This is a genomic window from Ureibacillus sp. GCM10028918 (genome assembly GCF_042666115.1).
In the GTDB taxonomy this organism is placed as follows: Bacteria; Bacillota; Bacilli; order Bacillales_A; family Planococcaceae; genus Ureibacillus.
In genome coordinates this window covers 980413-1023488 of sequence record NZ_JBHTFK010000005.1, presented here as the reverse complement: position 1 = coordinate 1023488, position 43076 = coordinate 980413, and the positions used below count along the sequence as shown (strand labels likewise).

Genomic DNA, 43076 nt, shown 5'->3' with positions numbered 1-43076 from the left:
CTCCCGTTCAGATTAATTATGTTTTAGTATAACGGGCTTTTTCCATAGAAAAAACCCCGAATAGGGCACTTTTTTTAAAGTGTCTACTATTCGGGGTTCAGTTCAAGCTAGGGGGTTCCCTTTTTCGTAGTGTGCCGGTCATGTCCGTCAAATAGGTGATGAAAGTTCACTGGGCTGGGGACGTTGGGATATGTGAACCACTACTCAAGCGTAAGGGGATCCGTGTCGACGCGGAATCTGAAGGGAGACAAAACATTGGCCCGAGGTACGCGAATCACATTTGAGGTTAGTCTGTCTGGACAAGATTGCTAAACAAATCAAAATCCAAAATATCTCCGGAGCAATAAACGTGGCGGATAGAGTGTTCTGTCCACTATCATGAAGCGAGATTTTGCATCGAGCAAACAAAAAAACTCACAAAGGGGGGGAAAAGACCTTCCCAACTTTATGAGCTTCGATACTTAAGTGATTGAACCGCCGTGTACGAAAATTGTATGCACGGAGGTGAGAGGACGACTAATCGACTAATGGTTAGTCGCACACTCGATTTTTAGAACTATATTGTTATTATTAACGGAAATCAGCTTTAAATTCACCAGTAATTGTTTGATGACCGTTATTTGAATCATAAGCTTGCTCTTGTTCTAATTCAAAACGATCCATGATCGGAATATCGTTTACGGAGAATAGGTAAGAGTCTTCAGAAGCACCGTGTTCATACCAAGCCCAGTTTGGCACTACAAAGTAATCGCCTTTTTTCCAATCGAAGCGGACGCCGTTAATTACTGAGTAACCAGATCCTTTATGAATATGGTAAACAGTAGAGTGCGTATGACGGAGTGCTTTGGTATGAAAATCCTTTGGTAAATGCTGCATTCTAGTACCTAAAGTAGGGTTGGCAGATTTACCTGTAGATGGATTGATATACTCCACTGCAAATCCGTGATGTGGATCTGGATCAAATTCCATTAAACCTTTAATGCCTTCCACTGTACGATTCCATTTATAATTTGCAAGTGGGGCAACAACATATTTATCATCTCCAACAGGACGTACCATACCACCACGGTAACGTTTTTCGCTGAAGTTATCTGGAATATTTGGTTGCTGTAAACCATCAGCATAAGGTTCAAAGAATGTTCCACCAATTGAATAGATAGTTGGAATATCCAAAGCATCCATCCAAAGCATTGGTTCTGTTCCTACATGTTCATGTCCATGCCATAAGTTTTTAGGGGTGATTAAGAAATCCCCTTCCTCCATGAAGATGCGTTCACCTTGAACAATTGTGTAAGCACCAGTTCCTTCAGAGATGAATCGCAGGGCACTCTGAGAATGGCGGTGAGATGGTGCTTTCTCGCCAGGCTGCAACATTTGCACAGCTGCATAAATAGTTTGTGTTGTTGAAGCCCATCCCCAAGGCTTACGATAGGTTAAACCAGGATTTTGGAAGTAAATTGCACGGCGTTCGCCACCACGTTCCGGTGTGAAGATTTGTGCAGCTTCTCCCATTTTCTTCTTAATTAATTCATCGCTCCAAAGGTATGCTTCAGCGTGGGGTTTTGGAGTATGGTTCATAATTTCAGGAATTGCTTCCCAAAGCGGCCCTAAGTTATATTGCTGTATGTCTTTCGTGTAATCGGTTACAATTGAACTTTTCATAAACTCTTTAACTTCTTGACTTACTTCTGCCATATTGCATTCCCCTTTACAATTAAATTTTATAGTAAGAGGGGAGTAGTGAATCCACTACTCGAGCCCTCCATCCACTAAGCTTTAAACTGTTGCTACCACTTCAGCGGCTTTTACTTTATTTTCAAGCACGCCAACTTTATCGATTTCAATCGACACAACGTCGCCGTCCTTTAAGAATTGTTGAGGGTTCATTGCAAACCCAACACCACCAGGAGTACCTGTTAATACAACATCACCTGGCTCTAAAGTCATTAGGTTTGATAGGAAGGAAACTAGTTTCTTAACATCAAAAACTAGATTTGAAGTATTCGTTTTTTGACGAACTTCACCATTTACTTTTAATACCACATCTAAACCAGATGGATCCTGTAATTCATCGGAAGTCACTAAGTAAGGTCCCATTGGTGCAGTTCCATCAATTGTTTTACCTTGTAGCCATTGAAGTGTGCGGCGTTGAATATCACGGTATGTTACGTCATTTGTGATTGTGTATCCTGCAACATAATCAAGTGCTTCTTGCTCGGAAACGTTACGTGCTTGTTTTCCGATAACAAATGTAAATTCAGCCTCATAGTCAAGCTGGTCTGAAATTGGATAGAAGGGAATATCATCTTCTGGTCCGATAATTGTGTTCGCGAATTTAGCAAAAATAACAGGATTCGTAGGGAGTTCGCGACCCATTTCTAAAATGTGTTCACGATAGTTATGTCCTACACAAATAATTTTTCCCGGATTTTGAACTGGTGCTTCAACTTTCACTTCATCCTTTGTATAAACAGTTTTTTTATCGAAGCTATTAGGGTTTGATAGAATAAAATCGATTGCATTTTGAGCTAACTGAAGAGATTCCTTGCCACCTTGATATAATTCGTCTGCTGTTGCTGGTACAAATGCATGAGCAATTTCTTCATAGCGGTATTTACCTTCTGCTTTCAGCTGTGCTTGGTAAGCATAATTTAAGTCGATTACTTTATCTCCAACAATTGCACCTGCTCTTGTATGTCCTGTTGATGTGAAGTTAATAAGTTTCATAATAAATCCCCCCAAAAATTATATTCCCTTATAATGAACTAAGTTCACTATTTATAAAAATATTAATATTTTGGCGGAAAAATGTCAATGTTATTTATTTTCAGATGAATCAGACTTCGAAGGGGGGGCATGTGAGTAACTCTATTTTGATTGTTAATATAGCTGCGGATTTTTAGATTATCAAGATTCTAAAGAGTCACTAATTTATATAGCCAAAGTACGCTGAAGTCCTACTGTAATTATTGAGTTGCAGCTATCTTTTTTAAATTGTCATGAGAAGCCTTTAAGAATTCTTTAACAATTGTTTTCTCTCATTTTTGAGTATTGAAATAGTTGCCAAATCCTACTTTAACAAGGGTCTTCTTACGTTAGCTCGATATTATAGTAAAAAAACATAGACTAAAACTTCTGAATTTTTTAATTTCCTGTATTGACGAAATGAATGGGAAGTGTTATAAATTTCTATTAATAGGAATCATTGTTCCTTATTTATGTAAATATAAAGGATTTGGTAATTGAATATGCAGGGTGTAAGCGATATCAATATTTGTAGTGAACGAATCGGTAGTTTAGCCACTGCTTTATCAATCTATAATCATACTGGGAAATCAGTTTCTGTTTTTGAGCAAGCGCTTGTATTTGGTAAGGGAGGTGCGGGGATTAGTTTAGCTCCAAATGTACTAAGGGTATTAGACGATCTTGGTGTTAGATAAGAAATATTAAAAGTTGTAGGGTGACGCTGCACACGCTATACTACAATACCTTGCAAAAGGAGCTGTTCCAGCATTAGAGGATTCTTATATCCTTGAAAAACATCAGCCAAAAGTGAAAATTAATTAAAGGTTAGGTGGTGTTTATGTAGCATTCTTCTATGTTACTGATTGCCGTTATTATGGAAATAAAAAAGCGTTTGAGCAGAAAACTCTAACGCATTTTAATCCTATCCCTTATAACCGAAAGCACGGGACATTTCTGTATTAATCTCAACGACTTGCTGAACAATTTCAGAGGATTTGTCTTTTGGAACTTGCTCCGAGAAGCCGATTATTGTACATGCAGCTACTAGTTCGTTTTTATAATCTAAAATTGGCAGGCTTAAGGATGACACATGCTTTGTTAACGGCTCTTTTGCGAAGGCAACGTGAGTTTCTCGGATCTCCAGTAACTCTTTTTGGAATTCTTCCACCGGGAAGGCGGGATTCTTCGTTTGTTCCTGATCAATCCAGTTAAAAACTTCCTCCCGATTTGCATAAGCAGCGTGTACTTTTCCTGCAGCAGAAAGAAGAGGGAGTTTTGTACCAATTTGGGCACCGATATTTAAGCCGTAATTTGTATTCCAAATATTCGTAATAACCGGCGTATCATTCAACCAAACAGATAATGAGGATGTCATATTTGTAAGATTACTAATTTCCTTAAAGTAGGATGAAAGTTTACTTGTGATATCGTTATTTTTCATCGCGGCATTTCCATACTCAAGAAATTTGTAGCCCAGCGAATAGTGCCCTTGCTTAGCATCTCTGTAAAGAAGATCTAGTTGTGTTAATGTATTTAAATATTTATAAAGATTACTTTTCGATATTCCAGTGAGTTCCTGTATCTCGGTAAATTTTAGTGGGTTGTCGCTTTGAGCAACAACATCAATAATATTGACACCGTGAACGAGGGACCCGATGGTTGAAGCTTTGTTCATTTCCATTTTCTAAATCCTTTCTAGTTTCAATAATAGTAGAGGCATTCCAGAGTTGTATTTTTAGAATTATTAATTATATACTAAAATATACTATTATAGATTATCGGAAAAGTGAAGCAAATTCACTATATTAAGAATTGGAGGAGGTTTTTTATGACAACGGCAATTTTAAAAGAAAAAGTAGAAGTGTTTAAGAAAAGTATTTTGGATATTATTAAAGTACTTGAGGATACCGAGGATTCAGTACTATATATTAAGCCATCTGAGAAAGAATGGTCAGGTATGCAGATTGTCTCCCATGTTCTTGAGGCTGTAGACTTTTGGTTAGTAGACTTGGAAGCATTACTAATTGTTCCCGGTGCAAAGTGGGGACGTAATCATGAACATGTTCGCCGCTTAGCTGCAGTAGATGAAATAGTTGTATTGGGGCTTAAAAAAGAGGAGGCAATTAAAGGATTGCAGAATCTAGTGCCAAGAGTAGAAGAAGCTTTAGGGAAAGTGCATGAAGATAATTTAGCCAAAACTGCACCAAGCTATAACCCTAATTTTGATGGCAAACCATTATCCTTTTTAGTCGACCATTTAATTGTACAGCATGTTGCAGGACATTACGGTCAGCTCGTTCGCCATCTGCAAAAAATTCAATAAAAATACCAAACGTCTAACTAACAGCATTTAATGCTATGAGTGGACGTTTTTTTATTACAAGCTCCTAGTTTAAATGTACAACGATCCTCTATAAATTTGATATGATGAAATTGTATTGTAAATTTTAGTGATTTAGGAGCTGTGCTAGTAATGGCCAAACAAAAAGTGACGAAAACTAATGCTGTTCGTTTATTGGATCAACAACAAATAGACTACAACTTAATAGAATATTCAATTGAAGATAATCAAGTGGATGGAGTGACGGTAGCACAAAAGGTCGGCCATCCCGTTTCGCATGTGTTTAAAACCTTAGTAGCAACGGCCGGCACTGGGAAATTCTTTGTATTTGTAATTCCAGTGTCAGAAGAGTTAAATTTAAAATCATGTGCAAAGGTTGCAGGGGAAAAGAAAATTGAAATGCTGCATGTTAAAGACTTATTACCAATAACAGGTTATATTCGTGGAGGCTGTTCACCTATTGGCATGAAGAAACGGTTTCCCACATTTATCGACGCATCAGCTCTGGCATTAGAATATATAGTGGTTAGTGCTGGGAAAATTGGAATGCAAATTCAGCTAAATCCGAATGATTTAATTCACGTAACCTATGGTAATTTTGAAAAGTTGACTGTATGATGGTAAAGGTTTATTTGAATAAATTATTAATTGTATCAGTTAGGCCAATGTATTTTTAGAAAGAAGGCTTAGTAGTGAGAAAAGAATTAATATGGAAATGGCTGTTCTTCTTTGTTGGATTAGCAGTGATGTCATTTGGAGTTTCCATGATTATAAAGGGAAAAGCTCTTGGGGTAGGTTCCTGGGATGTGCTACATATATCACTATTTGAAAATATCGGATTAACGATAGGTTCGTGGTCTGTTATTACCGGATTCGTTATTGTAGGTTCAACATCCCTTTTATTAAAAGAATGGCCAAAGCTTGCCACATGGCTCAATATGATTTTATGTGGACCATTTATTGACTTTTACAATTGGGTATTACCAAGTTCTACAAATGTATTTTTTGATGTATTTTATTTCTTAATGGGCATTATCGTACTAGGTGTGGGCTGTGGATTGTATATTTCCCCTAGACTTGGAGCTGGTCCGCGCGATACATTGATGATGATTTTTGCTAAAAAATTCGGAGGCTCTATTGGGAGAGCTCGTTTAGCTATGGAGGCCTTAATTGCCATGATTGGTGGGTTGCTTGGCGGTCCAATTGGTGTTGGTACAGTGATTATTGCGCTATTCACAGGCTATGTTGTGCAAATTTCACTACCGTTTTTTGAAAGAATGCTTGAAATAAAATTGAATGGTAAAGGTCAAGATAAAGACTTTTCACATAAAGATCTAGAAAATCTCGCAAAAGAATCATAGTTTTGCGAGGTTTTTTATTTAGTATTGGAATAGAAAATTTTTGCCCTAACTTTTCAGAGAATTCCCACATATCGAAAAATCATTTGATTATGCTAAAATTTAATATAACTACGATGCAAAGGGAGATGAATCCATGTCTAAAATTTTAGATACATTCCTAAACGAAAATTTGGAAGTTTTACGTGAGCAAGGGCTATATAATGAAATCGATGCGGTTGAAGGGGCTAATGGTCCAATTATTCAAGTGAATGGCAAGCAATTAATCAATTTATCATCCAATAACTATTTAGGCCTAGCAACAAATGAAGAATTAAAACAAGTTGCAAAGGACGCAATTGATAAATATGGAGTTGGCGCTGGAGCGGTTCGTACAATTAACGGAACAATGGATCTACATGTGAAATTGGAAGAAAAGCTGGCGGAATTCAAAGGGACAGAAGCTGCCATTTCCTATCAATCAGGCTTCAACTGTAATATGGCTGCTATTTCTGCAGTAATGGATAAGAATGATGCGATTCTATCGGATCAATTAAACCATGCATCGATTATTGATGGCTGCCGTTTATCTAAAGCGAAAATTATCGCGTATAATCACTCGGACATGGAAGACCTTCGTGCAAAAGCAAAAGAAGCAACAGAATCAGGCTTATATAATAAAGTAATGGTCATTACAGATGGTGTCTTCTCGATGGATGGAGATATTGCGAAATTACCTGAAATTGTAGAAATCGCAAAAGAATTCGACTTAATCACTTATGTAGATGATGCCCATGGATCTGGCGTTACAGGTAAGGGTAAAGGAACTGTGAAGCAGTTCGGACTTGAAAAAGAAATCGACTTCCAAATCGGAACACTATCAAAAGCGATTGGGGTAGTAGGTGGCTATGTAGCTGGAAAGAAGAATTTAATTGACTGGCTAAAAGTTCGTTCTCGTCCATTCTTATTCTCAACTGCCGTGACACCAGGTGATGTTGCAGCGATTACTCGTGCGGTTCAAATGATTATCGATTCAACAGAATTACACGATAAACTTTGGGAAAACGGTGATTATTTAAAAGCCGGCTTGAACAAACTTGGATTTAACATTGGTGCGTCAGAAACGCCAATTACGCCATGTATTATCGGCGATGAAAAATTAACGCAAGTTTTCTCAAAACGTCTTGTTGAAGAAGGGGTTTACGCAAAAGCAATCGTCTTCCCAACAGTACCAAAAGGGACAGGACGTGTCCGCAACATGCCAACTGCAGCCCACACAAAAGAAATGCTAGACGACGCCCTAGCCATCTATGAAAAAGTAGGCCGTGAATTAGGCGTAATTCAATAATGAATTTAATCCGAATGCGAAGTTTTTCGCCTTCGGATTTTTTTAAGTTGTTTTTAGAGGGGGTGTTTGGGTGCCAGGCACCTTTTTTAGGCTGTTGACATAAAAATAAGTTAACAAACCAATGGAAGGATGGCGTCTTTTTGAGCTATACAGTAACACACTTTTTTGGGCAAGCGTTAACGGGTCAGGGTATGAAACATGTTTATAATGATATTATGAACGAAGCGAAAACCGTGTATTTACTAAAAGGAGCCCCTGGTTTTACAGTTGCTGAATGTCTAAGTAAGCTCGGAATTCATTATGGTAATAAAGGATTGAATATTGAATATTTCCACGACCCACTTTTCGAAAATACAATCGAGGCGCTTTTTGTAAAGGAGCCACACAGTATTCTTATCCTCAATGCAACAAACCTGACAACCGATCCAGTAGCTTCACACGTTCATGTTATATCCTTTGAAGACTGTCTGGATAAGCAGAAGATTATTGAAAAGCAACAAGATTTATTGAACTTGTCGCATAAGAAAGATGATTATTATGCAAAATGTTTTAATGCTCTTTCGAACGCCTTAAAAATTCATGATGACTGGGAAGTGGAAACGCGTCGACATATGGATTGGAAAGGGCTAGACACTAAAACTGATGAGCTGATGGTGAAGGTGTTTGGAGATCGGAAGCTGGAAAAAGAAAGTAAAAAAACACATCGGTTGCTAGGTACGTTAACTCCTGGTGGTGCACGCGATACGGTTCAAAGTATCACGCAAAAACTTGAAAAACGCTTGTTTATCAAAGGATATCCAGGCACAGGGAAGTCTTCTATGATGAAAAAGCTAGTAGAAAAAGCACTAGAGCGAGGGTTCGACGCTCAAATGGTATGGTGTGGACTCGATTCAAATTCCGTTGATATGGTGATTTTACCGGAATTGAAGCTTTGTATTTTTGATAGTACTGAGCCCCATCAATATTTCCCTGAAAGATCAGGAGATGAAATCTTTGATATCGCTAGCCTTTGCCATCCAACAGAAGTTGAGGAAGCAAACATTAAAGAAATTATCGCAAACTATCGCTCAACGATGAATGATGCAATTACTTATGCTCATCTTTTTGCAGAGACAGAAAGAACAGTACGCAAGTTATTTGACGATGCAATTATCGTTGAAAAATTCAAAGAAAAGACGGCTGAGCTGTTTTTGGATATCTAATCTATTCCAAGAGGTAACTTAATATAAACTAGTCAGTTAAGTTTTCACTTGTAGTCTGGTGAAACTAAATTAAATAGAACAGTGAAAAAATGCTATTCATTTAGTCAAATGAGTAGCATTCTTATTTGAATTTACTTTTAATATTGACAATTATAATTATTATGTGTAATCTGATTAATCATACATATTTGGTTGGGATTAATGTTTTTATTATCGGTAGTTAGGAGAAGTATATGCTAGAGTTTCAAAATATTACGAAAATATATGAATCTAAAAACAAACAAGTAGTCGGCGTTGATAATGTCTCCTTAAAAATTAATAAAGGTGACATATTTGGAATAGTTGGCTATTCCGGTGCGGGAAAAAGTTCGTTGCTTCGTTGTGTCAATTTACTAGAAAGACCGTCTAGTGGAAAAGTTCTTGTCGATGGAGTTGATTTAACACAGCTTTCGAGCGGCGAATTGCGAACAGCACGATTGAAAATTGGGATGATTTTTCAACATTTTTATCTAATTAGTCAAAAGACGGTTGGAGAAAATATTGCTTTTGCTTTACGTGCAGCTAAAACACCTAAAAATGAAATTAATAAACGTGTCAAAGAGTTACTGGAAATGGTGGGTCTATCGGATAAGGAAGATGTGTTTCCGGGCCAACTTAGTGGAGGACAAAAACAACGGGTTGGAATTGCACGTGCACTTGCCAACAATCCATCCATCCTACTATGTGATGAGGCAACCTCTGCACTGGATCCCAAGACAACGCTATCGATTTTAAAATTATTAAAACAAATTAATGAAAAGCTTGGCATTACGATTGTTTTGATTACACATGAAATGAATGTTGTAAAAGAAATTTGTAATCGAATGGCGATTATGCAAGATGGGAAAGTGATTGAAGAAGGAGCAGTATATGATATCTTCGCACAGCCGATTAAGCCGTTAACCCAGGAATTTATTAATAGTGTTGTATCTTTTGAGATTCCCGATGAAATCTTAAAAGATGTAAAAGGACAAGTACTTAAACTGTTATTTAAAGGTGATGTGGCTGGAGAAGGTGTTATTTCGGATACCATCCAGCAGTTTGATGTAAAAGGAAATTTCCTGCATGGCACAATTGAATATATTCAGGAGCGTCCACTCGGCATTTTTATCATGGAATTGCAAGGTGAAAAAACGACAGTGAATGAAGCAAAAAATTATATGGAACAACGTGGTGCACTAGTGGAGGTGGTTAAACATGTTTGATTTTCCTTATTTCTTAACCATGCTGCCTGATATTTGGAAGGCGTTCAAAGAAACGGTCGTTATGATTGGAATTGCACTATCCATTTCCATCATTATCGGTCTGCCACTAGGTGTACTGCTATTTGTTACAGATAAAGGTTTATTTTGGGAAAATCGATTTGTAAAAAATATTTTTGGCTTTGCAGTGAATTTGGTCCGCTCGATTCCATTTATTATTTTACTCGTTGCATTATTCCCCTTAACCAAAATACTGGTTGGGACAACAATCGGTCCCGTTGCAGCAAGTGTCTCACTTTCAGTTGCTGCGATTCCTTATTTTGCAAGATTAGTAGAATCATCTTTAAGAGACATTGATAAGGGAGTCATTGAGGCAACAATTGCCGTTGGTGCTACACCTTGGATGATTATTAAGGATGTGTTGCTGCCAGAGGCAAAGTCAACAATTATTAGAGGGATTACTCTAACGGTTATTAGTTTGGTCGCTTACTCTGCCATGGCAGGTACAATTGGCGGGGGCGGTATTGGGGATTTAGCAATTCGCTTCGGCTATTACCGTTATGATAATACAATTATGATTTCAACTGTTGTCATTTTAATAATCTTCGTCCAATTGATCCAATTAATTGGCGAACAGTATGCGAAATCACTAGACAAACGATAGGAGAGAAAAAAATGAAGAAGTATTTATTAACATTCCTTACACTAGCATTAGCTGTTGTAATAGCAGCGTGTTCTGGAAATGATGAACAGGCGACAAATTCATCAAACGAAAGCGATGGAGCTGCGAAAGAAAGTAAAGAAATTAAATTAGGGGCAACGGCTGGCCCGTATAGCGACATGCTTACAAAAGCAATCATTCCACAATTAGAGGAAAAAGGTTACACAGTAGAGTTAGTTGAATTTAGTGATTACGTTCAACCAAACAATGCATTGGATAATGGCGACATTGATGCAAACTTGTTCCAACATACAATTTATCTAGAAACTTTTGAAGAACAAAATAACATGGATCTAGAAGCTTTAATCACGGTACCAACAGCTCCAATGGGCTTCTTCTCCAAAAAATATGCATCTGTTGAGGATATTGAAGACGGTGCAACAGTAGCAATTGCAAATGACCCATCAAATGCAGCACGTTCGCTATTAACTTTACAAGGACAAGGTTTAATCGAAATTGACCCTGAGGCGGATGAATTAACTGCTTCAGAAAAAGATGTCGCAACAAACAACAAAAACTTGGTTTTCCAACCGGTAGAAGCTGGCTCTTTACCACGTCAAATCGAAAACGCTGATCTTGTAGCAGTACCGGGCAACTTTGCATTGGCAGCAGGCTTAAACCTAATGGATGCAGCTTTCTTAGAAGATATGAATGAAAACTACCGTAACGTTGTAGCGGTAAAATCCGATAATAAAGACAGCCAACTTGCAAAAGATTTAATCGAAATCGTTGAATCTGCTAAATATGAAGAAATCATTGATTCAGAATTCCAAGGGTTTAGTAAGCCTGAATGGATGGCTAATCGATAATAAAAAAGCTTCCACACTTGTGGAGGCTTTTTCTTTTAGGAACATGAAGGGCTGGAAAAAGGGGTCTTAATGCAAGTCGTAACGCACTAAGAACCCTGATTCAACTTACTTAGTTATTGATGCTGTTTCATCTTTAAATAACTCCAATTTTTCAATGCGTCCAATTGCTTCTATTAAGCGTTCTTCACTTACCAATAAGCCCACGCGAATGTAGCCTTCGCCAAACTCACCAAAACCATTCCCTGCAGCCACGGCGACGTTTGCTTTATCTAACAGCAGGTCTGCAAATTCTTCGCTTGTATAGCCTTCAGGTACCTTTAACCATGCAAAGAATGATCCATTTGGAGCTTTCACGTCCCAGCCAATTCGATGAGCTTCTTCTATTAAAACATTACGTCTGCTTTCATAGATTGCCCGTTGTTCCTCCACACAATCCTGGTCGCCGTTTAAAGCAGCGGCTGCCGCATGTTGAATGGCAGGGAAGACACTGCAGAAAAGATGATCCTGAATTAAATTTATAGCTTCAATAATCTCTGTATTTCCAACAGCAAAGCCAACACGCCAGCCAGCCATATTATATGTTTTTGATAAGGTATAAAGCTCAACACCAATTTCTTTTGCTCCTTCAGCCTGAAGGAAGCTAACTGGTCGCTTCCCGTCAAACCCTAATGCACCATAAGCAAAATCATGTACCACCGCTATGTCATTTTCTTTTGCAAAGTGGACTGTGTTTTCGAAAAATTCTAAAGTAGCAGTTCCTCCTGTAGGGTTGTTTGGATAATTTAAATACATTAACTTTGCTCGATTCTTAACCTCATTCGATAATGCGCCGAAATCAGGCAAGAATTCATTTTCTTCTAGTAACGGCATTGTATCGAAGTGCATATCTCCAAGCGCTACACCAGATAAATAATCAGGATACCCAGGGTCAGGAAGAAGCATCGTATCACCAGGATTTAAAATCGCAATTGGCAGCTCTACCAAACCAATTTTCGAACCTCCCATAATCGCAACTTCCGTATCTGGATCAATGTCCACACTATACTCACGTTTGTAGAAGGCTGCAGCTGCTTCTTTTAATTCCTGGATTCCACGAAACGGTGAATATTTATGTGTTTGTGGATTGGCCGCAGCTTCTTGCATTGCTTTTATAATATGTGGCGGTGTTGGTCGATCAGGATTTCCTTGACCTAAGTTAATCACATCGCGTCCCTCGGCAATTGCTGCATTCACCCTTTGAACTAGGGCGGCAAAGAATTGGGTAGGAAGCTTTTGAAGTTTATTTGATAATTTCATGTGTATACCTCTTTTTCAATAAAATTTATAGATTTACTTACCATTAGAAGCGGAACATGCTGAACGCTATACTTTGTATAGATTTCAGAATATAATTACAATTGGATATGTAGGAATAATAGTACTTTTACGAGAAAATGTCTAGGGGGTTAGTGAAATGAAAATCGGATGTATTCAGATGAATGTAGGCTTCGGTAAAGTGGAAGAAAATTTCGAGCGTGCGGAACAATTAATCCGGGAAGCAGCAAGCAAAGGGGCAGAGCTTGTTGTTTTACCAGAAATGTGGAATACAGGGTATGCACTTGAAAAACTAGGGGAGCTGGCAGATCAAGAGGGAGCTCGTTCTAAAGCATTCTTGGAAAGTTTATCTAGTGAACTAGGCATACATATTGTTGGAGGCTCCGTAGCAACAGAAAAAGACGGCAAATTCTACAATACAATGTATGTATACAATAATGTAGGAAAACTAGTAAGCGAGTATAGTAAAGTTCATTTATTTAGATTAATGAACGAAGATAAATATCTAGAATCCGGCAATGACATGAATCGCTTCACTTTGGGTGGGGTCGAAGCAGGAGGCGTAATTTGTTATGATATTCGTTTCCCTGAATGGCTTCGAGCACACGCATTAGCTGGGGCCAACGTGTTATTTGTTTCAGCCCAATGGCCAACACCCCGCATCGACCACTGGAAAACATTATTACAAGCCCGTGCAATCGAAAACCAATGCTTCGTGATCGCCGTTAACCGCATTTCACGTAAAGTGGAAAATTTCAACGGCCAATCAATGATTATCGAACCATGGGGCGAAGTGCTTTGGACTGGCTCAGAGAAGGAAGAACTAGCTGTTATTGATGTAGATTTCTCAAAAGTAGAAGAAGTACGGAATCGAATCCCTGTTTACGATGATCGCCGTCCTAATCTTTATGCTGGTGTAGTACAGGAATAATGGTTAAGTTTAACGATTAAAACTATATTTTTATGTAATACAGGAAGTATATCAAATTTATAAACATACTAACATTTATAGCAAATCCTTACCCTAGGATGTGCTACTAAATGAGTAGTATGTTTTTTTTGTCCTGCTGATTTCATATTTTATCTGAACCTCGAATTAGTATAAAGACGCTAAATTGTTTAACTTGGCTAAGGATGTGGAATATATTATTACCGAGCAAAGGGTATATGGATAGAGTATATCGAAGTTCCGGAGTGATGATGCACTATAAAGTAGTAAGGGAGGGATGGACTTGGAAATGTATATGGGTGTAGTGATAAAGTTTTTAGTTGCCGTAGTATGTATAGTAATTATTATTCGAATCATAGGGCAAAAAGAATTATCACAAACGACACCGATTGACTTGATTTTTATAGTAATGCTAGTTGATATTGTGGGTGGGATGATTCATGAAAAAGATTTCAAATTTACCCATATCATATTTATCGTAGCGGTTTGGGGACTAGTGATATGGGGGGCTGAAAAACTGACCAGAAAGAAAACCTTCGAGCGGTTGATAGATGGAAAGCCAGAAATTATAATAAAAGATGGTACTGTGAATTCACAATTAATGGACAAAGAAAATTTAACAATGCAAGAGTTAAATACACAGTTAAGGAAAAAAGGTGTTTTTAATATTCATGAAGTTAGATTGGGAATCCTGGAAATTGACGGCAGTATTTCAGTTGATGTGTTAAAGGAAGATTCTAAACAGAAGTAAGTTTGGAATGTATTGCTTTCACGAATTCAATTCATGATTGAGCTCTGTCAAATTTACAAAATCTTAACCATATATCCTGCAACAAATTAAATATTTCACATACAATAATCTCGACTCTCTGGGGCTGTAATGGCTTTGGGGAGTTTTACTTTTATTAAGATATATTTTAAGGATGGTATTTGAAAATCAACTACATATTATGGGGTAAAGATAGTTTATAATATAGAGAAAAATATTGTTTTGGAGGATGAAAAATGCCCAAACAAGCCCTCATCATTGTCGACATGAGCAATGATTTTGTTGCGGATTATGGAAGTCTGACAGCAGGAAAGCCAGCGCAGGAAATTGTGCCGTATATTATCGAGCAAGCGAATGAATTTTTGCGTGATGACCAAATTGTAGTAGTAGCAATGGATGCACACGAAGAAAATGATGACCACTTTAAATTGTGGCCTGCCCATAATGTGGTCGAAACAAAAGGACAGGAGCTTTATGGTGATTTATTCACTTGGTTTAAAGAAAATGAATCCAATCCCAATGTCATCTATCAACCGAAAACAAATTACAATGCCTTCTTTAAGACTGGATTAGCTGGAAAATTAAAAGCATTAGATATTGAAAAAGTGCATGTTGTTGGTGTTTGCACAGACATTTGCGATTTTTTAACGGTCGCAGGAGCAGATGCGGAAGGATTTAAAACTGCAATTCATAGACGCGGTGTTGCGACGTTTACAGATTTAGGAGATACCTTTATTAATCATATGAAGACATGCTTCTTTACAGAAATACTTGAATAAGTGAGTTAGATGAGTTCTCTAGAGGTGATATCACTTCGTGAGAGCTTTTTTTTATTTATCTAAAATTGTCTTTGTCTTCACTAAATTACCCAAATAATTCCTCTTGCCGTCTCAACCGTCTCATTTTAAAATGAATAAAAGAACAAATGTTCGCATATACTGATCGTATGAATTGGGAGGTGGAAAAGATGTGTGCAAATGCTCTAAAGATAGCTGAATCCCTCGATGGAGATGTCTTTAAAATTTACGAACAGGCACCTAATCGGTCAATCATGTGTATTGATATGCGTTGCTTTTTTGCGAGCTGCATGGCGATGTTGGAAAATATTGATCCGCTCCAAGTGCCAATTGCTGTCGTGGGGAATTTTAAGCAAAAGGGAAGTATTGTACTTGCTGCGTCACCACCCATGAAAAAACGATTCGGTATAAAAACAGGCTCACGTCTTTTTGAAATCCCCAAACATCCCGATATCCGTTTATTTGAACCGAAAATGGAGTTCTTCGTACAAATGTCGATGGCAATTACAGATTTAATCAATCAATTCGTTCCAAAAGAAGCGATTCACGTTTATAGCATAGATGAAAGTTTCGTTGACCTAAGTGGTACCGAAAAGCTATGGGGCCCTCCAGAAGAAACGGCTAAATTTATTCAAGATAGTATTCTGCGCCAATTCCAAATTCCAAGTGCTGTCGGGATGGGGCCAAATATGCTCATAGCAAAGCTTGCACTCGATTTAGAAGCAAAAAAGACTGGTTTTGCAAAATGGACATATGAAGATGTTCCGAAAAAACTTTGGCCGATCTCCCCTCTGTCAGAAATGTGGGGAATTGGCCGAAGAACAGAGCGTTCATTAAACAACATGGGAATTTTTACGATTGGTGATTTAGCCCAGACCGATTTAAAAACCTTGGAGGACCGTTTTGGTATTATGGGGAATCAGCTCTACTATCATGCATGGGGAATCGATTTGTCGCCACTTGGGGCACCTCTTGCACAAGGACAAATCAGTTTCGGGAAAGGGCAAGTGTTGATGCGTGATTATCGCAGTCGGGACGAGATACTTACCGTTATTTTGGAAATGTGTGAAGACATCGCAAGGAGAACAAGAGAGGCTGGGCAAGCTGGGAGAACCATTACACTCGGCCTAAGTTATAGTAAGGATGCCTTTGGTGGCGGTTTTAATCGAGCTCGGACAATTGATGAACCAACAAATGATACGATGAAAATTTTTAAAGTGTGTCAGGAGTTGTTTGATGAGTATTATGCAGAGAGACCGGCAAGGCAAATTTCGATTAGTGTTTCCAAATTAGAATCGGAACGCTCCATACAGCTCAGCTTGTTTGACAATAAAAAATGGAAAAGACGAAAGCTTGGGGCGACCATGGATTATTTGCGGGCAAAGCATGGCTCAACAGCAGTTTTACGTGCCGTTTCCTATACAGAAGCCGGAACCGCAGTAAGGCGTGCGGAGCTTCTAGGTGGTCATAAGATGTAGTTGTTCGATTATGAACTTTTAGGATAAGAGGTGATAAGGATGATTCGGGACCGTGGAAATATTAAATGGAATGCGATGATGCTACCGGAGCATGTAAAGATGCTTCGAGATTGGCATGAGAAGGATGATGACGTTGAAAAGCCCGAATTGGATGAATGGGCACTTCAAGAACTTAGTGAACAATTGCAAATTGCCTATAAGAATAACGATGAAGTAGAGTTAAAGGTTTGGGAAAATAGAAATGTTTATAACGTGTCGGGGAAAATTACCCAATTGAATATCCCAAATTCTGCTCTTTATTTAGAAGATGGGCGCAAATTTTTATTTTCATCCCTTTTGAATGTTACGATTCTATCCTGACTCGTACCAGAACTAGTTTTCAAAACGATTTATGAGTTTTTTAAGAAGCACTGTGTATATTTAAGATTAAGAGTCAGTTTGTTAGTTGGTATCTTAATAAGGAGGTTGGTTACCTCCTTTCTACTCGGTTTAAGTCAAAATATAAAACAATGTTTAAAGAAAAAATAAGTTTTGAAAAGTGGGGAACAAATGAAAAATGAAAAATCTTAATAAGAATGGTCTGATGATATTATTAGCTGGATTAACAGTGTTTTTGTCAGTAGGTACACATTTTGTACATAGGTATTTACATATTTTCGATTCATATTTGGTCATTAAAGGAATGGGAGTTTTAACTGGAGAACTGATTTTCTTACAAGGTCTGTTGCTATTAACTCCTATCCTACTATTTATAATATGTTTATTAATATATAGAATTAATAGCGTTTCAGAATGGTTGCCGTGGATCATAATAATGACGATGACTTTTGGTAGCATTGCTATTATTGCGGGTGGAGATGGTTTAGTAGAATATCACTTTTCTATTTTCATGGTAATAGCCATGATTGCTTTCTACAATAGAATAAAATTAATACTAACTAGTACGATTATTTTTATGCTTCACCATGTTATGGGGTACTTTTTGTTTCCTGAATTACTTTGTGGAACAACAGATTACCATTTTCCATTATTGCTAATCCATATCATTTACTTAGTCTTAACAAGCGGTGCGACGATTTTATTAACCTATTCAAAACAGAAGAAAACGAAGGAATATAAAGAAAAAGTCAAAATGCAGCAAAGTACAATAAATGAGGTCTTGAATCGCTTAAACAATTCAAGTAAATTTGTGCTTGATTATGTAAATGAACTCACATCTGGCTCAGAAAGGCTAACAATAACAAGTCAGGAAATTGCATCCTCCATCCAAACAATTTCGGTAGGGGCGGAAGAACAAACGACTAAGTTGAAGCTGGGGGTTGACGCTATACATTCTGTAAAGACGGAAATAGAACAGATAAAGGAAAATACGAATAGAGTAAATGCAAATGCTAGAGATACGGAAAATCAAGTCAAAATCGGTATGGAAAAGATTCAAAAGATGTTCAATCAGATGCGTAATATTACCGAGACAGTCAACAAAGGAAACAATATGATTGAAAATCTTGAGCAAAATTCGAAAGCGATTGGAGATTTTGTTGGCACTATTGCATCTATTGCCGACCAAACAAGTTTATTGGCTCTTAATGCTTCCATCGAGGCAGCAAGAGCAGGGGAACAAGGAAATGGATTTGCTGTTGTGGCAAAGGAAGTGCGTAAACTTGCACAGCAATCGAATAAGTCAGCCGTTGAAATACAGGCAGTTATCCACTCCATTCAAGAAGAAATCATCCATATATCCGAGACGATGGGTATTAGCTTATTAGAAGTAAAAAAAGGCTTGGAACAGATTAAGGAAACTCAAAAAGTGTTTGAGGCAATTTCAAATTCAACAAATGAGGTAGGCAAACAAATTAACGATGTGACTAACGCTTCAGAGGCCTTGTTTGGTAATTCAAAGAGGAGCAATTATTTAATTGATGAAGCATCACAAATAACGTATGCCACATTTAGTGGGGTAGAAAGCATTTTGGCAGCTACTGAGAGTCAATCTTCTTCTTTAGATGCTTTAAATCATGGCTCACTGTCATTAAGAAAACTAGTTAATGAATTGAATGATATGGTAGATCATATTTATGCAATATATCAAAGAGAAGATAATGTAATAGAAAAGTAAAGTAGGTTGGTATAAAAGGTTGAATAAAGTGTTGCAGAAACAACACTTTTTAAACAAACACGATGCGGTGGTATAACTCATCAAGTTCAGATGAGGGGGCAACGTTTAAATCTTTTTCTAACCGATTTTTGAAATCGATATATAGTTTAACTGCTTCGTTTCGATAACCTTTTTCAGTGAGAAGAGACATACATTTTGCCACCTTTTCATCATCATAAGGAAATAAAGGAAGCTGCAACTGTAGGTAATACAGCATTTTACTGTTATCAATAGCAGCAAAGTATTGAACCGTTTTTTCAAGTACTTGCAAATAAGCGCTCGAAATTCGTGCGGCGATAGAATTTGCCCAGTCGTAGTGGTTGAGCTCAAATAGAGGTCCTTTATACAATTCAATGCATTCATGGACAAATTGAATGGTAGATTCATCGATTTTTTCAATCGATTTTAATAACTGTTGAAATTGGTGCACATCACACGACATTGTGTTTAAAGAAAATATGTAACTATGATTAACTAACGAAATGCGGTCAGAGTAGCCATAGTTATTTAGTAGTTTGCGTAAATGAGACAAGCATGTATGTAAGTTGATTTTTGACTTTTTGTAATCATGATCTGGCCATAAAGCTTCGATCAATACGTCCCGATGAATAGGAATATCTTGATGAATAACAAAATAAGCAAATAGTTCTTTCGTTTTCGTTGTCTTAAAAGCAATGGGCAAGTTGTTATGAATACACTGGAATTCTTTAAAACATTTAATTGCAAAAGGGGTTTCGGTATTTTTTAAATGAATAGCGGCATATCCTTTTGTTTGTTCAATCACCTTCATAAGACGGCTCAGTGTTTTTTTTAGCCGTGCAGAAGTAACCGGTTTAAGTAGATAATCCAATGAATTTACTTCGAATGCTTGTACAGCATATTCTGCATGCGCTGTTACAAATACGATGTGAATGTTGGGGAAAGTCAATTGAATCGAATCTGCTAAATCAAGACCGGTTAATTCACCCATTTCCATATCTAAAAAAATAACGTCCACGTCTAAATGGTGTAAATCATGGAGTTTGAATTCTGTTCCTAGATAAGAGTGAACAACTTGGATATTTGAGAATTCAGCAAGTTTCTTTTGTAAAGTTGTTAGGGCTAAATGTTCATCATCAATTAGTATGGCCTTAATCAAATTATTCACCACCAAAATATTACATTTTGCTATTATTATACACAAGTAGAAATACAAAATACTATTTTTACACTTAAAAAGGCAGGACAAATCAGTTGAAAACAAAGTGGACAATTATAATTTCCATCTGTATGATCGCGATTACAATTACAGTTTTTTGTATAGGTTTATTCTCGATAGACCCATCAAATAAGAATGTAAAAAAAGGTGTAGTCGATTTAACAGATGGAACAGTAGAAAAAACGATAAAGTTAAATGGACAATGGGAATTTTACGCGGATGAATTACTGACCCCCACTCAAATAGCAAAAACATCGTCATCTCCAACTTTGATCCATGTTCCAGGTAGTTGGGAAAGCCAAGTTAATTCCAAAAATGAAGTAGAAGTAGGAACGTATCGTGTTGTTGTAAAAGTACCAATTGATGGGAACTACGGAATTCGAATAAAATCTATTCGCCATGCAAATAAAGTTTTTATGAATGGGATTGAAGTTGGTGGAATGGGAAATCCGACAACACAACTATCAGAGTATAGTTTTTTCGAAAAGAAATTTAATACATTCGGAAAAAGCTCTAATGGTGAAATCGAAATCGTTATTCAAGTGGCACATCGATATAAATCGAATGGGGGAATTGTGAGGCCGATTGTATTCGGAAGTGCAGAGGATATTAGCATTTACACAGGGCGTACAATCCTATTCGATGGTGTGATTATAGCTGGTTCATTTTTAATTGGGCTGATTTTCTTGCTGATTAACATCATTAGGAAAAGAGCGGCAGCGGATTTATATTTTGCGTTGTACTGTTTTGCACAGGGAATTTCAACAGCTACCCAAAATGAAAAACTAATTTTAATCTATGCACCAGAAATGGGAAATAGACTGCTTTGGCAATGGCAATATCTTTCACTTCATCTAGCTGTTATTTTTTTAACATTATTTTTCTTTCAAGTATATAAAGATAGCGTTAAAAAGCATGTAATGTGGATTATCACTGGAATGGTTTGCCTAGCTGCAGTTATTTATAGTATAGAAAATCCCATTGTAAAATGGATTTATAAAGACTTTCCACCTGTAGTGGTTCAAATCATACCGATTATCACAATGGGTAGTGCCTTACTGTTAACGGTATTTATAATCGTGAAGGCAATAATACGGAAAAAAAATGACACAATCATTTTGCTTGTTTCGGTAACAGCTTTTATTTGTTACGCAGCGTCGCTCGGTCTAGAACTGTTATTTGAAGTTGATATGAGGCACTGGCCGATAATCGCTCAATTAGTATTAATGATTTCAATCGCTTTTTTTATCAGTTATCGAAACGAAAAAGCGAATAAGCAGGTCAATCGATTGACGCAAGAATTACTTTTGCAAAATGAAATAAAAGATGAACTAATAGTGAAGATTTCACAAGAAATGAATAAGCCGTTATCTGAACTTTTGGATTCGTCAAAAGTGCTGATGGACGGCAAAGTAGGGCCGTTAAAGGCTAAACAGCAAGAAGCAGTCATTTCAATGAGTGCAGGTGTAAATAAACTAAGAAGAATAATTGATGATTTCCTTCATGCTTCAAAAGTAAAAGGGCAAATGCAATTTGCAATGACCCCGATTTCATTACATATGCTCAATGAGTTAATCTATGAAGTTTCATTTTTTGTCAAAGAAACAGACAAGGTTAAAATTAAGAACAATATCCCATTGGACTTACCTATAATAATGACTGATGAAAAGCGTTTAAAACAAGCACTCACCAACATTTTGCATAATGCCGTTAAATATACAGAAGCAGGAGAAATCAGTGTCAATGCATATGAAAATGGAAAATTTGTAGATATAACGATAAAAGATACTGGTATCGGTATAGAAAAACATAGATTGCAAAAGGTCTTTGACACTTTTTATCAAATTCCGAATGTTCCTCAAAATCAAAAGGACGGGCTTGGTGTTGGCCTGAGTATTGCCCAGCAATATATAAAATTAATGAATGGCAATATTAGTATAGAATCGCAAATTGGAAAAGGGACTACTGTCACAATAAGTCTTCCGATTTATGAAGGATATTTTGTTGCAAAGGATGCTATGGGACAGACCGCTGCTGCAACTGATTTAGTGCAAGAGAGTGTTGTCAAAGCTGATATGGAGTTCCCTTTACTTGTAGAGGGCAAAAAAGAAGAAACGATTCTTATCATTGACCATGATAAGAATGATTTATTGAAAATGACAGATTTGTTAGTGGGAAATGGCTATAATGTGTGCGCCTATAATGGAAGAGAAGGTGTGCAGGATCTTATATCAACCAAGCGTGTGGATTTAATTATTATTGATGTTCATATGCCTAAAAACTTTATATTGGTTTTAACAGAAGAAATTCGCAAGCTTTTCCAGATTACTGAATTACCAATTATTCTCCTATCTCGAACAGATCGGTTGGATGATGTAGGGATGCTATTTAAAAAAGGTATTAATGCTATCATCCGAAAACCAATTATGAAAGAGGAATTTATATCGCAAATCCAGTCTTTGCTTGCCATGAAAGAAGCAGTAGAGTGGTCTGTTAAACAAGAGTTAATGTATTATTATGCGCAAATTACACCTCACTTCCTATATAACACATTAAATTCGATTATTGGATTAAGTTACGAAGATGCGGCAAAATCTAGGGAAGCACTTGAATATCTATCGGTTTACTTCCGTGCAAAACTAGACTTTCAAAAACAGCTAAGCATCGTAAGTATTGAAGAAGAAATGGAACTTGTAGAGGCGTATTTAGCAATTGAACAGCTGAGGTTTAAGGAATTACGCGTGGAACTGGATATTGATGAATCCGTCGCTATTAAAATACCATCGATGACCTTGCAGCCTTTAGTCGAGAATGCCATTCACCATGGGTTAGTTAATAAGAATGATGCGAAAATTATTATTTCAATCCAACGAGTGGGGGAGTATGTCCAAATTGTTGTAGAGGACAACGGGGTTGGAATGTCAAATGAACAGCAGCAGCAACTTCTTAAAGGGCAAAACCAAAGACTTGGTTTTCAAAATCCATTTAAAAAAATCATGTTGATGCATAATTCGAAGTTTGAATTGTATAGTACGCCAGGGGAAGGAACGAGAATCGTGATGATAGTGCGTGATAAACAATAAATATGTACATGTTATTGGTCGACAAAAATCTTATGTTGTTAAGCTTGAAATACTTTGCGTCTTAGATGGATTTTGAAACGATATCGCAACAATATTGTAATAATCCACGATAAACTCTCTATTATTAAGTTTTTTCTTGTAATATTAGCAGAATTTAAGAAGAAAATTGTTGAATAATGTTTAGTCATAAAACTCCTGGGAATATATCCAATAAGCTTATCGCAATAAGCAAAAAAAAATTAGGAGGAATTACAAATGGCTAACAAACGCAATAATAACGACAAGAATGGAAAAATGACTGTTCAAGAAGCGGGACGCTTGGGTGGAGAAGCTACCTCCAAAAATCATGATCGAGAATTTTATGAAGAAATTGGTCGAAAAGGCGGAGAAGCTACAGCAGAAAACCACGGTAGAGAGTTCTATGAAGAAATCGGCCGTAAAGGTGGAGAAGCCACTGCTGAAAGTCACGGCAAAGAATTCTATCAGGAAATTGGCCGTAAGGGTGGAGAGGCTACAGCAGAAAACCACGGCGAGGAATTCTATGAAGAAATCGGCCGTAAAGGTGGAGAAGCCACTCAAAATAACAACAATACTAACAGCGACAATAATAGCAACAACCGTAATAACAAAGACGATGACAGCAAAATGAGCCGTGAAGAAGCAGGCCGAAAAGGCGGCGAGGCCAGTAAAAACAGCCGCAGCCGTAAAAAAAATGATAAATAGTCTCTTATTAAACTAGTAATCTCACTATTACCTAAACCATCGTAAATACTAGAAGCGAAAAAGGGTATTTGAAGCTTATCTAAGCTTCGAATATCCTTTTTCTATTGTTCAAGAGTAAAAAATTCCCTCGAAATAAAGGGAAAACGAACATTAATTTCAATTATTTGCTAATTAGGTTGCTTGAACCTTTCCCCAGATTAAGATATATTAAATCTCGCTTGATGTTTTTTGCAATGATTGATTTTGAAATCCGACATTAAAGGGGAAATGACAAACAATATGCAAGTTTACTACAATGACGAATATCTTTATCAGTTAATTACTTCAACGATTCAGGCTGTAGGAATGGAAAATGAAGTGAAGCAGGATGAGTCGGGGATTAATATGACATATAATTTTATAAGTAATCGTGTGGGATTTGATGCATTCCGTTTAGTAGAAGCATGGAAGGAAATAGAAGCAGCTATTCCACTTGAGCAATATGTAAAAACGTTAACAATGCATGAGCTTGGTCATGCCATGGATCGGGAGGCATTACAACAATCGCTCGATCGAACAATCGAAATAATAGAATTGAAAGAGAACAATTCTGATATAGAGCTTTATACAAATGAGCATCTCTTATCCATCATAATAGAAGAACATGAAATGAATATCACCTTTGAAGAAACTGCCTGGCATAATGCAAAACGATTAAATGAAAGAGCTGGCATGGTTGATGAGATAACATTCGAACTGATTAAAAATCAAGGTTTGGCTACATATAATAGTCTGTATGAAGAAGATTTATCCATCTATAAACAAATTAAGGAAAAAAGTCTGCAGTTGGTTTAAGCTTTCTAATAGCAATAAACTATGCGCTGTTTCCCCCATTCCCTTTTTTGCAAGAATGAAACAATTTTAAAGGGAAATTTAAAAAATAAAGAGAAATGAATGCATCTCTGCATTGTTAGGTACGCGACTTAACGAGTGGAGATGCTTTTTATTTATTCATTAGGATAAAAAAGTTTAACGTTCGCTTCTATGGAAATTGAGGGTATACACACTACATAAAGAGTTTTCTGCGCTCTAATACCGGAAGGAAGCTCGTGTAAAATACCCAATTTAAATTGCCTGCATATGATAGAAAAGAATAGTAAATAGAAAAGACCAAAAATTCATATTGTCTTTTATAAAAAAACGAAGTATAATGAAAATCGCTATAAACGTTGATATATCAATATTCTGTTGTATTTTTAGAGTGTACATTTGTTTGTATAGAGAGTTCTGGAATTTGAAAATGAAGAGTGAAAGCTTTTTTAACATCAAGGGAGGGTGCAAACATGAAAAAAATAATTGTCACGGGTGCTTTAGGACAGATTGGTTCAGAACTAATTGTGAAATTACGTGATATATATGGTAAGGAAAATGTATTAGCTACAGATATTCGTAAGCCGGAGGACATTTGCGGACCGTTTGAGTTATTAGATGTAACAGACGCGAAGAAAATGTATGAACTATCCAAAAACTTTGGTGCAGATACGATGATTCATATGGCTGCTTTACTTTCAGCAACTGCCGAAAAGAATCCCCAATTTGCATGGAATTTAAATATGGGTGGGTTAATGAACGCTCTTGAAGTATCACGCGAGTTAGATTTGCAATTTTTCACACCAAGCTCAATCGGGGCATTTGGTCCATCGACACCTAAGGACAACACACCTCAGGATACGCTGCAACGTCCAACTACGATGTATGGTGTTAACAAAGTAGCGGGAGAGCTATTATGTGATTACTATTTCACTCGTTTCGGTGTTGATACACGGGGCGTTCGATTCCCGGGGTTAATTTCATATGCAACCCCTCCTGGTGGTGGGACAACTGATTATGCGGTAGATATATATTATAAGGCTGTAGAGCAAGGGCGCTACACATCCTATATTGCAGAGGGTACTTATATGGACATGATGTATATGCCAGATGCACTACAAGCAATTGTTAATTTAATGGAGGCAGATGGTTCGAAGCTGAAGCATCGTAATGCCTTTAATATTTCTGCAATGAGCTTTGAGCCTTCGGGAATCGCGGCCGAAATTAAAAAGCATATTCCATCCTTTAAAATGGATTACAAAGTAGATCCTGCTCGCCAAGCCATTGCAGACAGCTGGCCTAATTCCATTGACTCTTCAGCAGCTATGGAAGAATGGGGCTTTAAAGCAGACTATGACCTAGAGAAAATGACGGTTGATATGCTGGAAAAATTAAAAACAAAATTAGAGCACAGAGCAATTTCATAGAGCCAGTAGAAAGCACAATTTCCTTAATAAGGAGGTTGTGCTTTTAATATTGGACTTAAGGACGAATCCAAAAAATTCCTTTAGGAGTATAATCAAAGTAGGGAGCTGAAGATATGATTAAAGGAATTTATGAAGCCCATTTACCAGTAAGTAACTTAAATGTTTCAATCGAGTTTTATAAAAAGTTAGGGTTGGAATTAGCGTATCAACAAGAAAAATTAGCATTCATTTGGATTGTAAAAGGAGAGAGCTGGTTGGGTTTATGGGAAAGTAATGAAGTTCATCTACCATATCACCCATCTACTCGTCATTTAGCATTTAGGGTTGATATAGAGGGTCTAGAGCATGCAAAGGAATGGTTGAAGGAATTAAACATACCTGTTCGTACCTCCTTTGGATTTACGGAAGAAAGACAACCGCTTGTACTACCAAATAACCCACATGCACATGGAGCCATTTATTTTGCAGATCCAGATGGAAACTCAATTGAATTGATTTGTGCACTTCGTCTTGATGTGAATGAAGAATTTAAAATGATGACTTTGGAAGAATGGAAAGTAAAATAAAAGAATAAAGGCATCACCTCTAGTGTAAGTGATGCCTTACTAAATTACTTCACGGTAGCCACTTTCGAAGCCCCAACTAATCTTTCAATCGTTGTCCAATCATCAGTTGCCAGGCTATCAACAATTTTACTCCCAACGATAACGCCGCTGCAAAATGTGCCAAAGTCTTTCACATGATTCGGGGTTGAAATGCCGAAACCTGCTAGCACAGGGGTGTCAGTATAGGTTTGAATGTTTTTGAAGTGTTCTTCCAATTCATTAGCAAAGCTAGAACGAGCACCTGTAATGCCATTAACAGTGACTGCGTAGATAAAGCCCTCGCTTGCTTTTGTTAACCGTTCCATCCTCTCAGGTGAACTCGTTAAAGAAACCAGTTGTACAAGAGAAATTTCCGCTTCTCTAAGAGCAGGACGGACAATTTCGCTTTCCTCTAAAGGCATGTCTGGAATAATTAATCCTCGAATACCCGCCCGGCTTGCTTCAGCAGCAAACTGCTCTACTCCGTAGGCAAGTATTGGATTTAAATAGGTCATCGCAACAAGTGGCACGGTGATGTCATCTGCAAAGCTAGTCAAGGTTTCAATTACTTTACGTAAAGTGGTACCGTTGGCTAAAGCGCGTTCACCAGCTCTTTCAATGGTTGGACCATCTGCGACCGGATCAGTAAATGGAATACCCACTTCAATCGCGGTAATACCAAGCTCTTGAAGCTTTAGAATAGTAGGCTTTAATTTCTCCAAGCCCCCGTCACCAGCCATAATATAGGGAATAAATGCTTTATCGCCTCGAGAGGTAACAGATAAAATAGCTTCTTTTAACTGACTCATCGTAAATCCCCTCCAAGTGCTTCAGAAATTGTGTGCACGTCTTTATCTCCGCGGCCGGATAAACAAATAACTAAAATGTCATCTGGAGACATTGTTTTTGCTAGCTGTGAAGCAAAGTAAACAGCATGGGCACTTTCTAGAGCAGGAAGAATGCCTTCAGTACGGCATAATAATTTCAGGCCTTCAAGTGCTTCTTCATCTGTCACGTTACCGTATGTTGCGCGGCCAATGTCATGAAGATGGCAATGTTCCGGTCCTACGCCTGGATAATCAAGACCAGCTGAAATCGAATGGGCTTCTTGAACAAAGCCATTTTCATCCTGTAAAAGATACATAAAGGCACCATGCAGTACGCCAGTTTGACCGCCATAAATAGCTGCGGCATGTTTGCCAGTCTCAATGCCTTTACCCGCAGCTTCTACACCGTATAATGCTACGTCCTTGTCTTCAACAAATGGATAAAACATACCGATTGAGTTACTGCCCCCACCGATGCAAGCCACTACAGCATCTGGTAGACGGTTTTCCACTTCTAGAATTTGAGCACGTGTTTCATCACCAATAACACGCTGGAAATCTCGAACAATTGTAGGAAATGGGTGTGGTCCCATTGCCGAGCCTAAAATGTAGTGCGTATCCTCAATATTGGTTACCCAGTGACGTAATGCTTCATTAACGGCGTCCTTCAATGTTGCCGAACCTTTATCAACCGCCACCACTTTTGTACCAAGAAGCTCCATGCGGAAAACATTTAATGCTTGGCGTTTAACATCCTCGGCCCCCATATAAACGATACATTCTAGGTTCAGAAGGGCGCAGGCTGTCGCAGTAGCAACACCGTGTTGCCCAGCACCAGTCTCCGCAACAATTTTTTTCTTGCCCATCCGTTTTGCAAGTAGTGCCTGCCCGAGGGCGTTATTAATTTTATGGGCACCTGTATGGTTAAGGTCTTCGCGTTTTAAATAGATCTTTGCTCCACCACATTCTTGTGTTAGACGTTCTGCATAATAAAGTGGGGTTTCCCGACCAACATAGTTTTTTAAGTAATAGCGAAGTTCTCCCTGAAAAGTGTCATCATTTTTCACTTTATCATAGGCTTCGTCTAGTTCTTGAAGAGCGGTCATTAATGTCTCGGGAACAAATTGTCCACCGAAACGACCGAAACGTCCTTTAGCTTCCATTGTCATCCTATTTCACTCCTTATCGACTACTTTAAAAGCGGGTCGTAATATCATTGTTTATTTCATTACACTTGTTGTTGAATGCTTGCGCTAGTTGCTGCTTCTATAAATTGTTTTATTAAGTCACTATCCTTTACGCCATTCTTTTCAACACCACTTGAAACATCTACTCCAAATGGCTCCACTTGGCTGATTGCACGAGTGACATTTTCTCTATTAAGTCCGCCGGCTAAAATTACGCGATTCCTTGGAATAGAGAGTTGGTCCAGTAATGACCAATCAAATACATGGCCACTTCCACCAGCATAGTCTGTGCCCGGTGCATCGAATAGGTAATAATCCACATCATAGTCGCTGGCTTTTTCCACATCTTCATAACCCCGAATAGAAACAGCCTTAATGGATGGGTAGCCTAAATGGGTGATAAAAGTAGGGTTCTCGGTTCCATGATACTGAACGAAATCTAACCCGACAGTCTCAACAGCCTCCTGCACTTCTTGCGCTGTTGGATTCACGAAAACGCCTACCTTTTTTACGTGAGAGGGAACTAGCTTGGCAAGATCTCTTGCACGTTCAACAGAAACTCGACGTTTACTTGGAGCGAACATAAATCCAATCCAAGTCGCTCCAGCATCAATGGCAGCTTGAACGTGTTCCTCTTCCTTAAGCCCACAAATTTTTACCTTCACCATCTTTACTTCACGTCCTTTACAAGGGAGGGAAGGGGTACTTGCAGTGCCGATAGAGCTTGCTTTACATTTCCGCTTACCATTAAAGATTCGCCAACTAAAACACCACGGGCACCTGCTTTTGCTACTCTATCTGCATCCGCAGCATCCCAAATTCCACTTTCACTGATAAAGACGATATCTTCGTGAGCCAATATAATATCCGCTAATTTTTCAGTTTGAACAAGGTCTAAGTCAAAGGTTTTTAAATTACGATTGTTCACACCGATGATTTTAGGGTGGATGGCTAAGGCACGGTCCAATTCTTCTTCGTTGTGAACTTCAACTAAAACATCAAGTCCTAATACACTGGCATACGTATAAAAAGCTTTTAACTTTTCATCCGTTAACGCGGCAACAATTAATAAAATCACTGAAGCACCGGCAGCCTTGGCGTAGTCGATTTGTACTTCATGAACGATAAAATCCTTATTCAAAATCGCAATATCCACGCTATTTGCAATGTCAGCTAAGTCCTGAAAGGATCCTTTGAAAAATTTATCTTCAGTTAAAACCGAGATGCATGCTGCACCTGCCTGCTCATATTTCCTCGCTTGTTCTATAGGGTTTGCCCCTTCATTGATAAGTCCCTTTGAAGGGGAGGCACGTTTCATTTCCGAGATCACTTGAAGTGTATCGGCTTTTCGGAGTGTGTCATATAAGGAAAGCCGGGACTTTCGCTCCACCTCAAATGTTGGTTCGTTTGCAAGAAGAGAAGGAATGAGTGTGGCTTTATAATCCAATATCGTTTGTAAGATGGTCATCGTACTGCACGCTCCTTTAAAATGTTTTGACTATAATCCACTACAGCCTCTAACTTTGCTAAAGCTCTTCCGGATAAAATACTGTCACGTGCTAATTCAACACCGTCTACAACGGAGGTCACCTTGCCATTAGCAAACAAAGCAAGCCCGGAGTTTAGTAAAACCGCATCATAATAGGCACTTTGTTTACCATTCAGTAAATCTCTTAAAATAATGGCGTTCTCCTCAGGTACACCGCCGCGTAATGCAGAGACAGGGGCAGGGGTTAAACCTAGTGCTTTAATATCAACAGAGAAAGATTTAATTTCATCGTTTTCGAGCAGGGTAAACGTATTATCCTGATCAAGTGAAGCTTCATCCATTCCTTGGGTTCCGGAAACAACAACTGCTCGTTTGCGACCCAAAATACGAAGCACTTCTGCATAATTGCGAACAAATTCAGGACGGTTAATCCCGACAAGTTGTGTTGTTAAATTAGCTGGATTAGTTAACGGGCCCACCATATTAAAAATAGTTGGTTTTCCAATGGAACGACGAACTTCACCAATGCGTTTTAATTTCGGGTGTACGTTTGGAGCATGCAGGAAAGTAATGCCTGTTTTATTTAATAAATCAACTGAATCCTCGATTGTGAAATCGGTATGAATTCCTAAAGCTTGTAAAACATCCGAACTTCCCGAAGCACTCGAGATTTTACGGTTACCATGCTTGACGACCGAAACGCCATTGGCAGCTAACACAAAAGCAGACGTAGTACTGATATTGAAGCTTTGTAAACCGTCGCCCCCCGTCCCGCAATTATCAAGATAGCTGCCATCTGATAGGTTTAATGGAAGTGCATAGGATTTCATGACCGTTGCAAGAGCGGCAATTTCTTCTGTCGTTTCACCTTTATTGCTTAGGGCGATTAAAAGCTCGGCTATGGCTTCCTTCGGTGTATCCTCATTGAAAATTAATTCAGCGGCTCCAAGCATTTCTTCGTAGGATAAATTAGCATTTTCCTTTACCTTGATTGTGAAAGAGTGGATTGTCATTGGTTTTCATCCTCCTAAAATTGGAATTAGCAGGTTAGATTAGACAATAAAAAAACCCTCTACAAAAGGAAATTCCTTTTGTAGAGGACGATAGATACCGCGTTGCCACCTCTGTTGAAGTACTTGCATACTTCCACCTTGGCGTGTTTTCACGTTGAAGAAGTAACCTCCTAAAAGTGAAAACACTTCCTTGTAACGTAGGAAATACGTCAACTAACAAATGCTAGCTGCTCTCATAAGGCCCATTCACGATCTTGTTCGCACTAGTTTACACCAACCACTAGCTCTCTAAAACGATCAAAAACCGCTACTCTTCTTATTCATCAATTTAGTCTCTGCTATTCTCATCTAAACTCTGCTTTGCTCAAACGGTGGCTGTGCTCCCACAGCCTGCTACCGTATCCGAACAATTAGTTAAGTAGAATTGTAGAGGTAATCTTTCTTTTTGTCAATGTTTTCTGACAAATCCATTTGCTACTGTTTTAAGAAATAAAAAAACCGAGAATTCAAAAATACCCCATTATAATAGGAAATGTTCCTAAAATAGGTACCTTGTTCTCGGTTTAAGTATTAAATTAAATCTTTGAAGTTTAATCGTTTATTTAGTAGATGCATGATCGGCACACCAATTGCTAATACGACGAATTCACCGATAGCACAAGTAACCCATGTCCATAAGAATGGCAGTTCCAGGGCCAGGTTTAGTTCAAATGCGATAATGAACATCGTACAAGTGAATAAGAACGTGTTGATGATCAAACGCAGTAATGTATTTTTTACAAACTTACAAATTAAAATAAAGATTGCAAGTGTAATAATTGAGTGGCCAACCCCAAACACTAAATCGTAAACGCCTAGTGGAGAGAAAAGATTGGAAATAAATACACCAATAACAATTCCTATCATATAGCGAGGGTTAAACGCTACTAGATGATTAAACATCTCAGATACACGGAATTGAATTTCCGTAAATCCAAATGGTGCAACTAACATGGTAACAGCGATGTAAAGAGCTGCAATAATCCCTGTCGTTGCCAAAAATTTTATCTTCATTTTCATTTCTCCTTAGTTTTTTTGCGTGGGAGGTTCTCGAACCACGTGAAAAGAGCACAGAGAATTATATTATTATAATTTATTGTGTATGTCAAATTATTATTAAAAATAGCTGTAGTGTAAAAGAGTAAATATTACACGATACGATAAGTGTCGAAAAATTGTCACAGATTTTATATTTTATTAATATAGTTAATTTTGATGATAAAATGAGTACTTTAGCGATTTAAATCAACAAATTATTTTATTGGAAGAGATATTCTGGAGTTGTTAATATCAGAACATTCTAAATGTTATTGACTATTAAATAGGTTCAATGTAATATAATCGACAAACTCGAATTTTTTGAATAGTAAAATAGATTAGAATACCTATTCAATATAAGTCGTGTATTAGAGAGATGAAAATTAGGGGGAAAAAACATGCGAAATAGTACGAAAAAGCTTTCATTCTTACTATTTGGACTGGTACTTTTATTAGCTGCTTGTGGTGGTAGTGAAACATCTACGGACTCTACAGAAGATACTAGTACTGGGACAACAGAAGAAGCAAAATCATTTAAAGTAGGAATTACGCAAATCGTGGAGCATCCATCATTAGATGCGGCAACTGAAGGGTTTAAAGCGGCACTGGAAGAGGCTGGTTTAGATGTAGAATTTGTTGAAGAAAATGCTCAAAACGATCAAAGTATGAACACAACTATTGCCCAAAACTTAGTGAATGAAGGTGTTGATTTAATTTTTGCTAATTCAACTCCATCAGCACAAGCAGTTAAAGGGGCAACATCAGATATTCCAATTTTATTCACATCAGTTACAGATGCAGTAGGTGCAGAGCTAATTGACTCTATGGAAGCACCAGGTGGAAATGTTACTGGTACTGTTGATTTGCACCCAGATACAATTGCAAATACTGTAGCATTTTTAAAGGATGAATTGGGCGCGAAAAAAGTAGGGACAGTATATAACACCGGTGAGCAAAACTCTGTTGCTCAGATTGAACAAGTTAAAGGTTTATTGGAAGAAGCTGGTCTTGAGTTAGTGGAAGCATCTGTTTCTACATCAGCAGAAGTAAAACAAGCCACAGAATCATTGATTGGTAAAGTAGATTCACTTTATATCATCACGGATAACACGGTTGTATCGGCGCTGGAATCAGTAATTGAAGTAGCAAGCGCTAACCAGCTGCCTTTAATGGTAGGGGAGCTGGATTCAGTTGAACGTGGCGGATTAGGTGCTTACGGGTTTGAATATTATGATATCGGCTACGAAGCTGGTGAAATGGCAGTGAAAATTTTAAATGGAGAAGCTACTCCTTCTGAAATTCCATCTGCATATCCTGCAAACCTAAAATTACTTATTAATAAAGGTGCTGCTGATACATTAGGTCTTGAAATCAGTGAATCCTGGAACGCAGAAGTATACGAATAAACTAGAAGTTGGTTAGGAGATGATTCAATATGTTTACAGCGATGTTCGGTTCAGTTGAGCAAGGAATCATCTATGCAATTATGGCACTCGGAGTGTATCTAACATTCCGAGTGTTAGATTTTCCGGATTTAACGGTTGATGGAAGCTTTGTAACCGGGGCAGCTACTGCAGCAATGATGATTGCACTGGGCTACCACCCGATACTAGCTACATTAATGGCAATTGTTGCTGGATTTATTGCAGGATGTATGACAGGTCTATTACACACAAAAGGAAAGATAAATCCATTACTTTCAGGGATTTTAATGATGATTGCGTTGTATTCTATCAATCTTCGCATTATGGGATTATCTGCAGAAAATGCAATTGTGAAACCAAATATTCCACTGATGAATGCTGATACAATTTTTTCACAGTTTCAAAGTTTTTGGAGTAATTTAGGGGTTGATGCAGCTCTAACAAATTTTATTAAGAATACGTTAGGCATTCAAACCGCTCCATCTACTTGGGGTACCATTTTAGTAGTGTTAATCATTACACTCATCATCAAGTTTATTGCAGATTGGTTCTTAAAAACGGAAGTGGGGCTGGCGATTCGTGCAACAGGTGATAACAAGCGAATGATTCGAAGTTTCTCAGCAAACACGGATGGCTTAATTGTATTAGGGCTGGGTCTTTCAAATGCCTTGGTTGCATTTTCTGGAGCTTTAATCGCACAATACTCAAAATTTGCCGATGCAAATATGGGAATTGGGATGATTGTAATCGGTCTTGCATCGGTAATTATCGGGGAGGCCATCTTTGGAACGAAGACGATTTTCCGTACGACACTAGCAGTCGTTGCGGGGGCCATTATTTACCGAATCATTTACGCGGTTGCATTACGTATCGACTGGTTAGATACTTCAGATATGAAGTTAATTACCGCGATAATCGTTATTTTGGCATTAGTCATTCCACAAATGGTAGATAAGCGCCGCGAGAAAAAACGAAAAGAAAAAAGGCGGATTGAGCGGCTAGATCAGCAAAGAGAATTGATGCAGGGAGGGAATCACCTTGCTTAAATTAGAGGGCATCAACAAAATTTTTAATGAAGGTACTCCTGATGAAAAAATCGCATTAGATAATATTAATCTACATTTAGCACCCGGTGATTTTGTGACTATAATCGGAAGCAATGGTGCTGGAAAATCGACAATGATGAATATGATTTCTGGTGCCTTAACACCTGACTTTGGTGCCGTAACCATTGAGGGGAAAGAGGTAACAAAATTACCGGAATTTAAACGTTCTCAGTACATCGGTCGCGTGTTCCAAGATCCGATGGCAGGTACTGCACCATCAATGACGATTGAGGAGAATTTGGCCATTGCGTATTCGCGTAACGCGAAACGGTCTTTTAGAAGAGGAGTAAGCCGTAGCCGTCGCGATTTCTTTAAGTCTTCACTAGAGAAATTAGGGCTAGGTCTTGAAAACCGCTTTAATGCAAAGGTTGGTATGCTTTCCGGTGGGGAACGACAAGCGTTATCACTATTAATGGCAACATTTACAAAGCCGTCAATCTTGCTTTTGGATGAACATACAGCGGCCCTTGACCCATCCCGTGCCGAATTAATCACTCGATTGACAAAGCAACTGGTCGAAGAGGGGAACTTAACAACCTTAATGGTTACGCATAACATGCAACAGGCGATTGATCTTGGGAACCGTTTAATCATGATGGATAAAGGGCAAATCATTCTATCGATTGATGATGAGAAAAAACCAGCACTAACAATCCCAGATTTAATGTCAGAGTTCGAAAAAATCCGTGGCGAAAAAATGAACTCAGACCGCGCGTTGTTGGGAAGCTAGCTTGTACATGTGTGGAGCTTCTTTGCAGAACGGACATCAGTTAGAATTTTACGTAGGCGTGAAGCTTGTGAAAGTTGAAACTGGGTGAGCTTACCTTCGTAAAAGGAAGAAGTTGAAAATAAATTTTTCAGAGAAGAATCTTCGTGAAAATCGAAGTTTCTTCTCTTTTTTTATGGGGAAATTTTGTGTTTGGATATGGGTGGAATTTTCGTGACATTGCTAGATCAATAGTTCATCCATAAAATGGTTTGTAGGGAGGTGGGCGAATGGAGATTCTGAAAAGACAAAAATCTTGGAAGCTACTAGGTCTAGAGGCGTTGCTGCGAAGATTGCCTGATCATGATTTGAGTGAGTTTAATTTTTATAAGGACATGTATGTGGCACAAAAGAAAGGATATGATGGCGAAGTATCCGTTGATCGGATGTGGATGGAATTAAATATTCCCACCCCATATGTCCTCTTTCATAGCTTTGAAGCTATCAACCATGCAGGTTACACTCACCAAATCGACACAATCCTACTAACCCCACATTTCATTTGGCTAATCGAAATAAAAAACATCGGTGGCAGACTGGATATCGATGAATCGAAGCATCAACTCATTCGGACTAACCAAGAAGGATTAATAGAATCCTTTAGAAATCCTGTAAATCAAATTAAACGCCACGCTCAATTTATTTCTAGAAAGCTACGAGATTTAAAAATTGATCTACCAACTGAAGTTTCGATAATCATCGTTAGCGAATACACAATCATTGGATCGATACCAAAAGGAATTTCCATTTTCCACGCAAGCGGCTTGCAAACAGAGCTAGATAAATTAATCAATAAACATCGAGAGCGAGGAATAACTCCTAATCAACTCGATACATTTAAAATGGAGCTAATGAGCATCCATCAACGAGATGAATGGAAGTCGAAAGTAAACCCGAGCAAGCTCCGTAAAGGAGTTTTATGTAGAAATTGCGACTATAAAAGTATCATGGTGTTTGAATATGGGAGCTTTAAATGCGTAAGATGTGGTATCAAAAGCAAAGATGCTTATCTTGAAGCACTATCAGATTATCGTTATCTAATAAGCGAGTGGATTACGAACCGAGAGTTGAGGGAGTTTTTGGGGGTTGAATCAAGATATTCGATAAATCGTTTATTAAAAGAATTAAAATTAGAATATCAAGGTACTTATAGGGATAGGAAATATAGAATTCCTGAGTCTTTTGAATAGCTTTAGGCATAGGGGTAGAGCGAGTAAGTTGGATAAGTTGCACGTAAAGTGGTGAAAGTCGCATGTAAAATAGGAAAGCTCACGTAAAGTAACAGAAATCGCACATAATCAGAGCGAACCCGCACGTAAAGTGGTGAAAGTCGCACGTAAATAGGGAAGCGCACGTAAAGTGATGAAACTCGCACATAAACAAAGCGAAGCCGCACGTAAAGTGATGAAACTCGCACGTAAAATAGGGAAGCGCACGTAAAGTAACAAAAGTCGCACATAAACAAAGCGAAGTCGCACGTAAAGTAATAAAAGTCGCACATAAACAGAGCGAACCCATACGTAAAGTGGTGAAACTCGCACGTAAAATAGGGAAGCGCACGTAAAGTAATAAAAGTCGCACATAAACAAAGCGAACTCGTACGTAAAGTAGTGAAAGTCGCACGTGAAATAGGGAATCGCACGTAAAATAAAAAAAGTCGCACATAAATAAAGCGAACTCGAGCGTAAAGTGGTGAAAGTCGCACGTAAACAAAGCGAAGTCGCACGTAAAGTAATAGAAGTCGCACATAAACAGAGCGAACCCGCACGTAAAATAGGGAATCGCACGTAAAGTAATAAAAGTCGCACATAAACAAAGCGAACTCGCACGTAAAGTGGTGAAACTCGCACGAGAAATAGGGAAGCGCACGTAAAGTAACAGAAGTCGCACATAAACAAAGCGAACCCGCACGTAAAGTGATGAAACTCGCACGTAAAATAGGGAATCGCTCCTAAAGTAACACCATCCAACAAAAAAAACACTCGAATCCATTTCGAGTGTTCTCCCAACCTATTAAACCAGCAATCCAAACAGTTGGCTGTCTTTATTGACTTCTGTAAATTCGAAGCCGTTAAAGCGCATGCGGTTGATGAGGCCATGATAGTCTTCTGGGTGGCTGACTTCGATGCCGACGAGGGCAGGGCCGCTTTCTTTATTGTTTTTCTTCGTATATTCGAAGGTCGTAATGTCGTCGTTTGGCCCAAGAACCACTGTTAAGAATTGACGCAGCGCACCAGCACGTTGAGGGAAGTTGACGATAAAGTAATAGAGTAGTCCTTCATACAATAAAGATTTCTCTCTAATTTCTTGCATGCGGCTGATATCATTGTTTCCGCCAGTGATGACCACAACAACGGATTTTCCCTCAATTTCTTTAGCATAGAAATCTAGTGCTGAAACAGGAAGTGCCCCCGAAGGCTCTGCTACAATTGCATGTTTGTTATATAAATCTAAAATGGTTGTACTTACTTTACCTTCTGGAACCAGCACGATATCGTCTAGATATTTACTGCAGATCTCGTATGTTTTCGTACCAACGCATTGAACAGCTGTGCCGTCACAGAATTTATCGATTTTAGCAAGAGATGTTGGACCGCCATTATCAAATGCCGCTTTCATGCTGGCGGCGCCAGTTGGCTCGACGCCGATTACTTTACTGTGAGGTGATATGTTTTTTATATAAGAGGAAATGCCGGCCATTAAGCCGCCACCACCAATGCCCGCGAAAATGTAATCCAAAGGCTCCTCGATATCGTGTAATACCTCAACTGCCACAGTTCCTTGCCCAGCAATAATATCTAGATCGTCAAAAGGATGGATGAAAATCATATCATGCTCATCGCTATAGTCCTTGGCGGCTTTAGCGGAATCATCAAATGTATCGCCTTCTAAAATAATTTCAATATTGTTACGTCCAAACATTCGAACTTGGTCAATTTTTTGCTTTGGCGTCGTTAAAGGCATAAAGATCGCACCTTTAATATTTAGATGTGCACAGGCAAATGCAACACCTTGCGCGTGGTTTCCTGCACTTGCACAAACCACGCCGCTTTTACGCGCTGATTCTTCAATTTTCTTGATTTTATAGAATGCACCACGTAACTTAAACGAACGAACGTGTTGCAAATCTTCACGTTTTATATAGACATTGGCTTTGTATTTTTCTGATAAATACTCATTTTTTTGAAGTGGGGTATGTAACACAACATCTTTTAAATGTTGATGGGCAATTAACACATTTTCCACAGCGATACTATTTGAATTCACAACTTCCATCGTTTCGTTACCTCCGTTTTCAATCCATTGACTCATTCTATCATAAAAACCAACATTTTTTTACGAATTATTTTTTTATTCAAAAGATTCTGCTTCAAGTAGAATCTTGCCAACATTGTAAATAAGAATCCAAACAAAAAGGACCGGCATCAGCCAGTCCAAATTTATTAAAAGAATAAATGTGCAAGAATTGCGACAATCGGTATTGAGATTAGTGTACGGATTAAGAAAATCAAGAATAGATCCCAAATTTTAAGTGGTAGTTTTGTTCCTAAAATTAATCCACCAACTTCCGACATGTATATTAATTGCGTCACTGACACTGTAGCGATAAAGAAACGAGTTAACTCGGAATCAATACCTGCCCCTAAAACTGAAGGTAATAACATATCGGCAAAACCAACGATCATGGTTTGAGCAGCTTCATCAGCAAATGGAATTTGCAGTAGGGCTAGTATTGGCTCAAATGGCAACCCTAAAATTTTAAAGAAGCCTGTGTATTCAGCAAGAACAAGAGCAATTGTACCGAACGCCATAATTACAGGTGTAATTGCAAACCACATTTCTAGTACGTTTTTTAAACCAGAACCGATAACTTTTCCTAGATTTTTATTGCTTTCTGCTTTAGTCAAAGCGTTGTTTAGACCAAATGAAAATGAGTTGAATCCTTCTGGAACATCTTCAATATGTTCGTTTGAAATGGACCCATCAAAATTTGTATCAGGCTTGCCGCGTAATGGGAAAATACGTGGCATGATGAACGCCAAGATAACGGACACTAAAATTACCGAGCCATAAAATTGTAAGAAATAGTTGTTTAAACCGATTGTATCAAGTACTACGAAACAGAAGGTAATCGAAACAACCGAGAATGTCGTGGCAATAGTCGCGGCTTCGCGAGCAGTATAGTTCCCTTCTTCATATTGTCTACTTGTTAGCAGCACGCCAATTGTTCCGTCGCCTACAAAAGAAGCTAAACAGTCAATTGCTGAACGCCCAGGAATTTTAAATAGTGGTCGCATTATTTTAACCATCATAGAACCGAAAAATTCCAGTAAACCAAAGTCAGTTAATAAAGGTAAGAGTAAACCAGCAAATAAGAACAACGAGAACATCATTGTTACTAAACCGCCGTCTGGAGTGATTAATAATCCGGCAGTATTATCACTTGTAAAGCTTTCGGGGCCTACTTGGAATAAATACATAGTTGCAAAAATTACAGCTAGGACACGCATTATTGTCCAGAACCAGTTGACACGGAATAAAGAATCTAATAAAGTTTTTTCTTCAGTTTCTGGTATGAATTTTATAATTAGGGCACCCATCGCAGCAATGATGAAGATGATGTAAGCAAACCAGTGAACAAAGCTTGCGACATTAGCAGAAAGTGTATTAGCCAATATCGCAATCGGTACTTTTAAACCGTCTGCAGTATTGATTGGAGTAATAAATAAGAAAATCCCAATCAAAGACAAAAAGATAAATAAAAGCCATGTATATGAAGTGAATTTTTTTGTCATGTTGTTTACCTCGTTTATAAGTTTGGTATTGAATATTTATACACTATATAGCGTTTATATACACGTGTAAATATGTTGGATAAAAGTAGTACTATTCAGAAATTTATAAATGCATGAAAAATGAATAATATGTAAATTAAAGGTAGGCCAATTTACTTTCATGCTGTTTTTGTCACTAGAATAATTGTATATTTATCATTTAATGTGAATGAAAAAGGAGCAGGTAATTAATACCTGCTCCTTAGTTATAAACATTAATCTTCTAAATTAACCATGTAGAATCGTTCGTAATGCAACCAGCTATCACTCATTGGTTGGCCTTCATCAGTACGTTTTGAATTTTCTTCAATCATCCATGCAGTTTGGGAAGCGTGAGCCTGTAGTGCCTTTACTTTATCCAGCTTCACACTGCTTACGTCGATTTGAATAGTTGGTTCACCCTTGTCAGCGATTGTGTTGTTGGCAAATCCTACAGCATAAATCGTTGGGCGATCTTCTTTTGGCATACGACGAACTGTTTCAAATACTGCTCGTGCTGTTGCTTCATGGTCAGGGTGTACAGAATAACCAGGTAGGAAAGTGATGATAAGTGAAGGATTTAATTCATCGATTAAGCCTTTAACAAGGTTGACCATCTTTTCATCATCTTCGAACTCCACGGTTTTATCGCGTAATCCCATCATTCGTAGATCTTCAATTCCCATCACTTCACAAGCTGCTTTTAATTCTTCTCGACGAATTTCAGGCAAGGATTCACGTGTTGCAAAAGGAGGATTTCCGAGATTTCGTCCCATTTCACCTAAAGTCAGGCATGCGTATGTAACGGGGACACCCATATTTCTATAGAGTCTAATTGTTCCGGCAGATGAGAAAGCTTCATCGTCTGGATGAGGAAAGACTACTAATATTTGACGTTGCGGTTGTAATGACATGTAAAATCCACTCCTTAATAAGAAAATGGTGTTTCACTAATTTCTAGTGCAACAGCAAGTTTCCCTGTAAAGTCTAATCCAGCCATTAATAAACGGCCTTTTTCATCTAATTCGTAATGGGTAATCCCTTGTGCATAAACCCAGCCGTGGTTCATTTTTAAGCCCACTCGGTGAGGAGTATCGTCAATAATTTTAGCTAGTTCATAACGAATTTTAACATTCCGGATGAATGCACCTGCATTGAATACTCTTTCATCAAAATGTGCGGCATATGCTCCATTTGTTGTTTCTAGATGAATATAGACATCTTTGTTAGCAAAAGAATTAAGCAACTCTTGGAGCTCGTTAATTTGTACTTCCTTCATCTTAATTCTCCTTTCACATCTTTACTTCGCTTAAACGAAAGGAATCGTTCCTTGAACATAGAGGGAATGACAAACTCTAAGAAGGGGACTCACTGTTCATCAAAGCATAATTGGCAACTGGCCAACTAGAAGTTGGTCACCTAGATTCCGTACCATGTAAGATACTCGGAAGCCTAGAGTTTACTTATTAATAATTATAGTCAATATGGCAACTTTATGAAAAGAAAATGCTTAAAATAAAAGTGCCAGGCACACAAACGATTCGGAAAATTTCGAATTGCTTGCGTGCCTGGCACATAAAAAATTTAAACTTCTGTAATTGTCACTTCAGGTGCGCCAAGACGAGGTTTTGCACCGTGATAAACTGGTCCTACAAATTGATTTAACTTCCAGCCGTGCTGAATACCGGCTGCAACGAATTCTTTTGCTTCAATGACTGCTTCCTTCACAGATAATCCATTCGCAAGATTTGCAGTTACACTTGCAGCAAATGTACAACCAGCACCGTGGTTATAAGTTGTTTCAACTTTTGGTGTTTCAAGTAAATAGAATTTTTCACCATCGTAGAATAGGTCAACCGCTTTATCAGTAGCTAGTGCACGACCACCCTTGATGATTACATTTTTTGCACCGAGCGCTTTGATTTTTTCTGCGGCTACTTTCATCTCTTCGATTGTTTTAGGTGTGCCTGTTCCAGCAAGTTGTCCTGCTTCGAAAAGGTTGGGGGTTGTGACAAGGGCATTTGGCAATAGATATTGGATCATTGCATCTACTGTACCTGGGTTTAACACCTCATCTTCACCTTTACATACCATCACTGGGTCAATAACAACATTTTCAACGCCAGCTGTACGAATCGCTTCCCCTGTAGTTTGAATCACTTCTTCAGTAGATAACATTCCTGTTTTTAAAGCATCAATCCCAGTGGAAAATGCTGTTTTTAATTGTGCTTGCAGGACATCGATAGGTAATGTATACACGCCATGGTTCCAGTTGTTATCAGGATCCATTGTAGCGATAACTG

General features: G+C 38.1%; 40 protein-coding genes, 1 riboswitch and 1 other annotated feature (1 of these 42 running past the window's edge). Of the genes, 24 read left to right on the top strand and 16 right to left on the bottom strand.

What is annotated here, in order from left to right:
• Nucleotides 1-570: 570 nt before the first annotated feature.
• Together ACFQU5_RS07985 and ACFQU5_RS07980 are read right to left on the bottom strand one after the other, a co-directional pair.
• Nucleotides 571-1695 (bottom strand): cupin domain-containing protein, encoded by a 1125-nt coding sequence (locus tag ACFQU5_RS07985; protein WP_390286491.1) that lies wholly within the window; start codon nucleotides 1693-1695, stop codon nucleotides 571-573.
• A gap of 81 nt (nucleotides 1696-1776) precedes the next feature.
• Nucleotides 1777-2727 (bottom strand): fumarylacetoacetate hydrolase family protein, encoded by a 951-nt coding sequence (locus tag ACFQU5_RS07980; protein ID WP_390286489.1) that lies wholly within the window; start codon nucleotides 2725-2727, stop codon nucleotides 1777-1779.
• Between the two features lie 515 nt (nucleotides 2728-3242).
• Here ACFQU5_RS07980 and ACFQU5_RS07975 point away from each other — a divergent pair.
• Nucleotides 3243-3440, top strand: coding sequence for a hypothetical protein (locus tag ACFQU5_RS07975; RefSeq protein ID WP_390286487.1), 198 nt, complete (start codon nucleotides 3243-3245; stop codon nucleotides 3438-3440).
• A gap of 227 nt (nucleotides 3441-3667) precedes the next feature.
• On the opposite strand, the gene ACFQU5_RS07970 is transcribed toward ACFQU5_RS07975, so the two are convergent.
• A complete protein-coding gene (locus tag ACFQU5_RS07970; protein WP_390286485.1) occupies nucleotides 3668-4426 on the bottom strand; it encodes an IclR family transcriptional regulator in 759 nt (252 codons plus the stop codon).
• A gap of 147 nt (nucleotides 4427-4573) precedes the next feature.
• Between ACFQU5_RS07970 and ACFQU5_RS07965 the strand changes: the two genes are divergently transcribed.
• The 8 genes from ACFQU5_RS07965 (at nucleotide 4574) to ACFQU5_RS07930 (ending at nucleotide 11744) form a co-directional block, all read left to right on the top strand.
• Nucleotides 4574-5068, top strand: coding sequence for a DinB family protein (locus ACFQU5_RS07965; protein ID WP_390286483.1), 495 nt, complete (start codon nucleotides 4574-4576; stop codon nucleotides 5066-5068).
• Between the two features lie 150 nt (nucleotides 5069-5218).
• Nucleotides 5219-5704, top strand: a complete 486-nt coding sequence (ybaK, locus tag ACFQU5_RS07960) for a Cys-tRNA(Pro) deacylase (RefSeq protein ID WP_390286481.1) — start codon at nucleotides 5219-5221, stop codon at nucleotides 5702-5704.
• A gap of 74 nt (nucleotides 5705-5778) precedes the next feature.
• The gene (locus ACFQU5_RS07955) at nucleotides 5779-6447 is read left to right on the top strand and encodes a YczE/YyaS/YitT family protein (RefSeq protein ID WP_390286479.1); all 669 of its coding nucleotides are present in this window, start codon (nucleotides 5779-5781) and stop codon (nucleotides 6445-6447) included.
• 133 nt (nucleotides 6448-6580) lie between these two features.
• Nucleotides 6581-7771 carry a glycine C-acetyltransferase gene (locus ACFQU5_RS07950; RefSeq protein ID WP_390286477.1) on the top strand — a complete coding sequence of 397 codons (1191 nt, stop codon included), beginning with the start codon at nucleotides 6581-6583 and terminating at the stop codon, nucleotides 7769-7771.
• 140 nt (nucleotides 7772-7911) lie between these two features.
• Nucleotides 7912-8973, top strand: a complete 1062-nt coding sequence (locus tag ACFQU5_RS07945) for a nucleotide kinase (protein WP_390286475.1) — start codon at nucleotides 7912-7914, stop codon at nucleotides 8971-8973.
• Nucleotides 8974-9206: 233 nt separating this feature from the next.
• Nucleotides 9207-10217, top strand: a complete 1011-nt coding sequence (locus tag ACFQU5_RS07940; protein ID WP_390286473.1) for a methionine ABC transporter ATP-binding protein — start codon at nucleotides 9207-9209, stop codon at nucleotides 10215-10217.
• Nucleotides 10210-10878 carry a methionine ABC transporter permease gene (locus tag ACFQU5_RS07935; RefSeq protein WP_390286471.1) on the top strand — a complete coding sequence of 223 codons (669 nt, stop codon included), beginning with the start codon at nucleotides 10210-10212 and terminating at the stop codon, nucleotides 10876-10878. The genes ACFQU5_RS07940 and ACFQU5_RS07935 overlap by 8 nt, the downstream gene beginning before the upstream one ends.
• An 11-nt stretch (nucleotides 10879-10889) precedes the next feature.
• Nucleotides 10890-11744: a MetQ/NlpA family ABC transporter substrate-binding protein gene (locus tag ACFQU5_RS07930; RefSeq protein WP_390286468.1), complete on the top strand. Its 855-nt coding sequence runs from the start codon at nucleotides 10890-10892 to the stop codon at nucleotides 11742-11744.
• 105 nt (nucleotides 11745-11849) lie between these two features.
• Here the strand turns inward: ACFQU5_RS07930 and ACFQU5_RS07925 are convergent, their stop codons facing one another.
• Nucleotides 11850-13040 (bottom strand): pyridoxal phosphate-dependent aminotransferase, encoded by a 1191-nt coding sequence (locus ACFQU5_RS07925; RefSeq protein WP_390286466.1) that lies wholly within the window; start codon nucleotides 13038-13040, stop codon nucleotides 11850-11852.
• A gap of 157 nt (nucleotides 13041-13197) precedes the next feature.
• Between ACFQU5_RS07925 and ACFQU5_RS07920 the strand changes: the two genes are divergently transcribed.
• From ACFQU5_RS07920 to ACFQU5_RS07895, 6 genes are all read left to right on the top strand, one after another.
• Nucleotides 13198-13989 carry a carbon-nitrogen family hydrolase gene (locus ACFQU5_RS07920; RefSeq protein WP_390286464.1) on the top strand — a complete coding sequence of 264 codons (792 nt, stop codon included), beginning with the start codon at nucleotides 13198-13200 and terminating at the stop codon, nucleotides 13987-13989.
• 307 nt (nucleotides 13990-14296) lie between these two features.
• Entirely contained in the window at nucleotides 14297-14758 is a 462-nt protein-coding gene (locus tag ACFQU5_RS07915) for a DUF421 domain-containing protein (protein WP_390286562.1), read from the top strand.
• A gap of 254 nt (nucleotides 14759-15012) precedes the next feature.
• Nucleotides 15013-15555, top strand: coding sequence for a cysteine hydrolase family protein (locus ACFQU5_RS07910; RefSeq protein ID WP_390286462.1), 543 nt, complete (start codon nucleotides 15013-15015; stop codon nucleotides 15553-15555).
• 188 nt (nucleotides 15556-15743) lie between these two features.
• On the top strand, nucleotides 15744-17051 hold the full coding sequence (locus tag ACFQU5_RS07905) for a Y-family DNA polymerase (RefSeq protein ID WP_390286460.1): 1308 nt from the start codon (nucleotides 15744-15746) through the stop codon (nucleotides 17049-17051).
• A gap of 39 nt (nucleotides 17052-17090) precedes the next feature.
• A complete protein-coding gene (locus tag ACFQU5_RS07900; protein ID WP_390286458.1) occupies nucleotides 17091-17411 on the top strand; it encodes a YolD-like family protein in 321 nt (106 codons plus the stop codon).
• A 196-nt stretch (nucleotides 17412-17607) separates the two neighbouring features.
• Nucleotides 17608-19167, top strand: coding sequence for a methyl-accepting chemotaxis protein (locus ACFQU5_RS07895; protein ID WP_390286456.1), 1560 nt, complete (start codon nucleotides 17608-17610; stop codon nucleotides 19165-19167).
• 49 nt (nucleotides 19168-19216) lie between these two features.
• Here ACFQU5_RS07895 and ACFQU5_RS07890 read toward each other — a convergent pair whose 3' ends face one another.
• Nucleotides 19217-20344: a response regulator gene (locus tag ACFQU5_RS07890; protein WP_390286454.1), complete on the bottom strand. Its 1128-nt coding sequence runs from the start codon at nucleotides 20342-20344 to the stop codon at nucleotides 19217-19219.
• 95 nt (nucleotides 20345-20439) lie between these two features.
• Here ACFQU5_RS07890 and ACFQU5_RS07885 point away from each other — a divergent pair, with 95 nt between their 5' ends.
• The 5 genes from ACFQU5_RS07885 to ACFQU5_RS07865 all read left to right on the top strand — a co-directional run bounded on the left by ACFQU5_RS07885 (nucleotide 20440) and on the right by ACFQU5_RS07865 (nucleotide 27052).
• Complete coding sequence (locus tag ACFQU5_RS07885) at nucleotides 20440-23487, top strand: ATP-binding protein (protein WP_390286452.1); 3048 nt, start codon at nucleotides 20440-20442, stop codon at nucleotides 23485-23487.
• A 255-nt stretch (nucleotides 23488-23742) separates the two neighbouring features.
• Nucleotides 23743-24210, top strand: coding sequence for a KGG domain-containing protein (locus ACFQU5_RS07880; protein WP_390286450.1), 468 nt, complete (start codon nucleotides 23743-23745; stop codon nucleotides 24208-24210).
• Nucleotides 24211-24477: 267 nt separating this feature from the next.
• Nucleotides 24478-25044, top strand: coding sequence for an MBL fold metallo-hydrolase (locus tag ACFQU5_RS07875; protein WP_390286448.1), 567 nt, complete (start codon nucleotides 24478-24480; stop codon nucleotides 25042-25044).
• Between the two features lie 488 nt (nucleotides 25045-25532).
• Nucleotides 25533-26486 carry an L-threonine 3-dehydrogenase gene (locus ACFQU5_RS07870; protein ID WP_390286446.1) on the top strand — a complete coding sequence of 318 codons (954 nt, stop codon included), beginning with the start codon at nucleotides 25533-25535 and terminating at the stop codon, nucleotides 26484-26486.
• Nucleotides 26487-26599: 113 nt separating this feature from the next.
• Entirely contained in the window at nucleotides 26600-27052 is a 453-nt protein-coding gene (locus ACFQU5_RS07865; RefSeq protein WP_390286444.1) for a VOC family protein, read from the top strand.
• A 44-nt stretch (nucleotides 27053-27096) separates the two neighbouring features.
• On the opposite strand, the gene trpA is transcribed toward ACFQU5_RS07865, so the two are convergent.
• From trpA to ACFQU5_RS07835, 6 genes are all read right to left on the bottom strand, one after another.
• Nucleotides 27097-27879: a tryptophan synthase subunit alpha gene (trpA, locus tag ACFQU5_RS07860; RefSeq protein ID WP_390286442.1), complete on the bottom strand. Its 783-nt coding sequence runs from the start codon at nucleotides 27877-27879 to the stop codon at nucleotides 27097-27099.
• Nucleotides 27876-29060, bottom strand: coding sequence for a tryptophan synthase subunit beta (trpB, locus tag ACFQU5_RS07855; RefSeq protein WP_390286560.1), 1185 nt, complete (start codon nucleotides 29058-29060; stop codon nucleotides 27876-27878). Before trpB ends, trpA begins: the two co-directional genes overlap by 4 nt.
• 65 nt (nucleotides 29061-29125) lie before the next feature.
• Entirely contained in the window at nucleotides 29126-29752 is a 627-nt protein-coding gene (locus ACFQU5_RS07850) for a phosphoribosylanthranilate isomerase (protein ID WP_390286440.1), read from the bottom strand.
• 2 nt (nucleotides 29753-29754) lie between these two features.
• Nucleotides 29755-30552 carry an indole-3-glycerol phosphate synthase TrpC gene (trpC, locus tag ACFQU5_RS07845; protein WP_390286438.1) on the bottom strand — a complete coding sequence of 266 codons (798 nt, stop codon included), beginning with the start codon at nucleotides 30550-30552 and terminating at the stop codon, nucleotides 29755-29757.
• On the bottom strand, nucleotides 30549-31586 hold the full coding sequence (trpD, locus tag ACFQU5_RS07840; protein WP_390286436.1) for an anthranilate phosphoribosyltransferase: 1038 nt from the start codon (nucleotides 31584-31586) through the stop codon (nucleotides 30549-30551). Before trpD ends, trpC begins: the two co-directional genes overlap by 4 nt.
• Nucleotides 31587-31666: 80 nt before the next feature.
• Nucleotides 31667-31919: a binding site (T-box leader), on the bottom strand.
• Nucleotides 31920-32156: 237 nt separating this feature from the next.
• A complete protein-coding gene (locus ACFQU5_RS07835) occupies nucleotides 32157-32639 on the bottom strand; it encodes a QueT transporter family protein (RefSeq protein ID WP_390286434.1) in 483 nt (160 codons plus the stop codon).
• A gap of 6 nt (nucleotides 32640-32645) precedes the next feature.
• Nucleotides 32646-32690: riboswitch (PreQ1 riboswitch) on the bottom strand.
• Nucleotides 32691-33061: 371 nt separating this feature from the next.
• Between ACFQU5_RS07835 and ACFQU5_RS07830 the strand changes: the two genes are divergently transcribed.
• The 4 genes from ACFQU5_RS07830 to ACFQU5_RS07815 all read left to right on the top strand — a co-directional run bounded on the left by ACFQU5_RS07830 (nucleotide 33062) and on the right by ACFQU5_RS07815 (nucleotide 37149).
• Nucleotides 33062-34069 (top strand): ABC transporter substrate-binding protein, encoded by a 1008-nt coding sequence (locus tag ACFQU5_RS07830; RefSeq protein ID WP_390286432.1) that lies wholly within the window; start codon nucleotides 33062-33064, stop codon nucleotides 34067-34069.
• Between the two features lie 29 nt (nucleotides 34070-34098).
• Nucleotides 34099-35133, top strand: a complete 1035-nt coding sequence (locus tag ACFQU5_RS07825) for an ABC transporter permease (RefSeq protein WP_390286430.1) — start codon at nucleotides 34099-34101, stop codon at nucleotides 35131-35133.
• Nucleotides 35126-35923: an ABC transporter ATP-binding protein gene (locus ACFQU5_RS07820; RefSeq protein ID WP_390286428.1), complete on the top strand. Its 798-nt coding sequence runs from the start codon at nucleotides 35126-35128 to the stop codon at nucleotides 35921-35923. Before ACFQU5_RS07825 ends, ACFQU5_RS07820 begins: the two co-directional genes overlap by 8 nt.
• A gap of 266 nt (nucleotides 35924-36189) precedes the next feature.
• Nucleotides 36190-37149, top strand: a complete 960-nt coding sequence (locus ACFQU5_RS07815) for a nuclease-related domain-containing protein (RefSeq protein WP_390286426.1) — start codon at nucleotides 36190-36192, stop codon at nucleotides 37147-37149.
• Between the two features lie 823 nt (nucleotides 37150-37972).
• Here ACFQU5_RS07815 and ilvA read toward each other — a convergent pair.
• The 5 genes from ilvA to thiD form a co-directional block, all read right to left on the bottom strand.
• A complete protein-coding gene (gene ilvA / locus ACFQU5_RS07810; RefSeq protein ID WP_390286424.1) occupies nucleotides 37973-39235 on the bottom strand; it encodes a threonine ammonia-lyase IlvA in 1263 nt (420 codons plus the stop codon).
• A 167-nt stretch (nucleotides 39236-39402) separates the two neighbouring features.
• Nucleotides 39403-40755 carry a YjiH family protein gene (locus ACFQU5_RS07805; protein ID WP_390286422.1) on the bottom strand — a complete coding sequence of 451 codons (1353 nt, stop codon included), beginning with the start codon at nucleotides 40753-40755 and terminating at the stop codon, nucleotides 39403-39405.
• A gap of 254 nt (nucleotides 40756-41009) precedes the next feature.
• Nucleotides 41010-41687, bottom strand: coding sequence for a bacillithiol biosynthesis deacetylase BshB2 (bshB2, locus tag ACFQU5_RS07800; RefSeq protein ID WP_390286420.1), 678 nt, complete (start codon nucleotides 41685-41687; stop codon nucleotides 41010-41012).
• 14 nt (nucleotides 41688-41701) lie between these two features.
• Nucleotides 41702-42052: a YojF family protein gene (locus ACFQU5_RS07795; RefSeq protein ID WP_390286418.1), complete on the bottom strand. Its 351-nt coding sequence runs from the start codon at nucleotides 42050-42052 to the stop codon at nucleotides 41702-41704.
• 305 nt (nucleotides 42053-42357) lie between these two features.
• Nucleotides 42358-43076, bottom strand: the 3' portion of a protein-coding gene (gene thiD / locus ACFQU5_RS07790) for a bifunctional hydroxymethylpyrimidine kinase/phosphomethylpyrimidine kinase (protein WP_390286416.1). 115 nt of this gene lie beyond the right edge of the window; only the last 719 of its 834 coding nucleotides appear in the window; its start codon lies off the right edge, out of view; the stop codon is at nucleotides 42358-42360.

Coding starts and splice junctions, on each gene's coding strand:
- ACFQU5_RS07985 (WP_390286491.1), bottom strand. CDS start 1,695: ATGGCAGAAGTAAGTCAAGAAGTTAAAGAGTTTATGAAAAGTTCAATT.
- ACFQU5_RS07980 (WP_390286489.1), bottom strand. CDS start 2,727: ATGAAACTTATTAACTTCACATCAACAGGACATACAAGAGCAGGTGCA.
- ACFQU5_RS07970 (WP_390286485.1), bottom strand. CDS start 4,426: ATGGAAATGAACAAAGCTTCAACCATCGGGTCCCTCGTTCACGGTGTC.
- ACFQU5_RS07965 (WP_390286483.1), top strand. CDS start 4,574: ATGACAACGGCAATTTTAAAAGAAAAAGTAGAAGTGTTTAAGAAAAGT.
- ybaK (WP_390286481.1), top strand. CDS start 5,219: ATGGCCAAACAAAAAGTGACGAAAACTAATGCTGTTCGTTTATTGGAT.
- ACFQU5_RS07950 (WP_390286477.1), top strand. CDS start 6,581: ATGTCTAAAATTTTAGATACATTCCTAAACGAAAATTTGGAAGTTTTA.
- ACFQU5_RS07940 (WP_390286473.1), top strand. CDS start 9,207: ATGCTAGAGTTTCAAAATATTACGAAAATATATGAATCTAAAAACAAA.
- ACFQU5_RS07935 (WP_390286471.1), top strand. CDS start 10,210: ATGTTTGATTTTCCTTATTTCTTAACCATGCTGCCTGATATTTGGAAG.
- ACFQU5_RS07930 (WP_390286468.1), top strand. CDS start 10,890: ATGAAGAAGTATTTATTAACATTCCTTACACTAGCATTAGCTGTTGTA.
- ACFQU5_RS07925 (WP_390286466.1), bottom strand. CDS start 13,040: ATGAAATTATCAAATAAACTTCAAAAGCTTCCTACCCAATTCTTTGCC.
- ACFQU5_RS07920 (WP_390286464.1), top strand. CDS start 13,198: ATGAAAATCGGATGTATTCAGATGAATGTAGGCTTCGGTAAAGTGGAA.
- ACFQU5_RS07915 (WP_390286562.1), top strand. CDS start 14,297: ATGTATATGGGTGTAGTGATAAAGTTTTTAGTTGCCGTAGTATGTATA.
- ACFQU5_RS07910 (WP_390286462.1), top strand. CDS start 15,013: ATGCCCAAACAAGCCCTCATCATTGTCGACATGAGCAATGATTTTGTT.
- ACFQU5_RS07905 (WP_390286460.1), top strand. CDS start 15,744: ATGTGTGCAAATGCTCTAAAGATAGCTGAATCCCTCGATGGAGATGTC.
- ACFQU5_RS07900 (WP_390286458.1), top strand. CDS start 17,091: ATGATTCGGGACCGTGGAAATATTAAATGGAATGCGATGATGCTACCG.
- ACFQU5_RS07895 (WP_390286456.1), top strand. CDS start 17,608: ATGAAAAATCTTAATAAGAATGGTCTGATGATATTATTAGCTGGATTA.
- ACFQU5_RS07880 (WP_390286450.1), top strand. CDS start 23,743: ATGGCTAACAAACGCAATAATAACGACAAGAATGGAAAAATGACTGTT.
- ACFQU5_RS07875 (WP_390286448.1), top strand. CDS start 24,478: ATGACAAACAATATGCAAGTTTACTACAATGACGAATATCTTTATCAG.
- ACFQU5_RS07870 (WP_390286446.1), top strand. CDS start 25,533: ATGAAAAAAATAATTGTCACGGGTGCTTTAGGACAGATTGGTTCAGAA.
- ACFQU5_RS07865 (WP_390286444.1), top strand. CDS start 26,600: ATGATTAAAGGAATTTATGAAGCCCATTTACCAGTAAGTAACTTAAAT.
- trpA (WP_390286442.1), bottom strand. CDS start 27,879: ATGAGTCAGTTAAAAGAAGCTATTTTATCTGTTACCTCTCGAGGCGAT.
- trpB (WP_390286560.1), bottom strand. CDS start 29,060: ATGGAAGCTAAAGGACGTTTCGGTCGTTTCGGTGGACAATTTGTTCCC.
- ACFQU5_RS07850 (WP_390286440.1), bottom strand. CDS start 29,752: ATGGTGAAGGTAAAAATTTGTGGGCTTAAGGAAGAGGAACACGTTCAA.
- trpC (WP_390286438.1), bottom strand. CDS start 30,552: ATGACCATCTTACAAACGATATTGGATTATAAAGCCACACTCATTCCT.
- trpD (WP_390286436.1), bottom strand. CDS start 31,586: ATGACAATCCACTCTTTCACAATCAAGGTAAAGGAAAATGCTAATTTA.
- ACFQU5_RS07835 (WP_390286434.1), bottom strand. CDS start 32,639: ATGAAGATAAAATTTTTGGCAACGACAGGGATTATTGCAGCTCTTTAC.
- ACFQU5_RS07830 (WP_390286432.1), top strand. CDS start 33,062: ATGCGAAATAGTACGAAAAAGCTTTCATTCTTACTATTTGGACTGGTA.
- ACFQU5_RS07825 (WP_390286430.1), top strand. CDS start 34,099: ATGTTTACAGCGATGTTCGGTTCAGTTGAGCAAGGAATCATCTATGCA.
- ACFQU5_RS07815 (WP_390286426.1), top strand. CDS start 36,190: ATGGAGATTCTGAAAAGACAAAAATCTTGGAAGCTACTAGGTCTAGAG.
- ilvA (WP_390286424.1), bottom strand. CDS start 39,235: ATGGAAGTTGTGAATTCAAATAGTATCGCTGTGGAAAATGTGTTAATT.
- ACFQU5_RS07805 (WP_390286422.1), bottom strand. CDS start 40,755: ATGACAAAAAAATTCACTTCATATACATGGCTTTTATTTATCTTTTTG.
- bshB2 (WP_390286420.1), bottom strand. CDS start 41,687: ATGTCATTACAACCGCAACGTCAAATATTAGTAGTCTTTCCTCATCCA.
- ACFQU5_RS07795 (WP_390286418.1), bottom strand. CDS start 42,052: ATGAAGGAAGTACAAATTAACGAGCTCCAAGAGTTGCTTAATTCTTTT.